Origin of the sequence: Citrobacter sp. Cy070, from assembly GCF_030332245.1 — a bacterium.
GTDB lineage: Bacteria > Pseudomonadota > Gammaproteobacteria > Enterobacterales > Enterobacteriaceae > Citrobacter > Citrobacter youngae.
The window spans coordinates 1-57,671 of the sequence record NZ_JAOWIG010000010.1; the positions used below are offsets into that span (position 1 = coordinate 1).

Genomic DNA, 57,671 nt, shown 5'->3' on the forward strand with positions numbered 1-57,671 from the left:
ATCGGTGGAGCTGCATGACAAAGTCATCGGGCATTATCTGAACATAAAACACTATCAATAAGTTGGAGTCATTACCGGCAATCATCGTCCATATCAGGGCCATGCCCCCCGGCAGTTTCGAATACCTTGCTCGCCAGTTAACGGTCCTTAAGTACTGTCGCCAGGGTTGCACGGCTGTTTTTTCTTCAAATATAACATCAGATTATGCAGATTAATATAGCTGACCGTTCTTTGTTGGGTTCCGACAATATTTTTCTCATCCACAATGCACAAGCTTATTGCCCCGTTTCTTTCAGTCCCATTTCATATTTTGCACCACCACTCTAATTATTAAACCTTATTTCGACAAGCACCGACAGTGTTCTTTATTGAAGAATACCATTTCATTAAGTTTAAATGATGGTATAAATCGAAATCTGCAGTATGAATAATTCATTAGATATATTTTTATCATTATTTTTAATGAGGTTGATACTGATTATCTGGAGATGCTGGCGCTGAAGTCAGCGCCAGTTCTGGTTTTGAAGTGGTTAACGAAGGTTAACAGGAGGACGTACGCAATTAGTGCTTAACAATATACATAGTGCGACTGTATGCCACATCCTCTGGGTTGGTAATCGGATACCCTTTCAGCCACGGTTTAATTAAACGTCCGTTGGTGTACTGATAAATCGGCGCAATAGGTGCCTGTTCCATCAGAATTTTCTCCGCAGCGTTATAATCAGCATTCCGCGCTTTCTCTGTATTTTCCAGAGTAGCCTGGGTCAACACTTTATCGTATGCCGGATTATTAAAGCGGGAGATATTGCCCGTATGGGTCGATGTTAATAATGACAGGAACGTAGAAGGCTCATTGTAGTCGCCCACCCAGGAGGCACGGATAACATCAAAGTTGCCGGTATTACGACTATCAATATAGGTTTTCCACTCCTGGTTCTGTAGCCTCACATCCACGCCAAGATTTTTCTTCCACATGGAAGCCACAGCAATAGCAATCTTCTGATGGTTTTCAGAGGTGTTGTACAGCAGTGTGAGTTTAAGCGGTTTCTGCGGACCATAGCCCGCGGCACGCAGCAGCGTTTTCGCCTGGGCATTAAGCTCTTCCTGACTCATTTGTTCAAACGGAGAAGGTTCCGGGATAAATCCTGCCGTCACATCCGGCGTAAAGTGCCAGGCGGGTTTTTCGCCAGTTCCTAATACTTTCTCCGCCATCAGACGACGATCGATAGTCATACTGAGCGCCAGACGCACGCGTGAATCGGCAGTCGGCCCTTTTTGCGTGTTAAATGCATAGTAATAAGTACCAAGCTGCGGCGGCGTATACACCTGGCCCGGAATATCCTTCAATAGCTTCTGATACATATTTTTCGGGAAGGACTCAGTAATATCAATATCGCCAGCAAGATAGCGTTTGGTCGCAGCAGACTCCTGGTTAATCGGCAGGAAAGTCACTTTTTGCAGCACCGTTTTGGCGTTGTCCCAATAATGTGTATTCGGCACAACGTCCAGTTTCTCGTTAACCACACGGTCTTTCAGCACATAGGCACCGTTACCGATAAGGTTGCCTGGCTTCGTCCACTCTTTACCGCTTTCGACATTGGTTTTTTGGACAGGATAAAACGCAAAGCTCGCTGTCAGGTTGGCAAACCAGGGTAGCGGTTTGTCCAACTGCACTTTGAAGGTATGCGCATCCACCGCGCTGACACCTAACTTATCGGGCGCGGCTTTGCCATCGATGATCGCCTGGGCATTGTTGATCCCTGCTAGCGCGGCAAACCAGGCAAACGGCGATAGTGTTTTCGGGTCAACCAGACGCTGCCAACTGTAGACAAAATCCTGTGCCGTTACCGGCGTGCCATCGGCCCATTGCGCATTATTGCGCAACGTAAACGTCCAGATACGGTTATCATTACTCTTCCACTGTGTGGCGACACCGGGAATAATCTCACCCTTTTCATTCTGGTTGACCAGCCCTTCGAATAAATCGCGAATAACCTGAATTTCTGGAAGCCCAACGGCTTTTGCCGGATCGAGTGACGCTGGCTCATCTTTTATGTGACGCACCAGTTCTTGCTTTTCTGCCAGTACCGTCCCGCTGGGAACATCAGCAGCCCAGGATAATGAAATGCTGCTAACCAACAGCGCACAACAGGTTACTGAAACAGAATGCTGCATAAGATACCCTCAATTCCGGCTACTAAGTGAATGTGTAATTATTTGTATCGCCAGCAGGAAATGCAATTAACTTCCGACAGGAAAGTGATATTACACCTGAAAAGATAAGTGTGTGAAAACGATTTGATTATCCATACATTTTGCACAACACTGCGAGCAACTATCCCAGCATTCAGAGATGACTATGACCGTTACCCGCCCCCGTGCCGAGCGCGGCGCATTTCCGCCAGGAACCGAACATTACGGACGTTCACTATTGGGCGCGCCGCTAATCTGGTTCCCGGCACCGGCAGCCGATCGTGAAAGCGGCCTGATACTGGCGGGAACGCACGGCGACGAAAACTCCTCGGTCGTTACCCTTTCCTGCGCATTGCGTACGCTTAACCCCTCCCTGCGTCGCCATCATGTGGTGCTGGCGGTAAACCCTGACGGTTGCCAGTTGGGTCTGCGTGCAAATGCAAACGGCGTGGATCTTAACCGTAACTTTCCGGCGGCAAACTGGAAATCCGGTGAAACGGTATATCGCTGGAACAGCAGCGCAGAAGAGCGTGATGTGGTGTTATTGACTGGCGATCATCCGGGATCTGAGCCTGAGACCCAGGCACTATGCCAACTTATTCACCACATTCATCCTGCATGGGTAGTTTCTTTCCACGATCCGCTGGCCTGTATTGAAGATCCCAGACACAGCGAATTAGGCGCGTGGCTGGCGCAGTCGTTCGAATTGCCGCTGGTAACCAGCGTCGGTTATGAAACGCCGGGCTCTTTTGGTAGCTGGTGCGCCGATCTAAACCTACATTGCATTACTGCAGAATTTCCGCCCATTTCATCGGATGAAGCGAGCGAAAAATACCTGCTGGCAATGTCTAATCTTTTGCGCTGGCATCCTTGAGATGAAGCTGTCCGGTTGTAAAATGCAAGGCAGGCTCCACGTCTCGGGCCAGCCACGTTGGGCCATCCAGATCGGCAAAGCTGACCTGTGGCGTAAGCGGCAATGCAGCGCCGATCGCCCTTGATGTACACAACATACAGCCCAGCATGAGTGCAAATCCCTGCTCGCGGGCTTCGGTCGCCAGCGCCAGCGCCTCCGTCAGTCCGCCTGTCTTATCCAGTTTGATATTGACCATTTCATAGCGTCCATGCAGCGCTTTCAGACTGCTGCGGGTATGGCAGCTTTCATCTGCACAGACAGGCAGCGGATGCACGAAATTCTCCAGCGCGGCATCATCATTAGCCGGCAGAGGCTGCTCCAGCATCGCAACGCCTAAATCCGCCATTAACTGGCAGCGTGCGGCCAGCCCTTCAGCACGCCAGGATTCATTAGCATCAACAATGATTGTCGCCTCAGGCACAGCCGCCCGGATCGCAACCATCCTTTCGCTGATTAAGTGTGCATCCAGTTTGACTTTCAGCAATCTGGCACCGTTATCCCATAGCGCAGTCGCGCTCGCCGCCATCTGCTCCGGCGTGCCGATCACGACGGTTTGCGCGGTCGTTACTGTTGCATCCAGTTCAGTACCAACGTAGTCGGCCAGAGACTGTTGTTGCTGACGCGCATTGAGATCCCAAAGCGCACAGTCAACGGCATTACGCGCCGCCCCCGCGGGCAGCAATGCCTGCAGCGCTTCACGCGTCATACCGTGTTCCAGTTGCGGCACAACACTCATGATTTGAGCCAGTACCGACGCATCGCTTTCGCCATAGCGAGGATAAGGCGTACATTCTCCAACGCCCTTTACACCATTCTCTTCCAGTTCAACCACCACCACATGCGCTTCGGTCCTGCTCCCGCGGGCAATCACAAAGGGAGTGTGTAACGGCCAGGCTTCCTCATACACCTTAACTGATCTCATTTGTTTTCCTTAATGCAGTCCCTGAAGCGGATATCCGCAAATAGCGTTTGCCGTGTTAACTGCTGATGGCATAAACTAGCCTTGACGTTAACTATATGTAAACAGGAAGATAACCATGTCACAAACCGTTCATTTCCAGGGCAACCCGGTTGCAGTTGCCGGCTCTATTCCTCAGGCTGGAAGCAAAGCTCAGGCTTTTACCCTTGTGGCTAAAGACCTGTCTGACGTTACGCTGGGCCAGTTCGCAGGCAAGCGCAAAGTGCTGAATATTTTCCCAAGCATCGATACCGGCGTGTGCGCGGCATCAGTACGTAAGTTTAACCAACTGGCGACAGAAATCGACAACACCGTCGTACTGTGCATTTCAGCCGATCTGCCATTCGCCCATTCTCGTTTTTGCGGCGCGGAAGGTCTGAGCAACGTTATCACGCTGTCCACCCTGCGTAACGCTGAATTCCTGAAAAACTACGGCGTTGAAATTGCCGAAGGCCCGCTGAAAGGTCTGGCTGCTCGCGCCGTTGTCGTTATCGACGAAAATGACAACATCGTGTTCAGCCAACTGGTCAATGAAATTACCAACGAGCCTGACTATGATGCAGCGTTGGCCGTGCTGAAAGCCTAAGTTGCCCTGAATACAAAAATGCCTCCGGATGGAGGCATTTTTATTTGCATCATTACTCTTCGTTTTTTTTCTGCTGACTCAAACCATACTCGCGTAACTTATTGGCAATCGCGGTATGTGAAACCCCCAGGCGTTTAGCCAGTTTACGCGTGCTGGGATAATTCATATAAAGCTGCGTCAACACAGAACGTTCAAAGCGGCTGGTGATCTCATCCAGCGACCCTTCCATCACTTCTTCTCCGACGGCAACTGTCGCAGCATCATAATCCGGCAATAAGATATCCTGCGGACGCAGTTCATAGCCCTCAAGCTGAGTTAACGCCCGATAGATAGCATTTTTAAGCTGACGCACATTGCCCGGCCAGCCGTAGCGGGTGAGCACCGTGCTGAGATCGGCAGACAACTTCGGACGCGGTACACCCTGCTCATCGGCAAAACGCGCTACAAACAGCTCTGTGAGTGGCATAATATCTTGTGGGCAATCGCGTAGCGGCGGCAGATTAAGCGTCAGGACATTCAGACGATAATAGAGATCTTCGCGGAAAAGACCTTTCTGCACCAGTTCCACCAGGTTCTTTTGCGTCGCGCAGATTACACGAACATCAACATGAACTTCATGATCTTCACCCACGCGACGGAACGTCCCGTCATTGAGGAAGCGCAGCAATTTCGTCTGCATGCGCGGCGACATTTCGCCAATCTCATCCAACAACACTGAACCGCCATTCGCCTGCTCGAAGAACCCTTTTTTACCTTCCGGGGCGTGACCAAACAGTTCGCTTTCTACCGCATCTTCAGGAATAGACGCGCAGTTCAGCGCCAGATAAGGTTTTGACGCACGTGGGCTCGCCAGATGGCAGGCATGCGCAAAGAGATCTTTGCCCGTACCGGTATTCCCGGTGATCAGCAGCGGCGCACTCAGCGTCGCCAACTTGCGCGTCTGTTCAACAACGTGTTTCATTTTGGCGCTTACGGCAATAATCTGGCTGAATGCGCTCAGATCCTGGGTGGTCATGTTTTGCAATTGACGGCCCATGCGGAGGGTAGAACGCAACATGACAACGGCACCGGTCAGCATTTGCTCCTGATTTTCGCCCTGCAAATGGACCGGCGTAATTTCCATCAGGAAGTTCTGTCCGTTAATCACCACATGTTCACTATGGGAATCCTGCGGATTACTTTCCAGCCAGCGCTGGAAGTTAAACCCATTAATGAGCTGTGCCGCCGTGTGGTTGCGCATCCGCTCCTGGGGATGGGCAAAAAGCTGGCAACTTGCCGGGTTTGCCATCTCCACTTTGCTTTTCATATCCAGAGAAAGAACGGGTTCAGGCAATGCTTCAAGCAACGCGCTAAGCGCCAGATGTTCGCGTTCGGAAGGCATCCAGGGCACGGTACGGACGTCCGTTACCCCTGCGATGCGGCGGATTTCAGCCATCAGGCTGCTGAAGTTAGTGAACTCCAGCTCCGCAAAATTAAGGTAAATTCGCCCGATGGGGTCAATCTCGATACCGCGTAAATCAATGCTTCTCAGCACCAGTAAATCGAGCAATTCGCGGGTCAGACCAAGACGGTCTTCACAAAAGACTTCCAAACGCATAGGAACCTTCACCTGGACAAGGGATTATGTATTAAATGATAAGCCAGTATTGGGTTAGCAGGAAGGACTCTGTCAACAAATATTGACAGCACGCTGGAAAATTGGGCGCCGGGGCGTAAAGTTATACGATCGGCACCCGTATTTACTCAACTTTCACGCGGGGATTTGTTCTTTTGTAAGGTCTCTTTCACCTGACCGATCAACTGACGGCGGAAATCCCCCAGTCGCGGTTTATCATCATCAATCCACGGTAATGGACGGCACAGCTCCATCGCTTTAATCCCCAGACGCGCTGTTAACAAGCCCGCGCCAATACCCTGCGCGGCACGCGTGGATAACCGGGCCGCTAAATCCTGCGACATCCAGTCCATCCCCACTTCCCGCACCAACTCGCTGGCCCCGGCAAAAGCGATATTTAACAGTACCAGACGAAACAGGCGCAGGCGGCTGTAATAGCCGAGTTCGATGCCATACAGCGTAGCTATACGGTTAATCAACCGCAGATTTCGCCAGGCAATAAACGCCATATCCACCAACGCTAACGGGCTGACGGCAATCATCAGCGTGGATTCCGCCGCAGAACGACTGATCTCACGTCGTGCTTGCGCATCCAGCACTGGCTGCACCAGGTGGGCATACAGGCTCACAACTTCCCGATCATTCTGCGTTTCATGGATAGAGGCATACCAGCGTTGTAGCGCAGGATGAGACTGATCGATACCCGCCTGCTGCGCCAGCTTTTCACAAAATACGCGGCCTTTTCCGGTTCCGTGACTGTGTAACAGATCACGCGCTTCATCACGCTCGTGTGCGCGTTGACGCAAACGCCACAGCCGACGCCACTCGGTTGCCACCGACCCAACGCCTGCGCCAATAATCAGCGCACCCGCAGCACAGCCCCCCAGCGCGACCCAGTCCTGAGTCTGCCAGGCGTTCATGGTCCACTGCACACCCTGAGCGACAACGCTTACGCCAAACAGTGCCAACCCGCCCATCACCATCTTGCGCCACAGACTGCGTTTAGGACGAAGGGCCGCATCAATAACGGCTTCTGCCTGACCTTCGTCTTCCAGTGGTTCATCCACTGTCGCCGGAGAAAAAGTCTGCGCCTCCGTATCGTTGAACATTTGCTGTGCTTTAAATGCCGTGTTTGGTTCCACTTCCAGTGGACCTGAGAAATCGATACGCGGTTTTAACGGCTCGCTCATCGCAATTTATCTCCTATTAAAAACTCCAGCGCGGCATCCAGGCGAATATGCGGTAAGGGTTTATCTACATCCATGACCTGCGGGCGAAAGGCTTCAAACTGGAAACCCTGGCGATCCCAAAAAGCCTGGCCCGGTAAACGCGCTGGGACTTCTCCCGGATAGACGGTCAACGGCTCGCCGTCGCTCAGGCGATTGCCGCGCAACGCGGGGATCTTCTCGCCCTTCACATCAATCAGGCCGCTGGTGGTTGCCTGCACCGATGCCAGTCCCAGACAGTCCATACTGATGCCTTCAAACGCAGCATTTTGCCAGGCGTCCTGAATCAATTGCTGCAACAACGACACCATATTGGCATGTTGATCGACCGTAACGTGGTCGGCCTTGGTGGCAGCGAACAGCAACTTATCGATTACCGGCGAGAACAACCGGCGGAACAACGTGCGCTGACCATAATGAAAACTTTGCATCAGTTGTGTCAGCGCCAGTCGCATATCGTTAAACGCCTGTGGTCCGCTGTTAAGCGGTTGCAGGCAATCGACCAGCACAATTTGGCGATCAAAGCGCAGGAAGTGATTCTTGTAGAACCCTTTCACGACCTTTTCGCAGTAGTAATTAAACCTGTCGCGTAACATACCTGCGTTGGTATGTTTATCCGCCTGTGCCAGTTTTGACTCACCAAAAGCATCAACATCCGGCCACGGGAAAAATTGCAGCGCAGGTGCGCCAGCCATGTCCCCCGGCAGCACAAAGCGCCCGGGCTGAATGAAATGCAATCCCTGCTGTTTGCACTGATGCAGATAATCTGTCCACGCCGCGGCGATTTCCGCCAGACGGTTTTCGTCAGCAGGCGCCAGCGGGTCAAGCCCCTCGCATAGCTGCCGCCATCTGGCCGACCATTCACCTCGCTGGCCCTGTAATAATCCGGTCATTTGCCGCGACCAGCTTAAATAGTCCTGGGCCAGCATCGGTAAATCGAGCAACCACTCTCCCGGATAATCAACAATTTCCAGGTACAGCGTAGAGGTGTCTTTAAAGTGGCGCAGTAAAGAGTCATTGGACTTATAACGCAGCGCCAGACGAATTTCACTCACACCGCGCGTTGGTGTCGGCCAGGTCGGCGGAGAGCCATACAGCTGGGCCAGTCCTTCATCATAGGTAAAGCGCGGAATACCAAAATCGCGCTGAGGAACCCGCTTTACGCCAAGCAGACGCTCTTCACGCACACAACTGAGCAACGGCAGGCGCGCACCGGCATGAATATTGAGTAACTGGTTTACCATTGCGGTAATAAACGCTGTTTTACCGCTGCGGCTAAGTCCGGTGACAGCCAGGCGCAGATGCCGATCTACGCCGCGATTAACCAGCGAGTTGAGTTCATTTTTAAGTCGCTTCATCGCCATCCCGTTATGCTGAAGGAACCGAAGAAATTATAACAAACAGGGAGCAAACATAAGGTTTAATACTGAGTTATCAACTCCCTGAAAGAAATCAGGCGACATCATTCATGTCGCCTTTAGCCAAAAGAAAGCATGCGGATTATTTATTCTCTACTTTAGGAAGATGAATCCCGCTAATACCGCCTTCGTTGGTTACCTGTGTATAGCCCATCCCGGTCAGCATATCTTTTGCCATCCCGGATTGACGACCTGAGTTGCAATACAACTTCACGGTGTCGGTCTTATCAGGGACTTCTGCCGCAATTCGTGCCTGCAAATCCTTTAAAGGGATGTTGATGGCCCCCTGAAGGTGTTCCTGCTGATATTGTTCAGGAACACGAACATCAATCCAGTGCTCGGCCGCAAATACCGGCATCCCGATGACCAGCGCTAGTGCGAATACTCCTTTTTTCAACATAGTATCGTTCCGTTAAATGATGGAAAGTCACCTAACACTATATACTTGATCTTAAGGAAATATTGCGAGCATGCTATCACTGGCCGTAGCGTTGGGAAATTTTCCTGGCAACCTTGCTCAATAATGGCTCCAGTACCAACACCAGCAACATTTTTAACGGACGGCGGGCCACTGATTTCACCGCCCACCCCGCAACACCTGCGGGGCCGTAGCGAAGCGCAGTCAAAAGTACCAGCTTGCCTGCTATTTTAAAGCCCGGCTTAACCCTTTGCCCGGCACGTTGCCAGCGATTATTCATTTCAATCCTCACAATTGACGGAAACGACTGCGCAATGTGAAGGTGTCCGATGTCACATAACGCTCCATTTCACGCAAACGCTTTTCACTCGCGGCCAGTTCACGATCGACGGAATCTAGCAGTTCCCCGCTTGATGGCTGTTGGTCGCCGGATACGACGTTGTCCGGCATTGGGTCCAGCACAAACGTCAACACGATATAGGCAACTACGGTGAAAAAGGCCAGACCAAAAAAGACTGACAGTACCACCAGGATCCTTACCAGCTTCACGGGGACATCAAGATAGTGCGCAATACCAGCACAGACCCCTTTAACCATGCCCTGCTGCGGGATACGCCACAGCTTTTTGTTCAGGTTAACGCCCCCCATTAGCGGTCCCTCCAGTTTGGATGTTCGGCATCAAGGATATCTTCCAGCGCCTGAATACGTTCACGCATACGCTGTGCATCATTGTTGAGCTCTACCAGACGTTGCTGATCGCTTTGCGACAGTTCACCACGGCTGGAACGATTGCTGTAATGCAGCCACAGCCAGATCGGCAAAACGAACAGCACAAAGATAGTTAACGGAATGGCCAGAAATAGCGCGCTCATGAGTACTCCTTACAGGTGATGAGCGGCGGCGCGTTCGGGCACCGCCAGATGTTATTATTGCTTGTCTTGCTGCATTTTGGCTTTAAGCTGCGCCAGCTGCTCGCTGATTTCATCATCTGCTTTCAGGTCAGCAAATTGCTGATCCAGAGATTTTTGCTTACCGAAGTTATGGCTTTCGGCTTCCGCTTCCATCTGATCAATACGGCGCTCAAAAGATTCGAAGCGGGCCATTGCTTCATCCAGTTTGCCGCTATCCAACTGACGACGGACATCACGAGAAGAACTCGCCGCCTGATGACGCAACATCAATGCCTGCTGACGAGCCCGGGTTTCACTGAGTTTATTTTCCAGCTCACCAATCTCTTTTTTCATCCGCGCCAGCGTATCGTCAACCAGCGTCACTTCATGCTCCAGAGAGGCAATTAAATCGGTCAGTTTCTGCTTTTCAATTAATGCAGAACGCGCCAGATCTTCTTTCTCTTTACGCAGCGCCAGCTCAGCTTTTTCTTGCCACTCCGCCTGCTGCGCACTGGCCTGTTCAATCCGGCGGGACAGCTGTTTTTTTTCTGCCAGTGCACGCGCTGAGTTAGATCGAACCTCAACCAGCGTGTCTTCCATTTCCTGAATCATCAACCGCACCAGTTTCTGCGGATCTTCGGCCTTTTCCAGCAACGCATTAATATTGGCGTTCACGATGTCGGCAAAACGAGAAAAAATACCCATAATGTAATCCTCACTTACTGTTCTGATATCGGGCAATGCCCTGCTGCTTCCATAATGCACTTGTCGTGCCAACTTTTTATATTATTGATTTTGAAGATAATATCTAATTTTACCTGACGAGATAATTAGGGTAAATTGGTGAATAACACTAACAAATGGTGAATTTCATCATGGCAGGATACAAAGATACTCTTCTGGGGGAAGCAAACAGCTTCATTGAAGTGCTGGAACAAGTCTCCCATCTGGCCCCCCTGGAAAAACCCGTGCTGGTAATCGGTGAGCGTGGCACAGGAAAAGAGTTAATCGCCAACCGTCTGCACTACCTTTCCACTCGTTGGCAAGGACCGTTTATTTCTCTTAATTGTGCGGCGCTGAACGAAAATTTACTCGATTCCGAACTCTTCGGCCATGAAGCTGGTGCTTTTACCGGAGCGCAAAAACGCCATCCTGGCCGCTTCGAGCGCGCCGACGGTGGCACACTTTTTCTTGATGAACTGGCAACCGCACCGATGTTGGTACAGGAGAAATTGCTGCGCGTTATTGAGTATGGAGAGCTCGAGCGCGTAGGCGGTAGCCAGCCGCTGCAGGTTAACGTGCGCCTGGTCTGTGCCACCAATGCCGACTTACCGAGAATGGTCAGTGAAGGTACTTTCCGCGCAGACCTGTTGGATAGACTGGCCTTTGATGTCGTGCAACTTCCACCTTTACGGGAGCGTAAAAGCGACATCATGTTGATGGCCGAACATTTTGCGATTCAAATGTGCCGCGAGATTGGATTACCGCTGTTTCCCGGTTTTAGCACACAAGCCAGAGAAATACTTCTCCACTATCGCTGGCCGGGCAATATCCGCGAATTGAAAAACGTTGTTGAACGCTCGGTATACCGACATGGTACCAGCGATTATCCGCTGGACGAGGTAGTGATAGATCCGTTTAAGCGCCACACTACAGGCGTTCAGCAGCAGGAAACCCACTCTACAGCGGCAACGTTACCGCTGGATCTGCGCGCATTCCAGCAACAGCAAGAAAAGACGTTTCTGCAAACCAGCCTACAACAGGCAAAATTTAACCAGAAAAAGGCCGCCGAACTGCTTGGGCTGACGTACCATCAGCTCCGCGCGTTGCTTAAAAAACACCAGATTTAGCGATGCATTACCAACCGTTAAGCGCCTTCATGTGCAAAATCCTCCACAAAGCACATTGAAATAGTACCGTTTAACGGTTCCCACATATCATCATTCTTGCATAATGTACACTTACTTCAAAAGTAAGGATGAGCTTATTCGGGCAATCGTTCTGGAAGAGCAAAACACTGCGCTGGCTGCCCATAATGAGCCCTGTAGCGGATCGTTTTTTGATCGTCTTTGCAAGCAGGTCGTTTCTTGCATAAGCGATGTCGGTTACCCTGTCACGCACAACCTTTGGATAGAGATCATGGCCGAATCGGCACGCAACCCGGAACTGAGGGAAGCGTTTATCGCCAGTGATAACATCATGCGACAAAGCATTGCGGGAATAATTGCGCAAGGTATCGCCGCAGGAGAGTTTCGTCGGGATATTAACCCACAAGCGATAACCATCATTCTGTTTGCATTTATTGACGGACTGATTGCCCGTAAGGCTATTAACCCTGCGTTCTCATTGGAAACAGATGTACCAGCGTTCCCTGATTTAATGTCAAAGTTGCTTAAATAAAATACTTCCCGAGCCTGCTTTCTGATCTTGCCCCTGCCCACTTCGCGCCAGAAGTGGGCATTGCGGGCGTCAACACAACCAATACATAAAGTATCAATTTATACAATTGTCGGTGAATTGCAGCTGAACTCCCGACCACGAGTAAAAGCAAAAAATCATTTCTGCGCACTCATCATTCCTGCCCGACCTCACAGCCATAAATCCTAACGTTATACAAGCATTTCAGCGGGTATGCCGATCGTTTTACGTCGTCCACAGGGCCATGTCGTTGAAAAAAGAGACTGGATGCCAGGATGACGATGGTGTATAAAATAATACAAACAGTATTATTTTATACTAAATGAATCATCAATACTTAAGCTGGAGATTGAACCATGCCCACCAATATTACCCAGAACACAACGACGGATAGCTTCCCGCCAGCAGGCCATTACTCACATAGTGTGACTGCCGGAGGATTCGTTTTCATTTCTGGACAGCTACCTGTCACGACTAATGGCGAAAGAAAAGCGGATGCTTCTTTTGAAGAGCAGACCAGACTGGCTCTACAGAATGTTGATGCTTGTCTGGCAGGAGCCGGCGTTTCCCGTCAGCACCTGGTTTCGGTACGCGTCTATGTCACGGACATTAATCAGTGGCCGACGTTTAATCGGATCTACGGCGAATGGATCGGTGATTCCCGTCCAGCCCGTGCTGTCGCTGGCGTTGCAGAGCTTCATTACGGCTTTGCCGTAGAAATTGAAGCCATTGCGTTAGCACAACAAGTGTGACTATTAACTGTTACAGGTGAACAACAATGACTGAAATGACACTACCTGATTACCACGATGTTGCCGCGGCCGCTGAGCGTATCGCAGGTTATGCGAACAAGACACCGGTTATGACATCACGAACGGTGAATGAAGAGTTTGGTGCTGACGTTTTCTTCAAATGCGAAAACTTCCAGCGGATGGGGGCATTTAAGTTTCGCGGCGCGATGAATGCTTTGCGCCAGTTTACACCAGAACAGAGAGCAGCCGGCGTCGTGGCTTTTTCATCCGGAAACCATGCTCAGGCAATTGCCCTGTCCGCAAAATTACTGGGTATTCCGGCGACAATTATCATGCCGCACGATGCGCCAGCCGCTAAGGTTGCTGCCACGAAAGGGTATGGCGGACATGTCGTGATGTACGACCGTTATACTGAAGATCGTGAAAAAATTGGCCGGGATCTGGCAGAAAAACAGGGACTAACGCTGATCCCACCTTACGATCACCCGCACGTTATTGCAGGCCAGGGTACCGCCACGAAAGAACTGATTGAAGAAGTTGGTGCACTGGATGCCCTTTTTGTTTGTCTGGGTGGTGGCGGTCTTCTATCTGGTTCCGCACTGGCCGCGCGACACTTGTCCCCTGATTGTCTTATCTATGGTGTGGAACCTGAGGCAGGCAACGACGGTCAACAGTCGTTTCGCAGTGGCAAAATTGTGCACATCGATACGCCGAAAACCATTGCAGATGGCGCGCAAACCCAACATCTAGGACAGCATACCTTTCCACTGATCCAGAAACATGTTAACGATATTCTGACGGTTTCAGATGATGAATTAATTGCCGCAATGAAATTTATCGCGGAACGAATGAAAATGGTCGTGGAGCCAACAGGCTGCCTTGGTTTTGCCGCCGCGAGAGCGCGAAAAGCAGGCCTTCGGGGAAAGAGAATCGGCATTATCATCAGCGGTGGCAATGTTGATATCAACCGCTACAGTGAATTCCTTGCAGGGTAATCTCATTAAGGTATCTGCGGTGCAGATACCTTATCGCTATACGCCTGTTCCAGTCTGGAAAAGAAGCCCCAGGACGCTGTAAACTGGCCGCCATAATGGCAACAGGCATCACTGCAGGAGACTGGCATGCCAAAAACCGACGATAACTCGCTACTCAATCAAATTGAAACCATCGCCAAAGGACTGAGCGATACCTTCTCTCCGTTTTGCGAGGTTGTGGTTCATGACCTCAAGAACCCTGAGCATGCGATCTTATCCATACATAATAATCTGTCTGGTCGCAAAGCTGGCCAGCCCGCAACGGAGCTTGGACTGGCGCGGATCGCATCACCTGATTTTCCTAGCATCGTTGCCAACTACAGCAATCAGTTTGCTGATGGTCGCCCGGTAAAAAGTACCTCTATTGGCATCAAGGACGAACAAGGCAAATACATCGCGGCGCTATGCCTGAATGTTGATATGACGCTATTTCGCGGGATGCAGAGTGCGCTTGCACGGTTTACTGAAACCGAGTGCTCACCTGTCAGCGAACACCTCGATCCTGGCAGTAATGAAGTGATTCGCCAGCGTATTGATAACTTTGCGGCTGAACGTGCAACAACGGCGCGAGCGCTGAAAACAGAAGACAGAAAGGTACTGATTCAACAATTGCGTAAGGAAGGTTTACTGAACGTACGAAAATCCATGGATACAGTGGCGCAGCATCTGGGAGTGTCCAGAGCAACCGCATACCTGTACGCCCGTCAGGCTAACGCTATCGGCGAATAAGTTGGTCGTTTAACTGGCGAGCAGCGAACTTCACGCATTGCGATCTGACCAATTCTGAACTGGGTGATTTAGATATTCGGGGCGTCGATTTACAAGGCGTTAAGATAGATAGTTACCAGGCCTCTTTGATCATGGAACGGTCTGGGCGGTTAGCCCTGGTTAATCAAGCCCGCAATACACCTGGGAGCGGTGAATCCCCGCCCCCTACGTATCTGTTCTGTTACCCTTCAGGCATTGCTGAAGAGTGGTGGGTGGAAATTTTCCACGCCTTCCCATCCCATGCGTAAGTAAACGTATAACGGGCCGAAACAGTCGATTTGTCTGCGAAGGTGAAGGTATAGGTGCCAGCATCAATCGCCTTATTACAGCCAAGACGAATGGTACGACTGTCAATTTTCCCGGTCGGTTTCTTTGCCAGAAAATGTTCAAAATAATCCTCACGCTCAGCATCTGTTAAGCGGGCTTTATTCGACACCGTGGGAAGTAATACTGCATCACTAAGATAATTTTCAGATACTGTCTTCGCGTTACCCGTTTTCAGTGATTCATTCCACTTGTCGAATAGCGCTTCGATTTGCGCTTTGTTCACCTTCACACATTCTGGGGCCGGAGTCGCAAAAACGGGGCCCGATAAAAGGATCAGTGAACAAGCAAAACCAAGTAATTGCTTCATAGTAATCATTCCATTAATGGTTAGATGGCCACAAGAAGGTCATTGATAACCGGATAGTCAAATCACCTGTAATAACCAATAGAAATCATTAACATACGCCGGGTGTAGAAAATAAAGACGTTAAATAAATGAGTAATTAATACAATGAAATAATTAGATATTTTGGCATTGATGCTCTGTATTTAACATAAACCACTACCTGAATGATTATAGTTCAGCATGCATATGATTTCTGTCCTCCTTCCCGAATCTCTTTAACGCTATCCCTTCCTTACGTTTCGGTACTTGCGACACCCCAGCACATAAATTTGGCATAGCTATACCCTCATGAAACTCGCGCTTCGTTTATTACGGGTCAGATGAGGCATGAAAATGCTAAGATAGTTTATGAGTTATATTCAAAGTGGAGCGCTGGTATGAATATTGACCAGGCCGCGACGTAGAATTTGCAACTAACTGTATGGTTGCCCCCAAACTCAAACGGTAATGGCGAATGTCATTAAATATTAGTAAGATAGCTTCTTTATTCATAGTCCCTTAAAATTATGCGCCTGGTTTTATCAACTCTGATCGTAATGGCTGGACTTCTGAGTGGTCAGGCTGTTGCCGCGCCTCTGCAGACCACGCACGCTGATATTCGTGACAGCGGCTTTGTCTATTGCGTCAGCGGGCAAGTCAATACATTCAACCCACAGAAAGCGAGCAGCGGCCTGATTGTCGACACTCTGGCAGCCCAACTCTATGACCGGCTACTTGATGTGGATCCGTACACCTACCGACTGGTGCCAGAACTGGCTGAGAGCTGGGAAGTGCTGGACAACGGCGCAACCTACCGTTTCCACTTGCGCCGCGACGTTTCGTTTCAAAAGACGGCCTGGTTTAAGCCTACCCGTAAGCTAAATGCAGATGATGTGGTATTTACCTTTGAGCGCATATTTGACCGTCACCATCCGTGGCACAACGTCAATGGCAGCAGCTTTCCCTACTTCGATAGCCTGCAATTCGCTGATAACGTGCAAAGCGTGCGCAAGCTGGATAACAACACGGTTGAATTTCGTCTGACTCAGCCAGATGCCTCCTTCCTGTGGCATCTGGCGACACACTATGCCTCTGTAATGTCGGCTGAATATGCCACACAACTGGCCAAACAGGATCGCCAGGAATTACTCGACAGGCAGCCTGTCGGTACCGGACCGTTCCTGCTTTCAGAAAACCGCGCGGGGCAATATATTCGTCTACAACGTCACGAAAAATTCTGGCGCGGCACGCCCCTGATGCCACAGGTCGTTGTGGATCTCGGTTCAGGCGGCACCGGACGGTTATCAAAGCTCCTGACCGGGGAGTGCGACGTTCTGGCCTGGCCCGCGGCCAGTCAGCTCACCATATTACGTGATGACCCACGCCTGCGCCTGACGCTGCGTCCTGGAATGAACATTGCCTATCTGGCATTCAACACCAATAAACCGCCGCTGGATAACCCCGCAGTGCGGCATGCGCTGGCACTGGCCATTAACAACCAGCGTCTGATGCAGTCTATCTACTACGGTACGGCAGAAACTGCAGCATCTATTTTGCCCCGCGCCTCGTGGGCTTATGACAACGAAGCTAAGATTACTGAATACAACCCGGCTAAATCCCGTGAGCAGCTAAAAGCACTGGGACTTGAGAACCTGACGTTGCAACTGTGGGTCCCGACCAGCTCTCAGGCCTGGAATCCGAGTCCGCTGAAAACAGCGGAACTGATCCAGGCAGATATGGCGCAGGTGGGTGTGAAAGTGAAGATCATCCCGGTTGAAGGTCGTTTTCAGGAGGCGCGATTAATGGATATGAACCATGATCTGACGTTGTCCGGTTGGGCGACGGACAGTAACGATCCTGACAGTTTTTTCCGACCGTTGCTCAGTTGCGCCGCCATCAACTCACAGACTAACTTCGCGCACTGGTGCAATCCGCAGTTCGACAGCATTTTACGCAAAGCGCTGTCTTCGCAGCAGCTCTCCTCGCGTATTGACGCCTATGACGAAGCACAAAATATCCTGGCGCAAGAGTTGCCGATCCTGCCGTTGGCCTCATCATTGCGTCTACAGGCTTACCGCTATGACATCAAAGGTCTGGTGCTAAGTCCGTTCGGGAATGCTTCCTTTGCCGGGGTTTCCAGGGAAAAGACTGATGAGGTGAAAAAACCATGATTATCTTCACCCTGCGTCGCTTCTTATTGCTGCTGGTCACCCTGTTCTTCCTGACATTCATTGGGTTCAGCCTGAGCTACTTCACCCCCCATGCGCCGTTACAAGGCGCATCGCTGTGGAACGCCTGGATATTCTGGTTCAACGGTCTGATCCACTGGGATTTTGGCGTTTCCAGTATTAACGGTCAGTTAATCTCAGAACAGCTGAAAGAGGTTTTCCCAGCCACGATGGAGCTGTGTATTCTTGCCTTTGGGTTTGCGCTGATGGTCGGGATCCCCATCGGCATGCTGGCCGGCATCACACGTAATAAATGGCAGGATCGCTGCATCAGCGCATTGGCTCTGATGGGGTTTTCCATTCCCGTTTTTTGGCTGGCGCTGCTGCTGACGCTCCTCTTCTCACTGACTCTCGGCTGGTTACCCGTTTCGGGACGTTTCGATCTACTTTACGAAGTAAAACCGGTGACCGGTTTCGCCATTATTGATGCGTGGATCTCTGACTCCCCCTGGCGCGACGAAATGTTGGTCAGCGCAATCCGTCATATGGTGCTTCCGGTATTGACGCTTTCCGTCGCGCCCACCACGGAGGTCATTCGCCTGATGCGTATCAGCACCATTGAGGTCTTCGATCAGAACTATGTCAAAGCGGCAGCCACGCGCGGTTTGTCACGCTTCACCATTCTGCGTCGCCACGTATTGCACAACGCACTTCCGCCGGTCATTCCTCGTCTTGGATTACAGTTTTCCACCATGCTGACGCTGGCGATGATCACCGAGATGGTCTTTAGCTGGCCAGGGCTGGGACGTTGGTTGATTAACGCAATTCGCCAGCAAGACTACGCCGCTATTTCGGCGGGTGTGATGGTGATTGGCTCCCTGGTTATTATCGTTAACGTCATCTCTGATATTTTGGGTGCTATGGCTAACCCGCTGAAACATAAGGAATGGTATGCCTTACGATAGCGTATATAGCGAGAAGCGCCCACCCGGAACGCTACGCACCGCATGGCGTAATTTTTATGGCGATGCTTCTGCGATGGTAGGTCTGTACGGTTGTGCGGGACTAGTCATTCTGTGTGTGTTTGGTGGCTGGTTTGCCCCTTACGGCATCGATCAGCAATTTCTTGGCTACCAACTGTTGCCACCGTCCTGGTCACGTTATGGCGAAGTGTCATTCTTCCTCGGAACCGACGATCTGGGCCGCGACGTATTAAGCCGTCTGCTCAGCGGCGCGGCCCCGACCGTTGGCGGTGCGTTTGTCGTTACCCTCGCCGCCACACTCTGCGGTCTGTTGCTGGGCGTGGTTGCCGGGGCAACGCACGGACTACGCTCAGCGGTGCTGAACCACATTCTGGATACCCTGCTGTCAATTCCATCGCTACTGCTGGCCATTATTGTGGTGGCTTTTGCCGGGCCACATCTGACGCATGCGATGTTCGCCGTCTGGCTGGCTTTACTGCCGCGTATGGTGCGCTCCGTCTACAGCATGGTGCATGACGAGCTGGAAAAAGAGTATGTCATTGCTGCTCGTCTGGATGGCGCGAGCACGCTCAATATCCTGTGGTTTGCGATTCTGCCGAATATCACTGCCGGTCTTATCACTGAAATCACCCGAGCACTGTCAATGGCGATTCTGGATATCGCCGCCCTGGGCTTCCTTGATCTCGGCGCACAACTGCCCTCCCCAGAATGGGGCGCCATGCTCGGCGATGCGCTGGAGTTGATCTATGTTGCGCCGTGGACCGTCATGCTGCCCGGAGCGGCAATTATGATAAGTGTGCTGCTGGTAAATCTGTTAGGTGACGGCGTACGCCGCGCAATTATTGCGGGGGTGGAATAATGCCATTACTGGATATCCGCAACCTGACTATCGAGTTCAGGACCGGTGACGACTGGGTGAAAGCAGTGGACCGCGTCAGCATGACGCTAAACGAAGGTGAGATCCGTGGACTGGTCGGTGAATCGGGTTCAGGTAAAAGTTTGATCGCTAAGGCCATCTGCGGCGTCGCCAAAGATAACTGGCGCGTTACCGCGGACCGCATGCGTTTTGATGATATCGACCTGTTGCGCCTTTCCGCCCGCGAGCGACGTAAGCTGGTCGGCCATAACGTGTCCATGATCTTTCAGGAGCCACAGTCTTGTCTGGATCCGTCTGAACGTATTGGACGCCAACTGATGCAAAACATTCCCGCCTGGACTTACAAGGGGCGCTGGTGGCAACGTATCGGCTGGCGCAAACGCCGCGCGATTGAACTGCTGCACCGCGTCGGGATAAAAGATCATAAAGATGCCATGCGCAGTTTCCCTTATGAGCTGACCGACGGCGAGTGCCAGAAGGTCATGATCGCCATCGCACTGGCAAACCAACCTCGCCTGCTGATTGCAGATGAACCCACCAATGCGATGGAACCCACAACCCAGGCGCAAATTTTTCGTCTGCTGACTCGACTGAATCAAAACAGCAATACCACCATTTTGTTGATCAGCCATGACCTGCAAATGCTCAGCCAATGGGCAGACAAAATCAACGTAATGTACTGCGGACAAACGGTGGAAACCGCGCCCAGTAAAGATTTGGTGACGATACCCCATCACCCTTATACGCAAGCGCTGATTCGCGCCATTCCTGATTTTGGTAGCGCAATGCCGCATAAAAGCCGCCTGAATACCATGCCAGGAGCAATTCCGTTGTTAGAACAGTTGCCCATCGGCTGTCGTCTGGGGCCGCGTTGCCCTTATGCACAGCGCGAATGCATTGAAACCCCAAGGTTGACCGGAGCAAAGAATCATCTCTACGCCTGTCATTTCCCGCTGAATATGGAGAGAGAGTGAGATGGTAGAAACCCTGCTCGAAGTGCGTAATCTGAGCAAAACCTTCCGCTACCGGACGGGATTATTTCGCCGCCAGACCGTCGAAGCCGTTAAACCGCTGAGCTTTACGCTGCGTGAACGTCAAACGCTCGCTATTATTGGCGAGAACGGCTCAGGCAAGTCCACGCTGGCGAAAATGCTGGCTGGGATGGTTGAGCCGACCAGCGGCGAGCTGCTGATTGACGATCATCCGCTAAAATATGGCGATTATTCATTTCGTAGTCAGCGTATTCGCATGATTTTCCAGGATCCGTCAACGTCGCTAAACCCACGGCAGCGTATCTCACAGATCCTCGATTTTCCGTTACGCCTGAATACCGATCTGGAGCCTGAACAGCGCCGCAAACAGATTGTGGAAACTATGCGTATGGTGGGTCTGCTACCCGATCATGTTAGCTACTATCCGCATATGCTGGCCCCAGGGCAAAAACAGCGTCTGGGCCTTGCCCGTGCGCTGATTTTGCGGCCAAAAGTTATTATCGCCGACGAAGCGCTGGCTTCTCTGGATATGTCGATGCGATCGCAACTCATCAACCTGATGCTGGAATTACAGGAAAAACAGGGGATTTCGTATATCTATGTGACCCAACACATTGGGATGATGAAACACATCAGCGACCAGGTGTTAGTCATGCATCAGGGCGAAGTTGTCGAGCGCGGCAGTACGGCGGACGTGCTGGCCTCTCCGCTACATGAGCTGACTCGTCGTCTTATTGCAGGGCATTTTGGCGAGGCGCTTACCGCCGATGCCTGGCGGAAAGACCGTTAATCAGATAATAGCCCACCAGGACGGGAGGGCTATCCGTTCTGTCATCAGTGACAAAACCGGGGCAAGAGTAGCGCGTCAACCTCAGAGAACGTGACTGACGGGAAAATTTCACCCTGCATCGCCCAAACGCCGGCGGTGCAGACCTCCTCGATAAGATGGGTCGTATCTATCCCCTCAACCACAACGCGCTCGCAATATCCCCTGATATTTTTAATCAACACCGGGAAAATTGTTTTTTCTACCTGTGACAGGAAGAAGTCGCGATCCATTTTCACAACGTCAAAACGGCCGCACACCAGCGGACTCGCGCCAATACTGCCAGATCCGAGATCGCCCAGCCACAAGGCATTTGGACCATCACTCAGCGAATTAATCAGCAGGTTGTTCAGGCAAACTGTATTCGACAGAAAGCGTTCTGAGAGTTCCAGCGCAATAAAGGGCATGGAATGCAAGGCCGACTTAATGACGGGATCACCAATTGCTAATAGCGCCATTTCATCAATAAGGCTTAGCGTACAGAGCAGATTATTGTTCTCGAACCAATTACGCTTTTCTGCAATTAACCGAATTTGCTCAAGCATGAAATTACGTTTTTGTTCGCTACTCCATGCCGAAATGATGGAATCTGCGTGTAACGGATGAACCGTCTCAGAGGTGAAGCGGGCGAGCATCTCAACACCCAGCAACTTATCTGTTGTGTCTCTCATCGGTTCCGCGATGAAATGATAGTGCATAAGACCACTCCAATTGATCATAACGTCCTGATAATGCACTTTTAATCATAATCAATCAATAATATCGATCAATGAATCGATATTGATCGATAAAAACAATATATCATAACTAAATGAATATGGTCATATTTTTTGTTTTAAGAATGTTCTTACATTGATATGTGTTAAAACATCGACTAGAGGTCAGATCATACCATTTTAACCCTCTGACGCCTTGTATTTTCACCTTATACCCCTGCTCTTCTCTGGTTGGATGAGGCAGAACCAGGGGGGAGTGATATACTCCTCACGTGCAATGAATAGTGACAGGCCACCAGGTGCTGACAACGATTCCCTGCCCTCTGAAATGCCGATTACTGCTGCTCACCGTCTGGTGAATAGCAGAGAAAGATCGTGACACAAGGGGCAAAGAGTGGGATATAATTTCACACCAATTTCGAGTGACCTTGAAATTGCAATCATAACTCATTGATTGCTAAAAAAATAAGTAATGACTATAAGGATTAAAGCTATGGGTTTTCTTTCCGGTAAGCGCATTCTGGTGACCGGTCTTGCCAGTAAACTGTCCATCGCCTACGGTATCGCACAGGCGATGCACCGCGAAGGCGCTGAACTGGCGTTCACCTACCAGAACGACAAACTGAAAGGCCGCGTGGAAGAATTTGCCGCTCAGCTGGGTTCCAACATCGTACTGCAGTGTGATGTGGCTGAAGACGCCAGCATCGACACCATGTTCGCTGAACTGGGCAAAGTCTGGCCGAAATTCGACGGTTTCGTACATTCCATCGGTTTCGCACCTGCTGACCAGCTGGATGGCGACTACGTGAATGCGGTCACCCGCGAAGGCTTTAAAATTGCTCATGACATCAGCGCATACAGCTTTGTTGCAATGGCAAAAGCATGCCGTTCAATGCTGAACCCTGGTTCTGCACTGCTGACGCTGTCCTACCTGGGTGCAGAGCGCGCGATCCCGAACTATAACGTAATGGGTCTGGCGAAAGCCTCTCTGGAAGCCAACGTTCGTTATATGGCTAACGCGATGGGTCCTGAAGGCGTGCGTGTGAACGCAATCTCCGCCGGCCCAATCCGTACTCTGGCGGCTTCCGGTATCAAAGATTTCCGTAAAATGCTGGCACATTGCGAAGCGGTTACGCCGATTCGTCGTACCGTTACCATTGAAGATGTGGGCAACTCTGCGGCATTCCTGTGCTCAGACCTGTCCGCCGGTATCTCCGGTGAAGTCGTTCACGTTGACGGCGGCTTCAGCATCGCCGCAATGAACGAACTGGAACTGAAATAATCTTTCAGACTTCCTCTATGGGCGACGCTCCGTCGCCCATTATTTTCCTCTCCCTTCTCCTTCGCTCGTGGCTATATATGCTTTTCTGATATTTATTATCACTTAACAATCTTTCATCACCTCATTCGCTTACGTCAGGATATCGCAGCGCAAACGATCCGGCGTACAGGTATGACGACGTATCCGGGTCGCCACTTTTTAGACCAAGGAACGCCCATGGAACAACGCCGAATTGAAGGCAAAAGCCACTGGTATCATGAGACACAGTCCAGTACATATCCGCAAGATGTTCTACCGTTGGTGCCCGAAGCCGCACACGTAGAGGACCGATTTTTGCTGGATCTGACGATACCTGCCGTTGCGCTTTTACCCTTTCAGTCCTGGTTAGAACCTGCCCGTAAACTTGCTCAACTTCTTTTCCCAGTGCATGTTTCTTTGGACTCAATGCACACGTTCAGTGCCTATGAACGTATGAGTACCGCTTTAACCGTCGCACAGGTTTGTGGCGTACAGCGTTTATGTAATCATTATGCTGCACGTCTGACCCCCCTTCCTGGCCCTAATTCATCCAGGGAAAGCAACCACCGACTGGCGCAAATCACCCAATATGCTCGCCAGCTAGCCAGCTCTCCGGACGTCATCGGCTCACGCGATCGCCAGCATCTGGAGGCGGTTGGCCTCACGACCAGCGACAGTGTTCTGATGAATCAAATCGTTGGCTTTGTCGGCTTTCAGGCCCGCGTCGTTGCGTTGTTTCAAGCCTGGTTTGGCCATCCTGTGCGACGCATTCCAGGCCTTGATATTCAGCAATTTGCCGAGGCATCCCCCTTTAGTGCAGAAGAAGCACAGTGGCACACCGCCGACCTGCCAATTGAAAAACATCTTGCCGGCGCAGAAGCACATGCCAGCCATACTCCCATTGTGTTGCAAGCGCTGAGGCCATTACTGCAACACTCACCTGAAGAACTGGCGTTATTTGAAGCGCTTTTTACCAGCACATTACACAGCGATGTGCAATCACGGACATTTTCTCTGACCACGCTGTTCACATCGCGGATTAACGGTAGCGTGTCCTGCTTCAATGAGTACGCCCTCTCAGCCACTGAGCTCACTGAGATTATTACCGTACTTCGCCAGGATGAGCGCCAAATACAGCGTTGGGAGCAACGACATCCGGTTGAGCGCGTCACCCTGCAGGCGGTACAATGGCTAACCCGGGCGCCCGATCGCTTTAGCGCCGCACTGCTTACTCCGTTACTCGACCAGGGTATATCTTCAGAACAGGCAATTAACGTACTGGCCTGGAGCGGATTGTGCGGATGGTTAAATCGTTTGAAGATCGCGTTGGGCGAGACGTATTAACCGATCCACTTGCTGAAAGAGCGCTTGCTGCGACTGGCAGATTCGCGTAAAACTGTCAGCCGCTCTTTCAGCCACGAAAATAGACAATTATGCTTCAGGACAACCCGCTGCTAGCGCAGCTTAAACAGCAACTACATTCCCAGACGCCACGTGCTGAAGGGGTGGTAAAAGCCACGGAAAAAGGCTTTGGCTTCCTGGAAGTCGATGCACAAAAAAGCTATTTCATTCCACCGCCGCAGATGAAAAAAGTGATGCATGGCGACCGCATTGTGGCGGTTATCCATACGGAAAAAGATCGCGAATCTGCCGAACCGGAAGAACTGATCGAGCCGTTCCTGACGCGCTTCGTGGGCAAAGTTCAGGGTAAGAATGACCGCCTGTCCATTGTGCCGGATCATCCGCTCCTGAAAGATGCGATTCCCTGCCGCGCCGCGCGTGGCGTTGAACATGAATTTAAAGAAGGTGACTGGGCTGTTGCAGAAATGCGTCGCCACCCGTTAAAAGGCGACCGCACCTTCTACGCCGAGTTAACCCAATTTATTACCTTCGCTGACGATCACTTCGTTCCGTGGTGGGTCACACTGGCTCGCCATAATCTGGAAAAAGAAGCACCCGATGGCATCGCCACTGAGATGCTGGATGAGGGTCTGGTGCGCGAGGACTTAACCGCACTGAACTTCGTCACCATCGACAGCGCCAGTACGCAGGACATGGATGACGCGCTTTACGCCGAAGAACAAACGGACGGTAAATTGCAGTTAACCGTCGCGATTGCCGATCCTACCGCCTGGATTGCTGAAGGCAGTAAGCTGGATAACATTGCAAAAATTCGTGCATTTACCAACTACCTGCCGGGGTTCAACATCCCAATGTTGCCGCGCGAGCTTTCGGACGATCTGTGTTCTCTGCGTGCTAACGAAATTCGCCCGGTTCTGGCCTGCCGCATGAGCATCACTGCTGACGGCACGATCGAAGACAATATCACCTTCTTCGCAGCAACGATTGAATCGAAAGCGAAGCTGGCCTACGACAACGTCTCTGACTGGCTTGAAGGCTCGGGTGACTGGCAGCCGGAGAATGACGCAATTGCACAGCAGATCCATCTGCTGCACCGTATCTGTCTCAGTCGTGGCGAATGGCGCCATAATCACGCTCTGGTATTCAAAGACCGCCCGGATTACCGTTTTGTTCTCGGTGAAAAAGGCGAAGTACTGGATATCGTGGCGGAACCGCGCCGCATCGCGAACCGCATTGTGGAAGAGTCCATGATTGCGGCGAACATTTGTGCTGCCCGCGTACTGCGCGACAAGCTGGGCTTTGGTATTTATAACGTGCATATGGGATTCGATCCGGCTAACGCAGAAGCACTGGCTGCCCTACTGAAAACCCATGGTATGCACGTTGATGCTGAAGAGGTCCTGACGCTGGAAGGCTTCTGTAAACTGCGTCGTGAACTGGATGCGCAGCCTTCCGGTTTCCTCGACAGCCGCATCCGCCGATTCCAGTCTTACGCTGAGATTAGCACCGAGCCGGGTCCGCATTTTGGTCTGGGCCTGGAAGCTTATGCCACCTGGACCTCGCCTATCCGTAAATATGGCGACATGATCAACCATCGCTTGCTTAAGGCCATCATCAAAGGTGAGACAATTTCCCGCCCGCAGGATGATACGACTTTGCAGATGGCTGAACGTCGCCGCCTGAACCGCATGGCCGAGCGTGATGTGGGTGACTGGCTGTATGCACGTTTTCTGAATGACAAAGCCGGCACCGACACCCGCTTTGCGGCCGAGATTATTGATGTCAGCCGTGGTGGTATGCGTGTACGTTTAATTGATAACGGCGCGGTAGCCTTTATTCCGGCCCCCTTCCTGCACGCGGTTCGTGATGAACTGGTGTGTAGCCAGGAAAGTGGTACGGTCCAGATCAAAGGTGAGGTGGTTTACAAAGTTACTGATGTCATTGACGTCACCATCGCCGAAGTGCGGATGGAAACCCGCAGCGTCATCGCGCGCCCTGCCGTATAATACGCATTAACTCAACGACCTTTCTCTTTTGTGAAAGGTCGTTTTCTTTTTTCCCGACCAATTGCCTGCCACGCACTACACTTCTTCCATCCAGTCAGATTTATTTTTTACTATTTTCCGTTCGCCGGCTTTGCTTTTTCCTGAATCTGGATTACACATAAATATATAAATAAAACAATATGTTCAGCCATCATCACCCTTTGAATTATGGCTACCCTTACTTTTGAGGCTCTATGCGCTTTAAACGGGATAGTACACATCATGAAAGACGTTCGGGAGCTGGCTACGTTGTATAGCTATGTGGGCACCCATAACCCCTACTGGCGTTTGTCAGAGGATTGCGACATCCTGCATTTCTCTATTGACGAAGCGGCAGAAACGAACCAAAACATCGAATTATCACCTGAGCAAGCCGACCGCATTCGGGAGATGACGGTCATCACGTCAAGCCTGTTAATAACACTGTCGATTGAAGATGACGATATCCCTGTTCACCTGGTCGGGCGGAAAATAAATAAACGCGAATGGGCCGGAAGTGCATCCGCCTGGGATGATACCCCTCCGGTCGCCCGCGATTTGGCACAAGGACTTTCTTTTGCCGAACAGGTGGTCTCTGAAGCCAACTCCGTTATTGTCATCCTTGACCGCATGGGGAACATTCAGCGTTTCAATCGCCTGTGTGAAGAATATACCGGACTCAAAGAACGCGAAGTGATTGGTCAAAGTGTCTTCACGCTGTTTATGAGTCGACGCGAAGCCGCAGCCTCCAGACGCAACATCGATGTTTTCTTTCGCGAAGGTAACTCATATGAAGTCGAACGTTGGGTGAAGACCTGTAAAGGTCAGCGACTGTTTCTGTTTCGCAATAAATTTGTGCACAACGGCAGCGGTAAGAACGAAATATTTCTAATCTGCTCAGGTACCGATATCACCGAAGAACGGCGTGCTCAGGAACGCCTGAGAGTTCTGGCAAATACCGACTCCATTACCGGATTACCTAATCGGAATGCGATTCATGAACTGATCACTGAAGCCATTGAGAATGCAGGAGATACCCAGGTTGGTATTGTGTACCTCGACCTGGATAATTTCAAAAAAGTAAACGATGCCTACGGACATATGTTCGGCGATCAACTGTTGCAAAGCGTGTCACTGGCAATTCTCAGCTGTCTTGATGATAACCAGTTACTGGCCCGTTTTGGTGGCGATGAGTTTATTGTCCTCGCGACTCAAACATATCAAGTGGCGCTGGAAGCCACGGCATCACGTATTTTGACCCGTTTGCGCCAGCCCTTCCGAATTGGCCTGATTGAGGTTTATACCGGTTGTTCGATTGGAATTTCCCTTGCACCACAGCATGGACACGACTGCGAGAGCGTTATTCGCAATGCCGATACTGCCATGTATACCGCAAAGGAAGGCGGACGGGGACAATTCTGCGTTTTCTCTCCGGAAATGAACCAGCGAGTCTTTGAGTATCTTTGGCTGGATACCAACTTGCGTAAGGCGCTGGAAAACGATCAACTGTTGATTCATTACCAGCCGAAAATAACATGGCGTGGTGAAGTACGTAGTCTGGAGGCGCTGGTGCGCTGGCAGTCCCCTGAACGTGGTCTCATTCCTCCGCTGGAGTTTATCTCCTACGCTGAAGAATCAGGCTTGATTGTGCCGCTGGGGCGCTGGGTTATTCTCGACGTTGTTCGTCAGGTCGCAAAGTGGCGCGATAAAGGGATTAATCTGCGAGTGGCCGTGAACGTTTCTGCTCGCCAGCTTGCCGATCAGACGCTGTTTACCGACCTGAAACAGGTGCTTCACGATCTCAATTTTGAATATTGCCCTATCGATGTCGAATTGACCGAGAGCAGTTTAATTGAAAACGAACACCTGGCACTGTCCGTTATTCAGCAATTTAGCCAGCTTGGGGCACAGATCCATTTAGATGATTTTGGGACGGGTTATTCATCGTTGTCTCAACTGGCCCGCTTCCCACTTGATGCCATTAAGCTGGACCAGGCGTTCGTCAGGGATATTCATAAACAACCCATTTCACAGTCGCTGGTGCGCGCTATTGTCGCAGTGGCACAGGCGCTTAACCTACAGGTGATAGCTGAAGGCGTTGAAAGTACGAAAGAGGATGCTTTTTTGACCAAAAATGGCGTCAATGAACGTCAGGGTTTTTTGTTCGCCAAGCCAATGCCAGCCGCTGCATTTGAACGTTGGTATAAACGTCATCTGAATAAAAAATTGCGATAACGCAACAAGAAAAGTGGAAGGGATAAACGTGAAAAATAGCCAAAAATGGACACTACGTGATGACCATATCTGTATGTAATCACAGAATATATAATATTCTCCAATCATTCATGTTAATACTATTTTTCCCTTCTCTTTTGGCATGAATTTCTGCATCATGAAATTCAAACCTTTTTGACATTAGGATGATGACCATGTCTGATACCGACGCACAACGTCTGGCCGAGCGCATTGATACTGTGCTGGATATTCTCGTTGCAGGCGATTACCACTCAGCGATCCACAATCTCGAAATTCTCAAGGCTGAACTGTTAGATACGGTCAAAGAAGATACAGCGTCTGTGTCAAAAAAACCGAAGGCCCCGTGGGAAATCTGATGACTTCACTCACGTTATGTCGCTGTAGCCATCAGATTTCAGATAACGCAGCTACCGTTTAATTTCCGATACGATATCGCTATAAAAATTAATACTATGAATTCCCGACAACAATCTATTTTGCAGATGGTGATCGATAAAGGTCAGATGAGCGTGGCCGACCTGGCTAAAATCACCGGTGTCTCCGAAGTGACGATTCGACAGGATCTGAACACACTGGAAAAACAGAGCTACTTGCGCCGTGCGCACGGTTTTGCGGTGTCACTGAACAGTGATGATGTCGAAACGCGCATGATGACCAATTTCACCCTTAAACGTGAACTGGCCGAATTTGCGGCGTCACTGGTTAATCCTGGTGAATCCGTCTTTATTGAAAATGGCAGCAGCAATGCGCTGCTGGCCAGAACGTTGGCAGAACAAAAAGATGTCACCATCATCACGGTCAGTAGCTACATCGCGCACCTGCTCAAAGAAACACCGTGTGAAGTCATTCTCCTCGGTGGGATCTATCAGAAAAAAAGCGAGAGCATGGTCGGACCGCTGACTCGCCAATTTATTCAGCAGGTACATTTCAGTAAAGCCTTTATCGGTATTGACGGCTGGCAGGCTGACACCGGCTTCACCGGGCGTGATATGATGCGCTCTGATGTGGTTAATGCGGTTCTGGAAAAAGGCGCTGAGGTGATTGTACTCACCGATAGCTCTAAATTTGAGGCCATTCATCCATACACGCTGGGCCCGTTAGACAGATTCAGTCGCGTAGTCACGGACTCCAGACTCAGCGCCAGCGTGCAAATGCAACTTGAACACTCGGGTTTAACCGTCAATATCATTGATGCTCACGCATAATACTTCAGCAGATGATTTGTCCGCGGGCAGATCATCTTCTCTCTGAGACTTATCCGACAGTCCAATTAAGACTTTTTACCTGTCGTTAACAGGATAAAGTCGTAGAATTAATGTTAGCGATATAACAGGAGCGAACAGTCACCTCAGGATTTGATTGTAACGTCCTGCGCTAAACGGTTTCGCGGAAATATCTTTAGTCGTCCTATTTTGGCGCTATCATTAAAGTGAACTGGATTCCGTGATTCAATAATTCAGGAGAAAGTATTATGTTAGTAACGAGCAAAAAAATGACCGCTGCCATTCTGGCGATTACACTAGCAATGTCTTTGAGTGCCTGCTCTAACTGGTCCAAACGTGACCGTAACACTGCGATAGGTGCTGGTGCAGGTGCGATAGGCGGTGCAGTCCTGACTGACGGCAGCACGCTGGGTACGCTGGGTGGTGCTGCAGTAGGTGGTATTATCGGCCACCAGGTGGGTAAATAATTTACGGTTGAACGGCTCGATATAATAATACGTTTACTTTTTCAGGTTTGTATTATTAGAGAAGCCACGGAGAGTATCCGTGGCTTTTTTATTAGCCGCCGGCCAGCTTAACTTTCATTCCTTTGGCTTCCAGCAGCGATTTTATCAGGTCGCGTTTATCACCCTGAATTTCAATTACGCCGTCCTTCACTGCCCCACCACAACCACATTTTTTTTTCAGCTCTGCGGCCAATTTAACCAGTGCAGCGTCATCTTGATCAATACCGGTAATCAGGCAAACGCCCTTACCTTTACGACCGCTGGTCTGGCGCTGGATGCGAACAATACCATCGCCCTTCGGACGCTCTGCTACCACTCTGGGTTCATCAATTCGTCCGGACTCAGTTGAATAAACCAGTCGAGAGTTTGAGTCGCTCATTTATGCACCTCGATTCAGAGAGGCGTTGATCATCTTCAGCGTTTGCGCCGGATCTTCCGACTGCGTGACTGGACGACCAATCACCATATAATCCACACCAGCGGCCAGCGCCTGCTGTGGCGTCATAATACGGCGCTGGTCACCCGCCTCACTACCTTCAGGACGAATGCCTGGCGTCACCAGCTTGAATGTCTGTCCAAACGCCTGCTTGAACCTCACCGCTTCATGCGCCGAGCATACTACCCCGTCCAACCCACAATTTTGCGTCAAACGCGCCAACTTTTCAGCATGCTCCGCAGGTGACAACGTCACACCAAGATCGGCAAGGTCGCTGGCTTCCATACTGGTCAGGACCGTCACTGCAATTAACAGTGGCGCATCTTTACCAAAAGGCAGTAATGCCTCGCGGGCAGCGGTCATCATTCGTGCCCCACCACAAGCATGCACGTTTACCATCCAGACGCCAAGGTCAGCAGCTGCCGCGACGGCATGCGCCGTGGTGTTGGGAATATCATGAAATTTCAAATCCAAAAAGATGTCGAAGCCACGTTGTTGCAGATCCCGTACCAATTGAGGTCCAAAAAGCGTGAACATCTCTTTGCCCACTTTCAAACGACAATCACGGGGATCAATTCTGTCGACAAACGCTAATGCCTTATCACGATTTGAGTAATCTAACGCGACAACGACGGGAGAATCAGTAGCTGCGCGGGAAGAAGATGAAGCAGTAAACGTCATGACCAGACCTTCTTGATGATGGGCGCACGAACGGCGCAAAATGGATAAACGGCGTGCATTCTACCTGTGGTAATAGAAAATTAACAGGTGCGTTTACATTTCTGCGAAACGATGTGGCTCAGGAGCCTGAGCGCTGGATGAAAAAAAATAAATAAGTATGTTGTAACTAAAGTGAGTTTTTTTTAAAAATTAGAGCCCGTCCAGACCGCGAATTGGCTTAATGGTTGACCAGGAGCGGCACGATGGGCAGTGCCAGTACAGCGAATAAGCAGTAAACCCGCACTTCTGGCAACGATAACGCGGCTTGCTGCGCACCTGCTCACCAACCATATCGCGCAGGACCATCAGACTCTCTTTTGCGCGCCCTTCTTCCGCTTCATTAAGGTGGTAATCCATCAGTTTATGGAACACGCGCATCGTCGGATGACGTTGCAACTGACGGGTAATATAAACCTGCGCAGTATCAGTACCCTCGCGCGCCTCAAGAATATCAGCCAGCATCAACTCAGCGGCAGCACCGGTGTTTTCTTCGACCGCACGGCGTAAAAACTCCGCCCATTCATCGTTTTTACCCAGCTGTTGGTAGCAGCTCTGCAGCATTTCCAGCGTTTCACTGACCAACTCTTTATCCTGCGAGATCACGCGTTGCAGGCATTCAACGGCCTTCGCGTAATCTCCCTTCAGCATGTAAACGCGCCCCATCATAATCGAGACACGAGCACTGTTTTTGTCTGCAGCAGCTCCTTTTTTCAGCAATGTCATGGCGCGATCCATATCGTCGCTGCCCATTTGCTGCAAGGCCAGTTCACAGTAGAAATGCGCTATTTCAATACGCTGTTTATCTTTGCCGAGTTTCACCAGTCGTTCTGCAACATCAATGGCTTTTTGCCATTCGCTGGTTGCCTGATAGATTTGCAACAGTTGCTGCAATGCCCCTACACGGAAATCCGTTTCATCAGTTAGCTGATTGAACATGTCTTCCGCACGGTCATACAATCCGGCTGCCATGTAGTCACGTCCCAACTGCTGTACAGCCAACAAACGTTGCTCGTAAGTCAGCGAAGCACTTTCCATGAGGGTTTGGTGGATACGGATAGCGCGGTCGACTTCACCGCGTGAGCGGAACAGGTTTCCGAGGGTGAGATGAGCCTCAACGGTGCCGGTATCCTCTTTCAACATATCGAGGAACAGATCTACCGCTTTATCTTGTTGGTTGCTCAAGAGGAAGTTAACCCCGGCGACATAGTCGCGCGAAAGACGGTTAGCTTCATCCTGCTTTGTTTGTTGCGCACTTCTGCGACCCATATACCACCCATAGGCAGCGGCTACAGGCAAAAGCAGAAACAACAACTCCAACATAAATAATTATTCCTTCACAACCGACGAGTCGGCAGTTACCGCAACGTCGGTCGCAGGCGCAAGCTGGTTTTCCAGGCGTTTAATTTTGCGTTCGGCGCGCGCAAGAGACACACGAACCTTCAGCCAGAACAGGCCGCAAATTAACCAACCAATCGCAAAACCTGCTGCAAACAATACAGCAAGCAGCGTGGAGATACGATACTCACCCTGAGCTAGCAGGTAATTAAACGTAACCTGTTGATCGTTTTGCGCACCCAATGTCACCGAAATAACAAAAATCGCCAACACCAGTAAGAAAATGAGTAAATATTTCACATTACTTCCCGTTATGTGGTTTGAGCGAATAAATCGTGTACAACTTACCGCGTTAAGCCCTTTAAATTACCATTTTCACGACGAGTGCGAAACGGAAAAGCGCCTTACGCTGTATGATTTGAGGGCTAAATTTGAAAAATCAATCACGGTCTGCGTTATTGCTCACGCTGCGCTATTTCCTTTGTCTCCTGGACGGGCGGTGTCAGAGGTCCACATATTCGCTGTGCAAGCCATGTTGCCAGCGTTACCAGCAGCCACGATATCAGCGTCGCAACAACCAAATCGCGCGGCCAGTGCATGCCCAGAAGCAAACGACTGCCCATTACGCCGGTCGCCCAGACGAGTAAGAACACAATCGTCAGCGTGCGCCTGCGTGGCCATAACAACCCGACACCCAGTAACGCCCAACTGGCAGCAAACAGGGTATGCCCGGAAGGGAAAGCAAAACCGGTCTCTTTTTGCCAGTGCTTACGTAAAAAAGGCGGAATATCCTGCTGCCCGGACAACTGCTCTTTTACTAAGTGTCCGCGATCTTTACGTTTTAAAGTGTAGAACTCATCTACCGGAACATGGTGCGTTTTTTCCAGCCACAGAACAAATGGCCGGGGCTCCTGCACCCTCTCTTTAACCCAGGATTTCACACCCTGGCCAATTAAGATAGCCGCCGCCAGGATCGCAAATAGCATAAAAGCAGCTTTCAGACGAAATCGCAGACACCACAAAAACCACGCACAGAGAACAACATGGGTGATAATCCCCCAGGGTTGCGTCACCGTTTCAGTTACCCAGTATAAGGATTTTAACCACCAGACATTCTGTCCAGGCTGCCAGCTCCAGCCGGATATCCATACGGAAACCGGCATAATCAGTAACAGTGCTGCGCCTACAGTGGTTCGCTTGGCAATAGACAGCATTGCGTCTCCTTTCGTCGATAAGTCCCACAATCATAACTGAAAAATCCGCACACCGGGGAAATTGACAATTTTGTGCCATTCGGAAATGAATGCGTTGCTGCAATTAGGTGAACACCCTTGCCTTATGGCAAAATAGTGCAATACAGAAGCCAACAGGCTACGGCACGCATAGTGCCAGCATAATCTGGAGAATTACATGCAGCTTAAACGTGTGGCAGAAGCCAAACTGCCAACCCCCTGGGGTGATTTCCTGATGGTGGGATTTGAAGAACTGGCAACCGGACACGATCATGTCGCACTGGTTTTTGGCGATATTTCAGGCCAGACGCCTGTCCTGGCACGTGTTCATTCCGAATGTCTGACCGGCGATGCGCTGTTCAGTCTGCGTTGTGATTGTGGCTTTCAACTGGAAGCGGCGCTTACGCATATCGCTGAAGAAGGACGCGGTATTCTGCTCTACCATCGTCAGGAAGGACGTAACATCGGCCTGTTGAATAAGATCCGCGCCTATGCGTTGCAGGATCAGGGCTATGACACCGTCGAAGCCAACCATCAGTTAGGCTTTGCGGCGGACGAGCGTGACTTCACCTTGTGTGCTGATATGTTCAAATTATTGGGCGTGGATGAAGTCCGTCTGCTAACCAATAACCCGAAGAAAGTGGAAATTCTGACAGAAGCTGGGATCAATATTGTGGAGCGTGTGCCGCTAATTGTTGGCCGTAACCCGAAGAATGAACACTATCTGGATACCAAAGCCGCTAAGATGGGACATCTGTTAAGCGAGTGACATTCTCGCTTGCTGACAGTACAAAAAGCCTGCTTTCGCAGGCTTTTTTATAATTTAATTCAACATATTACGAATAACATAGTGCAAAATACCATCGTTTTGGTAATAGGTCAGCTCTGTCGCGGTATCAATACGACAGCGACACGAAATCACCTCTTTTCGCCCATCCGCACGGACCATATTCACCGGGATAGTCGCTCCCGGTTTAATATTTTGTAAGTCCGTAATATCAATGACTTCCTCCCCGGTTAACCCCAGGGTTTTACGTGTAACCCCCTGCGGAAATTCCAGAGGCAGGATCCCCATGCCAATCAGGTTAGAACGGTGGATGCGCTCAAAAGATTCGGCGATTACTACGCGAATACCTAACAAACGCGGGCCTTTCGCCGCCCAGTCCCGACTGGAACCCGAGCCATACTCCTTGCCAGCAACAATCGCCAACGGGGTCTTCTCTTGCTGGTATTGCATAGCGGCGTCATAGATAGCCATCACTTCTGTACCCGGCAAATGACGCGTCATCCCCCCTTCCACACCCGGTACCATTTCGTTACGGATACGGATATTGGCAAACGTGCCACGCATCATTACTTCGTGGTTTCCACGGCGAGAACCGTAGGAGTTAAAATCTTTGCGCTCAACACCGTGGCTTTGCAGATAGCGACCCGCCGGGCTGTCCGGCTTGATGCTCCCCGCAGGAGAAATATGATCGGTGGTGACGGAATCGCCGAGCATCGCCAGGATACGAGCACCATGGATATCCTGTACCGGGTCCGGCTTCGCCTGCATACCATCAAAGAACGGTGATAACCGGATGTAGGTTGAGTCCGACTGCCAGCCATAGGTGTCTGCACGATCAACATTAATCGACTTCCATTCCGGCGTGCCTTCGAACACTTCGGCATACTCTTTATGGAACATCTCGGTAGAGACCTGCTCCACGGCACGGGCAATTTCCTGCGCACTCGGCCAGATATCTTTCAGATAGACAGGATCGCCTTTTCTGTTATGACCCAGCGGATCTTTCGTCAGATCAATATTCATATTCCCGGCCAGCGCATAAGCCACCACCAGCGGCGGAGAAGCCAGCCAGTTTGTCTTCACCAGCGGGTGGATACGCCCTTCAAAGTTACGGTTACCGGAAAGCACCGCCCCTACCGTCAGATCACCTTTTTTAATCGCCGTTTCAATAGGGTCAGGTAACGGGCCAGAGTTGCCGATACAGGTAGTACAGCCATAACCAACAAGGTTAAAACCCAGCTCATCAAGATACGGCGTCAGTTTTGCCTGCGCCAGGTAATCAGAGACGACTTTTGACCCAGGCGCCAGCGACGCTTTCACCCACGGTTGGCGCTTCAGACCAAGCGTCACTGCTTTTTTCGCCAGCAACCCAGCCGCCATCAGGACGCTGGGGTTGGAGGTGTTGGTACATGACGTGATCGCTGCAATCACCACAGCACCATCCGGTAGCTGATATTGATGACCGCTCATGACATAGTCGACCGGTTGACGATCTTTTTGCGAGCTATTCACTTCAAGTTCATTACTCGCGGCGAATGCTTTCGGCACATCACCCAATGCGACACGATCCTGTGGACGCTTCGGCCCGGCCAGACTGGCTTCCACAGTGCCCATGTCCAGTTCCAGTGAGCTGGTAAACACAGGCTCATCACCTGGGTTACGCCACATCCCCTGTGCTTTAGCATACGCACCGACTAATTCAACCTGCTCTTCACTACGCCCACTCAGACGCATGTACTCAAGAGTTACCCCGTCAATCGGGAAAAAGCCGCAGGTTGCGCCGTATTCCGGCGACATGTTAGCAATGGTCGCCCGGTCAGCGAGCGGCAGGCTGTCCAGCCCATCACCATAGAACTCAACAAATTTACCGACCACACCGTGTTTACGCAGCATCTGCGTGACGGTCAGTACCAGATCGGTAGCGGTGATCCCTTCGCGAAGTTTACCAACAAGTTTGAAGCCCACGACATCCGGAATCAGCATTGAAACCGGTTGCCCCAGCATGGCGGCCTCAGCTTCAATCCCTCCGACACCCCAGCCCAGCACACCGAGACCATTAATCATCGTAGTATGGGAATCGGTACCGACCAGCGTGTCCGGGTAAGCGATCCACTCGCCGTTTTGCAGTTCACTCCACACCGCTTTACCCAGGTATTCGAGGTTTACCTGGTGGCAAATTCCTGTTCCCGGTGGAACGACACTGAATCGGCTAAACGCCTGCTGCCCCCATTTAAGGAACACATAGCGCTCATGGTTGCGCTCCATTTCCAGTCGAACGTTCTCTTCAAAAGCATCATCGTCACCAAAACGATCGACCGTAACGGAGTGATCAATAACCAGATCAACAGGTGAAAGCGGGTTCACTTTTGCTGTATCCCCGCCAAGGCGTTTAACCGCTTCGCGCATGGCAGCCAGATCGACCACCGCCGGAACGCCGGTAAAGTCCTGCATGAGAACGCGAGCGGGTCGGTAGGCAATTTCGCGCTCGGCATGCGCCGTTTTCAGCCATTGCGCCAGAGCATGAATATCCTCTTCGGTAACAGAATCACCGTCCTGCCAGCGAAGCAGGTTTTCCAGCAATACTTTTAGTGATTTAGGTAAACGGGTGATATCACCCAGTGATTTGGCAGCCAGGGGCAAACTGTAGTAGCGGTAGGTTTTATCTTTAACCTGCAATGTGTCCTTACTGGCTTCTCGTAGGGTAGACGACATAGCTCCTCCTTAAATGACAGGGTTGGATCCCCTGATTTTCCTCAGGGTTAGTATTAAAGATAACACAAACAAAATGTAACGCTTTGATAACAACTCAAATTGATAAACGAGGAGAACGACAAAAAGGTAACGAACTATGCAAGTGGCGGGGAATAAGATTAAAGTGCGGTAAATGAACGGACCCGATACATCGATGCAACCGACAATACGCTGTTTAGATGACGTACTGCGATTGCGATGTGATTATTCATACTGAATTCAATAAGCATGTTAATACTTATTATAAAACACGTATTGCTTATTGTTCTTGCTTATCATCTTCAATAAACAGATCAATAAATGCCCGTTGCTCAGGTGAAAGATCCCACGAAGCGGGAATATCCTGCTTTTTTTCTATAACGGTTTCATTCTCTTGCTCATTATTATGATGAGCAGGTGTAACAGTAGACTGCTGTTCCTGTGTGGACATCAATTACCCCCACACTTTCCAGACCAACAGAGCAACCACGATCCAGAACACGGCGGAGCCCAGAAACACGATGAACCATGCTTTACGTTTCATCGCGGGATCTCTGCGCGCAGGCTGGTTTCCAGAAGGCATTGCTAACCTCATACTATCGAAATCACTTATCATTTAGGCACCAAACAATCGGTACAATTAATCATCAGATAAGAGGAATCCTAATAAAAACATCCTGAAAAAGCCAGATAATTTTCGAACCCAGCTTTATAAATAACTTAATTGTTTGATCGGTTATAAATATTTGAAAGGGATTTTGGCAGGGTTACTCATTTGAAACTACTTTGGAGAATATTTTCCATAAATAATTTAGGGATAATAGACAAATAAAAAATCATGAATACATTCAACCGCCCCGCTGGTATGGCTGGAGACCCAGGATACCAACGAGGCAACTTCCGTTATTATTTCTCTGGCAATTTAATATCTTTGAACATAGCTTCAATATCATCGTTGGAACGCAACGCCACCGCCGTATCCACCACATCGCGTGTCAGATGCGGTGCGAAACGCTGAATAAAATCATACATGTAGCTGCGTAAAAACGTGCTGCGACGAAAACCAATTTTAGTGGTGCTGTGACTGAAAATATCATGAGCATCAACACGCACCAGATCCGGATCAGAGATAGGATCTACCGCCATGCTGGCAATCACGCCCACGCCCAGCCCCAGTCGGACATAGGTCTTAATAACATCGGCATCAGTCGCGGTAAAGACAATACGCGGCTCAAGACCCGCGCGATTAAACGCGGTATCCAGTTCTGAGCGCCCCGTAAAACCAAAGGTGTAAGTCACCAACGGATATTGCGCCAGCTCTTCAATGGATACGGAGGCTTTGCCTGCCAACGGATGGTCTGGCGTAACAACAATCGAACGGTTCCAGTGATAGCATGGCAGCATCACCAGATCATCGTACAAATGCAGTGCTTCCGTCGCGATGGCAAAATCAGCATTCCCTTTCGAAACGGCTTCGGCAATTTGCGTCGGCGATCCCTGATGCATATGCAACGAGACGCGAGGATAACGCTCAATAAAACCTTTAATCACGTTGGGCAGCGCGTAACGCGCCTGGGTGTGCGTGGTGGCGATATACAACGAGCCTTTGTCGGGCCAGGTATGTTCACCTGCAACCGACTTAATAGCATCCACTTTAGACAAGACTTCGCGGGCAATACGAATAACTTCCTGCCCTGCCGGAGTCACCTGCGTCAGGTGCTTACCGCTACGGGCAAAAATCTGGATGCCAAGCTCATCTTCCAGCATACGAACTTGCTTACTGATCCCTGGCTGGGAGGTATAGAGTCCTTCGGCCGTTGAGGAGACATTAAGGTTGTGATTTACCACCTCAACGATATAGCGAAGCTGCTGTAATTTCATGTTAAGCCATCCAGAATTATGCCATCAGAACATCGTTTAAAAGCAGACTCACACGCGCTGCTAATACGATTTAATAATAAAAAGCCTGCCAACTATAACTACTATATCATTTCTATGTACGCTGTATAGGGATGACAAAAAATAATACGCCAGAAACAAAAAGGGCCGCTTACGCGACCCTTTGAGGAGAAATTCAGCCGGAATGCTGTTATTTCTTCCCTTCTACCCATTTGCCATCAACGAAAAATGCAGACCACCCGGTTGCTTTACCGTCTTTTTCCGCAGCGACATACTGCTGCTTAGTTTTGCGGCTAAAGCGAACCATCGACTTATTACCATCGGGGTCCGTCTGCGGCGCATCGGCCAGATAGCGCAGTTTTTCCGGCAAACGATCGCGGAAGCGATACAACTCTTCCACTAACGGCGCACGGGTTTCACGTGATTTCGGGAAGGTGTTCGCAGCCAGGAAAATACCTGCTGCACCATCACACAACACGAAATACGCGTCCGATTTTTCACACGGCAGTTCCGGCAACGGAACAGGATCTTCTTTCGGCGGAGCCACTTCGCCGTTACGCAGGATCTTACGGGTGTTTTTACACTCGTCGTTAGTACATGCCATGTATTTACCGAAACGCCCCATTTTCAGGTGCATTTCAGAACCACATTTCTCGCACTCAACGACAGGACCGTCATAACCCTTAATGCGGAACTCGCCCTCTTCGATTTCGTAACCATCGCAGGTCGGGTTGTTACCACAGACATGCAGCTTACGTTTTGGATCGATGAGATAGCTGTCCATCGCCGTACCACACTTCTGGCAGCGACGTTTCGCGCGCAAAGCGTTCGTTTCCGCGTCGTCGCCTTCCAGCACGTTCAATACTTCGTTTTCCGGCACCAGGTTAATGGTGGTTTTGCAACGCTCTTTCGGGGAAAGTGCATAACCGGAACACCCAAGGAATACACCGGTGCTGGCGGTACGGATACCCATCTTGCGCCCACATGTCGGACAATCAATGCTGGTCAGTACCATCTGGTTCGGGCGCATGCCGCCTTCTTCAGGATCTTTCTCGGCTTTATCCAGTTGCTGAGTAAAATCGCTGAAGAAGTTGTCGAGCACACCTTTCCACTCGGCTTCGTGGTTCGCCACCTGGTCAAGGCTGTCTTCCATCTGCGCGGTGAAATCGTAGTTCATCAGTTCGCGGAAGTTTTCTTCCAGACGATCGGTGACGATTTCACCCATTTTTTCTGCGTAGAAACGACGGTTCTCCACGCGAACATAACCGCGATCCTGAATCGTAGAAATGATCGACGCATAGGTAGATGGACGACCAATGCCACGCTTTTCAAGCTCTTTAACCAGCGAAGCCTCACTGAAGCGCGCAGGCGGTTTAGTAAAGTGCTGTGCTGGCGTCAGTTCGACAAGCGTCAACGTATCGCCTTTGTCCACCGCCGGTAAGATGCGATCTTCATCGCCCTTACGCAACGCTGGCATCACTTTCGTCCAGCCATCGAAGCGCAGAATACGACCGCGCGCCTTCAGACGGAAATCACCCGCACCCACGGTGAGCGTGGTGGAATCATATTTAGCAGGGGTCATCTGACAGGCAACAAACTGGCGCCAGATCAGCTGATACAGTTTTTGCGCATCGGCCTCCATATCTTTCAGCGATTCCGCCTGTACGGCGACATCGGAAGGACGGATAGCTTCGTGCGCTTCCTGCGAGTTCTCTTTGCTGGCGTACTGGTTCGCGCTCTCCGGCAAATACTTTTTGCCAAAATTATCGCTGATGTAATCGCGAACCATCGCCACCGCATCCTGACTCAGGTTGGTTGAGTCAGTACGCATGTAAGTGATGTAACCCGCTTCATACAAGCGCTGCGCCATCATCATGGTTTTCTTCACACCGAAGCCCAGACGCGTGCTGGCGGCCTGCTGTAGCGTGGAGGTGATGAACGGCGCGCCCGGCTTGCTGCTGGTCGGCTTATCTTCACGTTCCAGAACGCTGTAGCGCGCTTTTTCCAGCAGGCTTACTGCCGCGAGTGTTTGCTCGCGATTAACCGGACGGAACGGTTTATCGTTCTGATGCGTCACTTCGAGCGGTAACGCGTCGCCGCCTGGCGTCGTGGTATTGGCATCAATTTCCCAGAACTCTTCGGGTACAAATGCCTTGATTTCGCGTTCACGCTCAACCACCAGACGCACGGCAACAGACTGTACGCGGCCAGCAGACAGGCCACGGGCAATTTTTTTCCACAGCAGCGGCGACACCATATAGCCGACAACGCGGTCCATAAAGCGACGCGCCTGTTGCGCATTAACGCGGTCGATGTTCAGCTCGCCCGGTTTTTCAAACGCCTGACGAATAGCATTTTTAGTAATTTCGTTAAACACCACGCGGCTGTAGCGGGTGTCGTCGCCACCGATAACTTCCCGCAGGTGCCAGGCAATGGCTTCCCCTTCGCGGTCAAGGTCGGTTGCGAGATAGATGTGGTCGGCTTTTTCAGCCAGTTGTTTCAGTTCAGAGACAACTTTCTCTTTACCAGGCAGCACTTCATAGCGCGCATCCCAGTTGTGCCACGGGTCAACGCCCATGCGGTTGACGAGAGCGCCACGTTCATCCTTTTTGGGCTTTTTAGCCGTTTTGGTGGAGGTTGAGTCGGCGCTCTTTTTAGTTGCTGAGCCACTAGTCGGCAAATCACGGATATGACCGACGCTGGATTTCACCACGTAGTCATTACCCAGATACTTGTTGATCGTTTTGGCTTTTGCCGGGGACTCAACGATGACAAGAGCTTTACCCATATTCACCTTTACCTAATTTGATTCTTCCAGAATGCGTCGCACGTTGATTCACCTTCCACTGGCGACGAGACATCGATATGGTCTCTGTGTCGGCGGATATCAACCCCTTAAACTGATTCGCGCTTGTAATGTAACGCTCATATAACTGAGTTAACAGGCTTTTTCACACGCAAACGCTATGGCGCGACGGAGTATTGGTCGAATGTCAAGCAATCTGTTGCCAGATTGACGAAAGCGTCACACTGTACCTGATAAAATGCGTTACGCAACTTTATTAGCATGCAAAAACAAATCTCGCTAGTTGTAACACCGTCGTAAAACCTTCATTTGTGTCAGGGAATATTTGCCCATAAGCCGGGCTCGGCGTAGACTAATGTCCTTGTTTAAGGAGTAAAAAATGCATAAAGATACTCAACCCATCGATCGCGAGACACTGCTGATTGAAGCCAACAAAATCATTCGTGAGCATGAGGACACGCTGGCGGGGATTGTCGCCACCGGTGTTACGCAGCGAAATGGTGTGCTGGTTTTCAGCGGAGATTACTTTTTAGACGAGCAAGGGCTGCCGACGCCCAAAAGTACGGCTGTGTTTAATATGTTTAAACACCTGGCGCACGTACTTTCTGAAAAGTATCACTTGATCGATTAACGCGAGAAATCATTTGCCGGATGGCGGCGCTGCCTTCTCCGGCCTACGATGCTCTGAACCTGTAGGCCGGAGAAGATGCGTGAGCATCGCCATCCGGCAATTGCAATTTTACATCAGGGGCTTCTGTCCCCGCTGCCACCAACGCATGAGTAAGCGGTCTGCACTTTCTGCCGCGCTGCCAGTGAAACGGTCCATCAGTTTTTTACGCTGCATATAGCGGACGTTCAGCACTTCACGGCCATCCATCAACCCCAGAATCACTTCGTCACTGGTATTGATCTCATCGACCAACCCGTTTGCCAGCGCCTGTTGCCCGAACCAGTGTTCACCTGTAGCAACCTGTTCGATGTCCAGAGTTGGACGCATGCGCTGCACAAAATCTTTAAACAGATGATGGGTTTCATTCAAATCTTCACGGAATTTCTGTCGCCCTTCTTCCGTGTTTTCACCAAGCAGTGTCAGCGTGCGTTTGTACTGTCCTGCCGTGTGCAGTTCGATATCAATATCCTTGTTTTTCAGGAAACGGTTAAAGTTTGGGATCTGCGCGACGACGCCAATAGAGCCGACAATGGCAAACGGCGCTGAGACAATTTTATCCGCCACGCAGGCCATCATATATCCGCCGCTGGCAGCGACTTTATCTACCGTGACGGTTAGCGGGATCTGCTTATCGCGCAGGCGTTGTAACTGCGAAGCGGCCAGACCATAGCCATGTACCACACCGCCGGGGCTTTCCAGACGCACAACCACCTGATCTTGCGGTTTCACCACTGCCAGTACCGCCGTGACCTCTTCCCGTAATGCGCTGACCTCGTGGGCGTCCATACTGCCCTTAAAATCAAGCACCCAGACGCGAGGTTTTTCTGATGACAAACTGTCCCCCAGTTTTGCTTTGGCTTTGGCGGTTTTGGCCTCCAGCTTGTGCTTCTTTTTCTGCGCTTTATGCCATAACTTCTGCTGATGACTATCCAACAATGCCATCGACAGATCTTCCTTCATCTCTTTATATTGATCGCTAAGATTAATAACGCGTAGTTCACCACGCTGACGCTTACGTTGTGTCGCGTTTACAATCAGCATGACAATCACCGCAATAGCCACCACAACAGTGACAATTTTTGCCAAAAACAGCCCATATTCAGACAACAATTCCACGAGACCCACCTTGGTTAAACAATGCTACTTTCGCTCAGTGTACAACAGGCGTGTAAACCCGTCTTGCTTCATCCATCCGATGCTGAATCGGCAAAAAGCATGACAAAGTGTTCATTTTGCGGTGTTATTACCTTTGGCTGATTGAAAAACACCAGTGTTTAAGGCATAAAGCCGAAAAGTTATCGCGAACGAGATGGCCAGACGTCGCCGAGGAGTAGCCGTGCATTACCAACCTAAACAAGACCTGTTACAGGATCGCATTATTCTGGTCACCGGAGCCAGTGATGGCATCGGGCGTGAAGCCGCGCTTACCTATGCACGCTACGGCGCGACCGTTATCCTGCTTGGACGTAATGAAGAAAAATTGCGTCAGGTTGCCCGCGCCGTCGCCGATGAAAACGGAACACAACCACAATGGTTCACGCTGGATCTACTGACCTGTACCTCTGAAGAATGTCACCAGCTTGCGCAGCGCATTGCCGCGCATTTCCCACGTCTGGATGGCGTACTGCATAATGCCGGATTGCTGGGCGATATCTGCCCGATGAGCGAACAAAACCCGCAGGTATGGCAGGATGTCATGCAGGTCAATGTCAACGCGACATTTATGTTGACTCAGGCATTGCTGCCGCTGTTACTCAAATCAGATTCAGGATCGCTGGTCTTCACCTCCTCCAGCGTCGGTCGCCAGGGACGCGCCAATTGGGGAGCATATGCCACCTCAAAATTTGCGACCGAAGGGATGATGCAGGTTCTGGCTGATGAGTATCAAAACCGTCATCTGCGCGTAAACTGTATCAATCCTGGTGGAACGCGAACTGGCATGCGAGCCAGCGCATTCCCGACGGAAGATCCGCAAAAATTGAAAACTCCCGCCGATATTATGCCGCTCTACCTGTGGCTGATGGGCGATGACAGCCGCCGTAAAACCGGTATGACTTTTGATGCCCAGCCGGGCCGTAAACCAGGAATTGCCCAATGAGTGAAGAACGCTATCAGCAGCGCCAGCAGCGCGTAAAAGACCGGGTTGACGCGCGTGTTGCGGCCGCCAGGGACGAGCGCGGAATTATCATCGTTTTTACCGGTAATGGTAAAGGTAAAACTACAGCTGCGTTCGGTACAGCGACTCGCGCGGTGGGCCACGGCAAAAAAGTCGGTGTAGTGCAGTTCATTAAAGGTACATGGCCAAACGGCGAAAGAAACCTGCTCGAACCTCATGGTGTAGAATTTCAGGTGATGGCGACCGGGTTTACCTGGGAAACACAGAATCGTGAAGCTGACACCGCTGCCTGTCTGGCCGTATGGGAACACGGTAAGCGAATGTTGACCGATCCTGAGCTGGATATGGTTGTGCTGGATGAACTGACGTATATGGTGGCCTACGACTACCTACCGCTTGAAGAGGTGATCAACGCCTTAAACGCGCGCCCAGCCCAGCAGACGGTCATTATTACTGGTCGAGGATGCCATCGCGATATTCTGGAGTTAGCCGACACGGTCAGCGAGTTGCGTCCGGTCAAGCATGCTTTTGAGGCGGGCATTAAAGCCCAAATGGGGATTGATTACTAACAGCAGGCCGGATAAGGCGCTTGCGCCGCATCCGGCTCCACGCTAACGCCTGATGGCGCTTTGCTTATCAGGCCTGGTCATGATTAACCGTTGTTGCTGCGTCCGCCCGGGCGACGGCTGCTGCCGACCTGAGAGTGACGTTTCACCGCACGGCGGATCTGATTCGCCTTCATACGGCGACGATCTTTCTCGACGGCCACTTTAGAGGTCGTTTCTGGCTTCAGCTCCACCAGTTCACGCAGATAGTTGGTCTGAGCAAGATCAAGCTCTGTCCAGCCACCACGCGGCAGGCCTTTCGGCAGCGGGATATCACCGTAGCGTACACGAATCAGACGACTTACCTGCACACCTACCGCTTCCCACAGACGGCGAACCTCGCGGTTGCGGCCTTCAGTCAGCGTGACGTTATACCACTGGTTAATCCCTTCACCACCGCTGAACTTGATCGTTTTAAACGCAGCCGGACCATCTTCCAACTGTACGCCACGGCTCAGATCACGCAGTTTAGCATCGTCAACCTGACCGAATACTCGCACCGCGTACTCGCGTTCAACTTCACGGCTCGGGTGCATCAGACGGTTCGCCAGTTCACCATCAGTAGTAAACAGCAGCAGACCACAGGTGTTCACGTCCAGACGACCTACGGCAATCCAGCGCGCGTCGCGCAGTTTTGGCAGGCGATCAAATACGGTCGGACGACCTTCCGGGTCGTTACGGGTACACAGTTCACCTTCCGGCTTGTAATAAGCCAGAACGCGGCAGATTTGTTCTGCAGATTCTTTCACCGAAATCAGATGACCGTCGATACGGATTTTCAGACCCGGCGTCACTTCAACGCGATCGCCGAGCGTGGCAATTTTGCCATCAACGCTCACGCGACCCGCGGCAATAATGGATTCAATTTCACGGCGAGAACCGTGGCCAGCACGCGCCAGCACTTTTTGTAACTTTTCGCTCATAGAGCTTCCTTTAGGTGTCGCCTTCACAGGCGTCGAACAGGAGAATCAACGGCGCCAGTCAGCGCCATTTTAAGGCCGCGTAGTATAGCGGTTCGCGCCCTTATAAGAAAGGTTTAACGTCACCAACACCTTCGCGCAATACCACCGGGGAATCGTCGGTTAAATCGATGACCGTGGTCGGCTGTTGGCCAAGATATCCACCATGGATAATCAAATCCACCTGTTTCTCCAGACGGTCTTTAATTTCTTCCGGATCTGACTCAGTAAAATCACTGCCCGGCAGCATCAGTGACGTCGAGAGCATCGGCTCGCCCAGCGCTTCAAGCAGCGCCAGTGCTATCGGGTTTGAGGGTACACGCAGGCCGATGGTCTTACGTTTTTCCTGCAACAAGCGGCGCGGAACCTCTTTCGTCCCCTTAAGGATGAAGGTGTAATTGCCCGGCGTGTTGTTTTTGATCAAACGGAAGGCCACGTTGTCGACAAACGAATAGGTCGACAATTCGGACAGGTCACGGCACATCAGCGTAAAGTTGTGCCCGTCCGGCAGGTGACGGATGCGGCAAATGCGCTCCATTGCGCCTTTATCTTCAATTTTACACCCCAACGCATAGCCGGAATCGGTTGGATAGACAATCACCCCACCTTTCCGCACGATATCAACGGCCTGGTTAATCAGTCGCTGCTGCGGGTTTTCGGGATGAATATAAAAAAACTGGCTCATACTTTCCTCTCTGTGGTCTCGGGCTGCTCCCAAAGTTGCCAGACGCCTTCTACGCCTGCGGGCAACCAGAGTTTACGCCCCAACTCAATCCATGGGCAGGGTAGATGAAAATCAGACCCTTGCGATGCCCACAGTTGATGCTGACGCGCAAGCGTCGCCAGATGGGTGCGTTCATTGGGAGACTGCTGGCACTGTGCCACCTCCATCGCGTCACCGCGGTGCTCAGCAAAATGCGCAACCAGTCTTTTCAGCCACTTAGCGCTAAGATCGTACCGACCTGGATGAGCCAGAACTGCCTTACCGCCAGAATGATGAATGACATCAATAGCTTGTTCTATTGTACACCACTGTGGCGGAACGTAACCGGTTTTCCCACGAGCAAGATATTTTTTAAAGACATCCGCCATGGTTGTGGCTTTGCCACATTCCACCAGGAAACGCGCAAAATGCCCCCGCGTAACCGCCCCGCCATCAGCCAGTCGTAGAGCCCCTTCCCATGCGCCGGGAATGTGCGCTTTGTCGAGCCGTTCAGCAATCAGGCGCGCGCGCTGCTGGCGACGTTCCGTCTGTTGCGCCAGAAAGTCGCACATCACTGGATGCGCGATATCAATGTTCAGACCCACTATATGAATCTCATGGTTTTCCCAGACCGTTGATATCTCAACGCCAGAGATCAAATTTAACGCTAAACCTGAACGTGAAATTTCTTCTCTTGCCGCCGCAATGCCCGCCGTGGTGTCATGATCGGTGATCGCCAGTGTACCGACTCGCATCTCTACCGCACGGTGTACTAAGGCTTCTGGCGTTAATCGCCCATCAGAAGCAGTAGTATGGCTGTGCAGGTCATAAATCACTGCGTAATTCGTGTCGCTCAAGGCGGCTCCCGTTTCAATAAATGTCGTAACACGCCCATCATAACGGTTTCGACAAATATACTGAAATCAGGTGTTGACTTTGCCTCATCGAACTAGTTAACTAGTACGCAAGTTCACATGAAGAAGGTATCTGAGATGAAAGCAACATTTATCCTGCACGGTTGGTGGCGCACTTCCTGATTTCGGGCAGTGTCTTACGTCTGCAATATGCAACCAGATACCCGGCCCGCCAAATGAGCGGGCTTTTTTTTGAACAAAATTAATGAGAATAACGATGCAAACACAAAAACCAACACTTGAATTGCTCGCCTGCGATGCCGCCTACCGTGAGAACCCGACGGCGCTGTTTCATCAGGTGTGTGGCGCACGACCGGCAACGCTGCTGCTGGAATCCGCCGATATCGACAGCAAGGACGATCTCAAGAGCCTGCTGCTGGTCGACAGCGCATTGCGCATTACCGCTCTCGGTGACACTGTCACTATTCAGGCACTGTCGGCGAATGGCGCATCGCTGCTGCCCCTGCTGGACGCCGCCCTGCCCGCGGGCGTTGACAACGATAAACAGCCGAATGCTCGTCAGTTGACATTCCCCAGCGTAAGCCCGCTGCTGGATGAAGATGCCCGCTTATGTTCCCTTTCTGTATTTGATGCGTTCCGTTTACTGCAGGAACTGGTTAATGTTCCGGCGCTGGAACGTGAAGCGATGTTCTTCGGCGGTCTGTTTTCCTACGACCTGGTTGCCGGATTTGAAGATTTACCCCAGCTTGAGGCGGGTAACCAGTGCCCGGACTACTGCTTCTATCTGGCAGAAACACTGATGGTTATCGACCACCAGAAAAAAAGTACCCGCATTCAGGCCAGCATCTTTACGCCAAATGACGAAGAAAAACTACGACTGAACGCCCGCCTGGCACAGTTGAGCCAGCAGCTTACTGAGCCTGCGCCGCCGCTGCCCGTCACTGAAGTCCCGCAGATGCGCTGCGAATGCAATCAGAGCGATGAAGAGTTCGGTGCCGTGGTGCGCGGCCTGCAAAAAGCGATTCGCGCAGGTGAGATTTTCCAGGTGGTTCCATCTCGTCGTTTCTCGCTGCCCTGCCCGTCACCGCTGGCAGCCTACTATGTGCTGAAGAAAAGCAACCCCAGCCCATACATGTTTTTCATGCAGGACAACGAGTTCACACTGTTCGGCGCATCGCCGGAAAGCTCGTTGAAATACGATGCCACCAGCCGCCAGATTGAAATTTACCCGATTGCCGGGACCCGCCCACGCGGTCGTCGTGCAGACGGAACGCTTGACCGCGACCTTGACAGCCGTATCGAGCTGGAGATGCGTACCGACCATAAAGAGCTTTCAGAGCACCTGATGCTGGTTGACCTGGCGCGTAACGATCTCGCACGCATCTGTACGCCGGGCAGCCGCTACGTTGCGGATCTCACCAAAGTGGATCGTTACTCCTTCGTTATGCACCTGGTTTCGCGCGTGGTCGGCGAATTACGTAGCGATCTGGATGTGCTGCATGCTTACCGCGCCTGTATGAACATGGGCACGCTGAGCGGCGCGCCGAAAGTTCGCGCTATGCAGCTTATCGCCGAGGCCGAAGGTCGACGCCGTGGAAGCTATGGCGGTGCCGTAGGTTACTTCACCGCCCATGGCGATCTGGATACCTGTATTGTGATTCGTTCCGCCCTCGTGGAAGACGGTATTGCTACCGTACAAGCCGGTGCCGGGATTGTTCTGGATTCTGTTCCGCAGTCTGAAGCCGATGAAACCCGTAATAAAGCGCGTGCGGTTCTGCGTGCTATCGCTACCGCACACCACGCACAGGAGACTTTCTGATGGCTGACATTCTGCTGCTCGATAACATCGACTCATTTACCTACAACCTGGCAGATCAGCTGCGCACTAACGGTCACAACGTGGTGATTTACCGTAACCATATCCCGGCCCAGACGTTAATTGACCGTTTAGCGACGATGAAAAATCCGGTGCTGATGCTTTCTCCAGGGCCTGGCGCACCCAGTGAAGCGGGCTGCATGCCAGAGCTGTTAACCCGCCTGCGCGGCAAACTGCCGATCATCGGCATCTGTCTGGGTCATCAGGCGATTGTTGAGGCCTATGGCGGATATGTGGGCCAGGCTGGAGAAATCCTGCACGGCAAAGCCTCCAGCATTGAACACGACGGTCAGGCAATGTTTGCTGGTCTGGCGAATCCGCTGCCGGTGGCACGCTATCATTCGTTGGTTGGCAGCAACGTTCCGGCAGGATTAACCATTAACGCCCACTTTAACGGCATGGTGATGGCGGTGCGTCACGACACCGATCGCGTCTGCGGCTTCCAGTTCCATCCGGAATCCATTCTGACCACCCAGGGTGCGCGTCTGCTGGAACAAACGCTGGCCTGGGCGCAACAGAAGCTTGAACAAACCAATACGCTGCAACCCATTCTGGAGAAACTGTATCAGGCTCAGACGCTGTCTCAGCAGGAAAGCCACCAGCTGTTCTCTGCCGTGGTCCGCGGTGAACTGAAGCCGGAGCAACTGGCTGCGGCGCTGGTGAGCATGAAAATTCGTGGCGAACACCCGAATGAAATTGCCGGTGCGGCAACCGCGCTGCTGGAAAACGCAGCCCCGTTCCCACGCCCTGATTATCTGTTTGCCGATATTGTCGGTACCGGCGGCGACGGCAGCAACAGTATCAATATTTCTACCGCCAGCGCCTTTGTTGCAGCGGCTTGCGGACTGAAAGTTGCCAAACACGGTAACCGCAGCGTTTCCAGCAAATCGGGTTCTTCGGATCTGTTAGCGGCATTTGGCATCAATCTGGATATGAACGCCGATAAATCCCGCCAGGCGCTTGACGATCTCGGCGTGTGCTTTCTGTTTGCGCCAAAATACCACACCGGTTTTCGCCATGCCATGCCGGTACGCCAGCAGTTGAAAACCCGCACGCTGTTTAACGTGCTCGGCCCGTTGATTAACCCGGCACATCCGCCGCTTGCGCTGATCGGCGTTTACAGCCCGGAGCTGGTGCTGCCGATTGCCGAAACGCTGCGCGTGCTCGGCTATCAGCGAGCAGCCGTAGTGCACAGTGGTGGCATGGACGAAGTTTCGCTGCATGCACCGACCATTGTGGCTGAGCTGCACGATGGGGAAATCAAGAGCTACCAGCTAACGGCGGAAGACTTTGGCCTGACGCCATATCATCAGGAACAGTTGGCTGGCGGCACGCCGGAAGAAAACCGTGACATTCTGAGTCGCTTGTTACAAGGTAAAGGTGAGGCCGCTCATGAGGCTGCTGTTGCCGCGAATGTCGCCATGTTAATGCGCCTGCACGGTGAAGAAGACTTAAAAGCCAACGCGCAAACCGTGATTAATGTGCTGCGCAGCGGTGCGGCTTACGACCGTGTTACTGCACTGGCAGCGAGAGGGTAAATGATGCAAACCGTTTTAGCGAAAATTGTCGCTGACAAGGCGATTTGGGTAGAAGCCCGCAAACAGCAACAACCGCTGACCAGCTTTCAAAATGATGTTCAACCCAGCACGCGTGATTTCTACGATGCGCTGCAAGGGACACGCACCGCTTTTATTCTGGAGTGCAAAAAAGCCTCTCCGTCAAAAGGCGTAATTCGTGATGACTTCGACCCGGCACAGATTGCGGGAGTATACAAACATTATGCGTCAGCAATTTCCGTGCTAACGGACGAGAAATATTTTCAGGGTAGCTTTGATTTTCTGCCCATCGTCAGTCGCATCGCACCACAGCCGATCCTGTGTAAAGACTTTATTATCGATCCTTACCAGATTTATCTGGCACGTTTCTACCAAGCGGACGCCTGCCTGCTGATGTTGTCGGTTTTAGATGATGAACAGTATCGTCAGCTCGCCGCCGTCGCCCACAGCCTGAAAATGGGCGTGCTGACCGAGGTTAGCAATGAAGAAGAGCTGGAGCGCGCCATTGCGCTGGGGGCGAAAGTCGTCGGTATTAACAACCGTGATTTGCGTGACCTGTCGATTGACCTCAACCGTACTCGCCAGCTTGCACCACGTTTGGGTCATGGCGTCACCGTCATCAGCGAATCCGGGATCAACACTTATGGTCAGGTTCGCGAACTCAGCCATTTCGCCAACGGATTTCTGATAGGTTCTGCGCTGATGTCCCATGATGATCTTCACGCCGCCGTTCGTCGTGTTTTGCTTGGCGAAAATAAAGTCTGCGGACTGACTCGTGCACAGGATGCAAAAGCAGCGTACGAATCTGGGGCCATTTATGGCGGCGTAATTTTTGTCCCGACCTCACCACGCGCTGTCAGCGTTGAGCAGGCGCGAGACGTTATGACGGGTGCGCCGCTACAGTATGTAGGCGTGTTCCGTAACACCAACATCGCAGACGTCCGCGAAAAAGTCACCGCACTGTCGCTGGCCGCCGTACAACTACATGGAAGCGAAGATCAGGCCTATATTGATGCTCTGCGCAATGTGCTACCCGCGCAGGTGCAAATCTGGAAGGCGCTAAGCGTCAGCGAGACATTGCCAGCCCGTGATTACCAGCATGTCGATAAATACGTTTTCGACAACGGTCAGGGCGGTAGCGGGCAACGCTTCGACTGGTCACTCTTAGGCGGACAATCGCTGGATAACGTTTTACTGGCTGGCGGACTCGGTGCAGATAACTGCGTCGACGCGGCTAAAACCGGCTGTGCCGGGCTCGATTTCAATTCTGGCGTAGAGTCACAGCCGGGCATCAAAGATGCGCGTCTTCTGGCTTCAGTCTTTCAGACGCTGCGCGCATATTAAGGAAAAGGACATGACAACATTACTCAATCCGTATTTTGGTGAATTTGGCGGTATGTATGTGCCACAGATTCTGATGCCTGCGCTGCGTCAACTGGAAGAAGCGTTCGTCAGTGCACAAAAAGACCCTGAGTTTCAGGCACAGTTTACAGACCTGCTGAAAAACTATGCTGGTCGCCCAACTGCACTGACCAAATGCCAGAACATTACTCAAGGCACCAACACCACGTTGTACCTTAAACGTGAAGATTTGCTGCACGGCGGCGCGCACAAAACCAACCAGGTGCTGGGCCAGGCGTTGCTGGCGAAGCGAATGGGTAAAACCGAGATCATCGCCGAAACCGGCGCGGGTCAGCATGGTGTGGCGTCTGCCCTTGCCAGCGCCTTGCTGGGTTTAAAGTGCCGTATTTATATGGGTGCGAAAGACGTTGAACGCCAGTCGCCTAACGTTTTCCGTATGCGTCTGATGGGCGCTGAAGTGATCCCGGTTCACAGCGGTTCCGCGACGCTGAAAGATGCCTGTAATGAAGCGCTGCGCGACTGGTCTGGCAGCTATGACACTGCGCACTATATGCTCGGTACGGCGGCAGGTCCGCACCCCTTCCCGACCATTGTACGTGAATTCCAGCGCATGATCGGTGAAGAAACCAAAGCGCAGATCCTCGAAAAAGAGGGTCGCCTGCCGGACGCCGTGATCGCCTGCGTGGGCGGCGGTTCTAACGCCATCGGTATGTTCGCCGACTTTATTAATGAAACCAGCGTCGGGCTGATTGGCGTAGAGCCAGGCGGTCACGGGATTGAGTCTGGAGAACACGGCGCGCCGTTGAAACATGGTCGTGTCGGGATTTACTTCGGCATGAAGTCCCCGATGATGCAAACCGAAGAAGGACAGATTGAAGAGTCTTACTCTATTTCCGCCGGACTGGACTTCCCGTCAGTCGGGCCACAGCACGCTTATCTGAACAGTATCGGACGTGCTGACTATGTATCAATTACTGATGATGAAGCGCTGGAAGCCTTCAAAACGCTGTGTCTGCACGAGGGGATTATCCCGGCGCTGGAGTCCTCCCATGCCCTGGCGCACGCGTTGAAAATGATGCGTGAAAATCCGGAAAAAGAGCAGTTACTGGTGGTTAATCTCTCCGGTCGCGGCGACAAAGACATTTTCACCGTACACGATATTCTGAAAGCGCGAGGGGAAATCTGATGGAACGTTACGAAAACCTGTTTGCACAGCTGAAGGACCGCAAAGAAGGCGCTTTTGTCCCCTTCGTGACCCTGGGCGATCCCTCTGTTGAACAGTCACTGAAAATCATTGATACGCTGATCGAAGCGGGTGCCGATGCGCTTGAGCTGGGTATTCCGTTCTCCGACCCGCTGGCCGACGGCCCAACCATTCAGGAAGCGACATTACGTGCGTTCGCGGCAGGCGTCACGCCGTCACAATGTTTTGAAATGTTGGCGTTGATTCGGCAAAAACACCCAACCATTCCAATTGGTTTACTGATGTATGCCAACCTGGTGTTCAGCAAGGGTATTGACGAATTTTACGCACAGTGTGAGAAGGTCGGCGTAGATTCGGTATTAGTCGCCGATGTGCCGGTTGAAGAGTCTGCGCCATTCAGAACGGCCGCATTACGTCATAATGTAGCGCCAATTTTCATTTGCCCGCCTAACGCTGACGAAGAACTGCTGCGTCAGATTGCCGCTCATGGCCGCGGTTATACCTATTTATTGTCACGCGCAGGCGTTACGGGTGCCGAAAATCGTGCGGCGTTACCGTTGCATCATCTGGTCGAAAAGCTGAAAGAATTCAATGCCCCGCCTTCTTTACAGGGCTTTGGTATCTCTGCACCGGAACAGGTGACAGGCGCCATTGAAGCAGGTGCTGCGGGGGCTATTTCCGGATCGGCGATTGTCAAAATCATTGAGAAAAATGTTGCAGCACCAGAGCAAATGCTGGCTGAGCTGAAAGCGTTTGTCAGCGCGATGAAAGCCGCCACCCAACAGTAAGCTAATTAAACCGCCAGTGACTTCTGGCGGTTTTACTCCCTGGCCTGCTTCATTTTGTACATGGCAGTATCCGCATTCTGGATTGCCGCATCCAGCTCCCCCTTCACCTCTGCAATCCCCCACGACACTGACAAGGGTATAGTGTTGCCGTCCACCACAAATACATGGCTGGTCACCTGTCCGCTTATACGCTGCGCAATCGCGATAGCATCACTGGCCTGAGAGCGAAACAGCAGGATCATAAATTCATCTCCGCCGGTGCGGATCACAAGATCGTGGCTGGTACGGGTGTTAGACAACATTCTGTTGGCGATAATTTGCAGCGCACGGTCCCCAGCAGCATGCCCCCAGGTATCATTGACGGCCTTGAACTTATTGCAATCCAGTAGCACTACCGAGCAATGTGATAAATCCCTGCGCTTGATGATGTCGAGAATTCGGCGATTAAAGCAGCCGGTCAGCGTATCAATATAAACTTTCAGGTCGCTTTCATTCAGCCATGATTTTAGCGAGAAAGTAATCATGATGAAAAAGAACGGCGCCAGCAGAATAACAATGCCGGCTTGCGTATCGCGCGCCATAAAACGGCCTAATGACAGCGAATAGTGCAGCGCATATTTTTCTGAGAAATTGCGCACCAAATAGCTGGATTGTCCCGCACATTTGCCGGATAAACAAAGGCTCTCTTTGTTGGTTAAATTCACTAACTCCACGTTCAATCCGGGAAGAATTTGATTATCAAACGCCTCGGCCAACGCTTCCTGCAGCTCGGGTTTCGAATGATCATAGACCAGATAGGCAACGATTTGGTCTGATATCTCTTTACCCGACAGATCGTAGATATAGCTCACCACGCTGTAGGCTTTTTCACCGGTAATTTTATCGGTATAGAAGTTTGTTGAACTGAGAGCTTTATTTTTGACATTTTTTTGCAGCAACCGGGTATAGAAATCGACGGGCGGATAGAAAAACTGCGTAATATCCATCGCCATTTCGGAGTCAGAAAAACTGAAATTGCGCGAGTCGGAAGCCATAAACCAGTAAAAATAATCTGAATGGCTGGCGATAATGTAACGATGCGCATCGAAGCTGCCTGGATTTAGCTCATTAACCATTCCACGGATGAACTCCGCCGCAGTATACATACACAGCGCATTATGGCTGGGTTGCTGAGCAATAATCGTCCCTGTCGCGGAATGAACCCGCTTTGGGTCGGCGTTAATTCCCCATTCATCTTTATTTCGCGGAACAAACTGCGCCATAACACCACACTGTTCGCCGGTTTTGATGTGGTAGTAACGCTCGCCAATCGCATCGGCAATTAGCTCATTATCGTTAAAAATGTCCAACATGTGAGCTTGCAGGCGGCTCACGCCTTCACTGGCGGTCGCCATACGCTGTTCATAAATGATAAACAGAAACAGCGAGGTAAATACCAACGTAATGAGCCCGGATACCAGCAGAGCCTGCCTGTTTCGGAGCTTATCCTGCACAATCTTCACGAGTCCACCCCGATAGTTAACAGTATTACCAAACCGGTTACCCGTTTATGTTGTTGCATAACAGCGTTGTATATGGATAAAGATGTTAACCATCCAGAGACTAATGAGTTGAAATAAGAAGCGCACTCGTGCACGAAAGTTACAGACTTATACAATAAAAGCACATTTTTGTTAACACAAATGCAAACTAATCATCACCTTCAATCGGATACCCTGCCCGACGGATGGCCTCACGGCAGTCGCTCACGCCTGCGGCATAGCCCGCTTCAATCTCGCAAACCGGGCTGGCGCTGCAGTAAGGTAGTGTGATTTGTGTGGCGATGACCTTTTCCAGAGCTTCCACCCTGCTCATGTAATTCAATAATTCGCGCGCAGCATACACGGCAAACTCTGTTGTATCATCGTCTATGGATGCTTCCATAAGGGAAATTTTTTG

Annotated in this window: 58 protein-coding genes, 1 pseudogene and 1 other annotated feature (1 of these 60 running past the window's edge); of the genes and pseudogenes, 31 read left to right on the plus strand and 28 right to left on the minus strand. The window is 51.2% G+C overall.

The features are described from left to right. Window positions 1–61 (plus strand): IS1 family transposase (locus OGY19_RS24400; RefSeq protein ID WP_071528444.1); only part of this gene is annotated, 61 nt, incomplete at its 5' end. A gap of 500 nt (window positions 62–561) precedes the next feature. On the opposite strand, the gene mppA is transcribed toward OGY19_RS24400, so the two are convergent. After that, a complete protein-coding gene (gene mppA, locus OGY19_RS01110) occupies window positions 562–2,175 on the minus strand; it encodes a murein tripeptide ABC transporter substrate-binding protein MppA (protein WP_115601987.1) in 1,614 nt (537 codons plus the stop codon). 184 nt (window positions 2,176–2,359) lie between these two features. Here mppA and mpaA point away from each other — a divergent pair, with 184 nt between their 5' ends. Continuing rightward, window positions 2,360–3,067, plus strand: a complete 708-nt coding sequence (gene mpaA, locus OGY19_RS01115) for a murein tripeptide amidase MpaA (protein ID WP_048211525.1) — start codon at window positions 2,360–2,362, stop codon at window positions 3,065–3,067. Here the strand turns inward: mpaA and ycjG are convergent. Next, window positions 3,042–4,028 (minus strand): L-Ala-D/L-Glu epimerase, encoded by a 987-nt coding sequence (gene ycjG / locus OGY19_RS01120; RefSeq protein ID WP_286596187.1) that lies wholly within the window; start codon window positions 4,026–4,028, stop codon window positions 3,042–3,044. The two genes, mpaA and ycjG, sit on opposite strands and share 26 nt — an antisense overlap. 115 nt (window positions 4,029–4,143) lie before the next feature. On the opposite strand from ycjG, the gene tpx reads away from it, so the two are divergent. Then, the gene (gene tpx / locus OGY19_RS01125; RefSeq protein WP_040230898.1) at window positions 4,144–4,650 is read left to right on the plus strand and encodes a thiol peroxidase; all 507 of its coding nucleotides are present in this window, start codon (window positions 4,144–4,146) and stop codon (window positions 4,648–4,650) included. Window positions 4,651–4,702: 52 nt separating this feature from the next. Here tpx and tyrR read toward each other — a convergent pair whose 3' ends face one another. From tyrR to pspA, 8 genes are all read right to left on the minus strand, one after another. Continuing rightward, window positions 4,703–6,247 carry a transcriptional regulator TyrR gene (gene tyrR, locus OGY19_RS01130; protein WP_115601985.1) on the minus strand — a complete coding sequence of 515 codons (1,545 nt, stop codon included), beginning with the start codon at window positions 6,245–6,247 and terminating at the stop codon, window positions 4,703–4,705. A gap of 146 nt (window positions 6,248–6,393) precedes the next feature. After that, window positions 6,394–7,455 (minus strand): YcjF family protein, encoded by a 1,062-nt coding sequence (locus tag OGY19_RS01135; RefSeq protein ID WP_115601984.1) that lies wholly within the window; start codon window positions 7,453–7,455, stop codon window positions 6,394–6,396. Continuing rightward, the gene (locus OGY19_RS01140; RefSeq protein ID WP_115602409.1) at window positions 7,452–8,849 is read right to left on the minus strand and encodes a YcjX family GTP-binding protein; all 1,398 of its coding nucleotides are present in this window, start codon (window positions 8,847–8,849) and stop codon (window positions 7,452–7,454) included. Before OGY19_RS01140 ends, OGY19_RS01135 begins: the two co-directional genes overlap by 4 nt. 142 nt (window positions 8,850–8,991) lie before the next feature. Next, window positions 8,992–9,309 (minus strand): thiosulfate sulfurtransferase PspE, encoded by a 318-nt coding sequence (gene pspE / locus OGY19_RS01145; RefSeq protein ID WP_048211521.1) that lies wholly within the window; start codon window positions 9,307–9,309, stop codon window positions 8,992–8,994. 76 nt (window positions 9,310–9,385) lie between these two features. Next, on the minus strand, window positions 9,386–9,607 hold the full coding sequence (gene pspD, locus OGY19_RS01150) for a phage shock protein PspD (RefSeq protein ID WP_040230893.1): 222 nt from the start codon (window positions 9,605–9,607) through the stop codon (window positions 9,386–9,388). A gap of 8 nt (window positions 9,608–9,615) precedes the next feature. Next, complete coding sequence (gene pspC / locus OGY19_RS01155) at window positions 9,616–9,975, minus strand: envelope stress response membrane protein PspC (protein WP_048211520.1); 360 nt, start codon at window positions 9,973–9,975, stop codon at window positions 9,616–9,618. Beyond that, window positions 9,975–10,199, minus strand: coding sequence for an envelope stress response membrane protein PspB (gene pspB / locus OGY19_RS01160; RefSeq protein ID WP_048211519.1), 225 nt, complete (start codon window positions 10,197–10,199; stop codon window positions 9,975–9,977). The genes pspC and pspB overlap by 1 nt, the downstream gene beginning before the upstream one ends. A 54-nt stretch (window positions 10,200–10,253) precedes the next feature. Then, window positions 10,254–10,922, minus strand: coding sequence for a phage shock protein PspA (gene pspA / locus OGY19_RS01165; protein WP_003020532.1), 669 nt, complete (start codon window positions 10,920–10,922; stop codon window positions 10,254–10,256). Window positions 10,923–11,077: 155 nt separating this feature from the next. On the opposite strand from pspA, the gene pspF reads away from it, so the two are divergent. From pspF to OGY19_RS01195, 6 genes and pseudogenes are all read left to right on the plus strand, one after another. Further along, on the plus strand, window positions 11,078–12,067 hold the full coding sequence (pspF, locus tag OGY19_RS01170; protein ID WP_185963993.1) for a phage shock protein operon transcriptional activator: 990 nt from the start codon (window positions 11,078–11,080) through the stop codon (window positions 12,065–12,067). 103 nt (window positions 12,068–12,170) lie between these two features. Further along, window positions 12,171–12,617 carry a TetR family transcriptional regulator C-terminal domain-containing protein gene (locus OGY19_RS01175; RefSeq protein ID WP_115601982.1) on the plus strand — a complete coding sequence of 149 codons (447 nt, stop codon included), beginning with the start codon at window positions 12,171–12,173 and terminating at the stop codon, window positions 12,615–12,617. A gap of 374 nt (window positions 12,618–12,991) precedes the next feature. After that, window positions 12,992–13,387: a RidA family protein gene (locus tag OGY19_RS01180; RefSeq protein WP_048211514.1), complete on the plus strand. Its 396-nt coding sequence runs from the start codon at window positions 12,992–12,994 to the stop codon at window positions 13,385–13,387. 26 nt (window positions 13,388–13,413) lie between these two features. Further along, on the plus strand, window positions 13,414–14,382 hold the full coding sequence (locus OGY19_RS01185; RefSeq protein ID WP_101742274.1) for a threo-3-hydroxy-L-aspartate ammonia-lyase: 969 nt from the start codon (window positions 13,414–13,416) through the stop codon (window positions 14,380–14,382). Between the two features lie 126 nt (window positions 14,383–14,508). Further along, a complete protein-coding gene (locus tag OGY19_RS01190; protein WP_048211512.1) occupies window positions 14,509–15,150 on the plus strand; it encodes a helix-turn-helix transcriptional regulator in 642 nt (213 codons plus the stop codon). 5 nt (window positions 15,151–15,155) lie between these two features. Next, a pseudogene (locus tag OGY19_RS01195) lies at window positions 15,156–15,296 on the plus strand (pentapeptide repeat-containing protein); the annotation flags it as partial. A 74-nt stretch (window positions 15,297–15,370) separates the two neighbouring features. On the opposite strand, the gene OGY19_RS01200 reads toward OGY19_RS01195, so the two are convergent. Continuing rightward, complete coding sequence (locus OGY19_RS01200) at window positions 15,371–15,823, minus strand: SgcJ/EcaC family oxidoreductase (protein WP_048211511.1); 453 nt, start codon at window positions 15,821–15,823, stop codon at window positions 15,371–15,373. Window positions 15,824–16,368: 545 nt separating this feature from the next. Between OGY19_RS01200 and sapA the strand changes: the two genes are divergently transcribed. From sapA to sapF, 5 genes are read left to right on the plus strand one after another with little or no spacing between them, the layout of a single operon-like run. After that, window positions 16,369–18,012 carry an ABC transporter substrate-binding protein SapA gene (gene sapA, locus OGY19_RS01205; RefSeq protein ID WP_101742276.1) on the plus strand — a complete coding sequence of 548 codons (1,644 nt, stop codon included), beginning with the start codon at window positions 16,369–16,371 and terminating at the stop codon, window positions 18,010–18,012. Then, on the plus strand, window positions 18,009–18,974 hold the full coding sequence (gene sapB / locus OGY19_RS01210; protein ID WP_005126482.1) for a peptide ABC transporter permease SapB: 966 nt from the start codon (window positions 18,009–18,011) through the stop codon (window positions 18,972–18,974). The genes sapA and sapB overlap by 4 nt, the downstream gene beginning before the upstream one ends. After that, entirely contained in the window at window positions 18,961–19,851 is an 891-nt protein-coding gene (gene sapC, locus OGY19_RS01215; protein WP_005126480.1) for a peptide ABC transporter permease SapC, read from the plus strand. The genes sapB and sapC overlap by 14 nt, the downstream gene beginning before the upstream one ends. After that, entirely contained in the window at window positions 19,851–20,843 is a 993-nt protein-coding gene (gene sapD, locus OGY19_RS01220) for a peptide ABC transporter ATP-binding protein SapD (RefSeq protein WP_003020556.1), read from the plus strand. Before sapC ends, sapD begins: the two co-directional genes overlap by 1 nt. A gap of 1 nt (window position 20,844) precedes the next feature. Further along, window positions 20,845–21,651 carry a peptide ABC transporter ATP-binding protein SapF gene (sapF, locus tag OGY19_RS01225; protein ID WP_048211509.1) on the plus strand — a complete coding sequence of 269 codons (807 nt, stop codon included), beginning with the start codon at window positions 20,845–20,847 and terminating at the stop codon, window positions 21,649–21,651. A 44-nt stretch (window positions 21,652–21,695) separates the two neighbouring features. Here the strand turns inward: sapF and OGY19_RS01230 are convergent, their stop codons facing one another. Further along, entirely contained in the window at window positions 21,696–22,385 is a 690-nt protein-coding gene (locus OGY19_RS01230; protein ID WP_048212578.1) for an EAL domain-containing protein, read from the minus strand. A gap of 511 nt (window positions 22,386–22,896) precedes the next feature. Here OGY19_RS01230 and fabI point away from each other — a divergent pair. The 7 genes from fabI (at window position 22,897) to osmB (ending at window position 31,035) form a co-directional block, all read left to right on the plus strand. Continuing rightward, window positions 22,897–23,685, plus strand: coding sequence for an enoyl-ACP reductase FabI (fabI, locus tag OGY19_RS01235; protein ID WP_005126472.1), 789 nt, complete (start codon window positions 22,897–22,899; stop codon window positions 23,683–23,685). Window positions 23,686–23,901: 216 nt separating this feature from the next. After that, a complete protein-coding gene (locus tag OGY19_RS01240) occupies window positions 23,902–25,047 on the plus strand; it encodes a carboxymuconolactone decarboxylase family protein (protein ID WP_061068001.1) in 1,146 nt (381 codons plus the stop codon). Between the two features lie 89 nt (window positions 25,048–25,136). Further along, a complete protein-coding gene (locus OGY19_RS01245; protein ID WP_048211507.1) occupies window positions 25,137–27,071 on the plus strand; it encodes an exoribonuclease II in 1,935 nt (644 codons plus the stop codon). A gap of 261 nt (window positions 27,072–27,332) precedes the next feature. Continuing rightward, window positions 27,333–29,324 carry a cyclic di-GMP phosphodiesterase gene (pdeR, locus tag OGY19_RS01250; RefSeq protein WP_115601980.1) on the plus strand — a complete coding sequence of 664 codons (1,992 nt, stop codon included), beginning with the start codon at window positions 27,333–27,335 and terminating at the stop codon, window positions 29,322–29,324. Between the two features lie 194 nt (window positions 29,325–29,518). Next, entirely contained in the window at window positions 29,519–29,701 is a 183-nt protein-coding gene (locus tag OGY19_RS01255; protein WP_048211505.1) for a YciZ family protein, read from the plus strand. Window positions 29,702–29,797: 96 nt separating this feature from the next. Then, entirely contained in the window at window positions 29,798–30,550 is a 753-nt protein-coding gene (yciT, locus tag OGY19_RS01260; protein ID WP_048211504.1) for a DNA-binding transcriptional regulator YciT, read from the plus strand. 266 nt (window positions 30,551–30,816) lie between these two features. Next, window positions 30,817–31,035, plus strand: coding sequence for an osmotically-inducible lipoprotein OsmB (gene osmB, locus OGY19_RS01265; RefSeq protein ID WP_003020583.1), 219 nt, complete (start codon window positions 30,817–30,819; stop codon window positions 31,033–31,035). Window positions 31,036–31,126: 91 nt separating this feature from the next. Here osmB and yciH read toward each other — a convergent pair whose 3' ends face one another. The 5 genes from yciH to pgpB all read right to left on the minus strand — a co-directional run bounded on the left by yciH (window position 31,127) and on the right by pgpB (window position 34,779). After that, window positions 31,127–31,453 (minus strand): stress response translation initiation inhibitor YciH, encoded by a 327-nt coding sequence (gene yciH / locus OGY19_RS01270; RefSeq protein WP_048211503.1) that lies wholly within the window; start codon window positions 31,451–31,453, stop codon window positions 31,127–31,129. Beyond that, the gene (pyrF, locus tag OGY19_RS01275; RefSeq protein WP_048211502.1) at window positions 31,454–32,191 is read right to left on the minus strand and encodes an orotidine-5'-phosphate decarboxylase; all 738 of its coding nucleotides are present in this window, start codon (window positions 32,189–32,191) and stop codon (window positions 31,454–31,456) included. It lies immediately after the preceding gene. Between the two features lie 189 nt (window positions 32,192–32,380). Further along, window positions 32,381–33,550 (minus strand): lipopolysaccharide assembly protein LapB, encoded by a 1,170-nt coding sequence (gene lapB, locus OGY19_RS01280; RefSeq protein ID WP_115601978.1) that lies wholly within the window; start codon window positions 33,548–33,550, stop codon window positions 32,381–32,383. Between the two features lie 6 nt (window positions 33,551–33,556). Then, window positions 33,557–33,865, minus strand: coding sequence for a LapA family protein (locus tag OGY19_RS01285; RefSeq protein WP_005126452.1), 309 nt, complete (start codon window positions 33,863–33,865; stop codon window positions 33,557–33,559). A 155-nt stretch (window positions 33,866–34,020) separates the two neighbouring features. Further along, window positions 34,021–34,779, minus strand: coding sequence for a phosphatidylglycerophosphatase B (pgpB, locus tag OGY19_RS01290; protein WP_048211500.1), 759 nt, complete (start codon window positions 34,777–34,779; stop codon window positions 34,021–34,023). 196 nt (window positions 34,780–34,975) lie between these two features. Between pgpB and ribA the strand changes: the two genes are divergently transcribed. After that, on the plus strand, window positions 34,976–35,566 hold the full coding sequence (ribA, locus tag OGY19_RS01295) for a GTP cyclohydrolase II (protein WP_005126450.1): 591 nt from the start codon (window positions 34,976–34,978) through the stop codon (window positions 35,564–35,566). A 54-nt stretch (window positions 35,567–35,620) separates the two neighbouring features. On the opposite strand, the gene acnA is transcribed toward ribA, so the two are convergent. From acnA to topA, 5 genes are all read right to left on the minus strand, one after another. After that, the gene (acnA, locus tag OGY19_RS01300; RefSeq protein WP_115601977.1) at window positions 35,621–38,296 is read right to left on the minus strand and encodes an aconitate hydratase AcnA; all 2,676 of its coding nucleotides are present in this window, start codon (window positions 38,294–38,296) and stop codon (window positions 35,621–35,623) included. A gap of 298 nt (window positions 38,297–38,594) precedes the next feature. Continuing rightward, window positions 38,595–38,765: a YciX family protein gene (locus tag OGY19_RS01305; RefSeq protein ID WP_162873148.1), complete on the minus strand. Its 171-nt coding sequence runs from the start codon at window positions 38,763–38,765 to the stop codon at window positions 38,595–38,597. Between the two features lie 3 nt (window positions 38,766–38,768). Beyond that, entirely contained in the window at window positions 38,769–38,930 is a 162-nt protein-coding gene (locus OGY19_RS01310) for a YmiA family putative membrane protein (protein WP_101742283.1), read from the minus strand. Window positions 38,931–39,220: 290 nt separating this feature from the next. Beyond that, window positions 39,221–40,195, minus strand: coding sequence for an HTH-type transcriptional regulator CysB (gene cysB, locus OGY19_RS01315; protein ID WP_005126442.1), 975 nt, complete (start codon window positions 40,193–40,195; stop codon window positions 39,221–39,223). 208 nt (window positions 40,196–40,403) lie between these two features. Then, window positions 40,404–43,001 (minus strand): type I DNA topoisomerase, encoded by a 2,598-nt coding sequence (gene topA, locus OGY19_RS01320; protein WP_286596188.1) that lies wholly within the window; start codon window positions 42,999–43,001, stop codon window positions 40,404–40,406. Window positions 43,002–43,398: 397 nt separating this feature from the next. On the opposite strand from topA, the gene OGY19_RS01325 reads away from it, so the two are divergent. After that, a complete protein-coding gene (locus OGY19_RS01325) occupies window positions 43,399–43,650 on the plus strand; it encodes a YciN family protein (RefSeq protein ID WP_003020616.1) in 252 nt (83 codons plus the stop codon). 108 nt (window positions 43,651–43,758) lie between these two features. Here OGY19_RS01325 and sohB read toward each other — a convergent pair whose 3' ends face one another. After that, complete coding sequence (sohB, locus tag OGY19_RS01330) at window positions 43,759–44,805, minus strand: protease SohB (protein ID WP_115601975.1); 1,047 nt, start codon at window positions 44,803–44,805, stop codon at window positions 43,759–43,761. Window positions 44,806–45,025: 220 nt separating this feature from the next. Between sohB and OGY19_RS01335 the strand changes: the two genes are divergently transcribed. Then, window positions 45,026–45,787, plus strand: coding sequence for a YciK family oxidoreductase (locus OGY19_RS01335; protein WP_115601974.1), 762 nt, complete (start codon window positions 45,026–45,028; stop codon window positions 45,785–45,787). Then, on the plus strand, window positions 45,784–46,374 hold the full coding sequence (cobO, locus tag OGY19_RS01340; RefSeq protein ID WP_061068008.1) for a cob(I)yrinic acid a,c-diamide adenosyltransferase: 591 nt from the start codon (window positions 45,784–45,786) through the stop codon (window positions 46,372–46,374). The genes OGY19_RS01335 and cobO overlap by 4 nt, the downstream gene beginning before the upstream one ends. A gap of 83 nt (window positions 46,375–46,457) precedes the next feature. Here cobO and rluB read toward each other — a convergent pair whose 3' ends face one another. From rluB to rnm, 3 genes are all read right to left on the minus strand, one after another. Further along, window positions 46,458–47,333 (minus strand): 23S rRNA pseudouridine(2605) synthase RluB, encoded by an 876-nt coding sequence (gene rluB / locus OGY19_RS01345; protein ID WP_003020625.1) that lies wholly within the window; start codon window positions 47,331–47,333, stop codon window positions 46,458–46,460. 100 nt (window positions 47,334–47,433) lie between these two features. Beyond that, complete coding sequence (locus OGY19_RS01350; protein WP_061068009.1) at window positions 47,434–48,054, minus strand: L-threonylcarbamoyladenylate synthase; 621 nt, start codon at window positions 48,052–48,054, stop codon at window positions 47,434–47,436. Beyond that, on the minus strand, window positions 48,051–48,929 hold the full coding sequence (gene rnm, locus OGY19_RS01355; protein ID WP_048211492.1) for an RNase RNM: 879 nt from the start codon (window positions 48,927–48,929) through the stop codon (window positions 48,051–48,053). Before rnm ends, OGY19_RS01350 begins: the two co-directional genes overlap by 4 nt. A gap of 135 nt (window positions 48,930–49,064) precedes the next feature. Here rnm and trpL point away from each other — a divergent pair, with 135 nt between their 5' ends. From trpL to trpA, 6 genes are all read left to right on the plus strand, one after another. Continuing rightward, a complete protein-coding gene (trpL, locus tag OGY19_RS01360; RefSeq protein WP_133087228.1) occupies window positions 49,065–49,109 on the plus strand; it encodes a trp operon leader peptide in 45 nt (14 codons plus the stop codon). Continuing rightward, window positions 49,086–49,180, plus strand: a sequence feature (Trp leader region). Its footprint overlaps the gene before it by 24 nt. A gap of 23 nt (window positions 49,181–49,203) precedes the next feature. After that, window positions 49,204–50,766: an anthranilate synthase component 1 gene (locus OGY19_RS01365; protein ID WP_115601971.1), complete on the plus strand. Its 1,563-nt coding sequence runs from the start codon at window positions 49,204–49,206 to the stop codon at window positions 50,764–50,766. Further along, entirely contained in the window at window positions 50,766–52,361 is a 1,596-nt protein-coding gene (trpD, locus tag OGY19_RS01370; protein ID WP_003020639.1) for a bifunctional anthranilate synthase glutamate amidotransferase component TrpG/anthranilate phosphoribosyltransferase TrpD, read from the plus strand. The genes OGY19_RS01365 and trpD overlap by 1 nt, the downstream gene beginning before the upstream one ends. 3 nt (window positions 52,362–52,364) lie before the next feature. Beyond that, window positions 52,365–53,723, plus strand: coding sequence for a bifunctional indole-3-glycerol-phosphate synthase TrpC/phosphoribosylanthranilate isomerase TrpF (gene trpCF, locus OGY19_RS01375; RefSeq protein WP_115602408.1), 1,359 nt, complete (start codon window positions 52,365–52,367; stop codon window positions 53,721–53,723). Window positions 53,724–53,733: 10 nt separating this feature from the next. After that, window positions 53,734–54,927 carry a tryptophan synthase subunit beta gene (gene trpB, locus OGY19_RS01380; protein ID WP_003020645.1) on the plus strand — a complete coding sequence of 398 codons (1,194 nt, stop codon included), beginning with the start codon at window positions 53,734–53,736 and terminating at the stop codon, window positions 54,925–54,927. Beyond that, window positions 54,927–55,733: a tryptophan synthase subunit alpha gene (gene trpA, locus OGY19_RS01385; RefSeq protein WP_048211489.1), complete on the plus strand. Its 807-nt coding sequence runs from the start codon at window positions 54,927–54,929 to the stop codon at window positions 55,731–55,733. The genes trpB and trpA overlap by 1 nt, the downstream gene beginning before the upstream one ends. Window positions 55,734–55,765: 32 nt before the next feature. Here the strand turns inward: trpA and OGY19_RS01390 are convergent, their stop codons facing one another. Both OGY19_RS01390 and OGY19_RS01395 read right to left on the minus strand, forming a co-directional pair. Next, a complete protein-coding gene (locus OGY19_RS01390; protein ID WP_061068011.1) occupies window positions 55,766–57,235 on the minus strand; it encodes a GGDEF domain-containing protein in 1,470 nt (489 codons plus the stop codon). A gap of 187 nt (window positions 57,236–57,422) precedes the next feature. Beyond that, a protein-coding gene (locus OGY19_RS01395) for a hypothetical protein (protein ID WP_048211488.1) crosses the window boundary here: on the minus strand, window positions 57,423–57,671 show its 3' portion. It continues 27 nt past the right edge of the window; only the last 249 of its 276 coding nucleotides appear in the window; its start codon lies off the right edge, out of view — the gene reads right to left on this strand; it ends in the stop codon at window positions 57,423–57,425.

Coding starts and splice junctions, on each gene's coding strand:
- OGY19_RS01180 (WP_048211514.1), top strand. CDS start 12,992: ATGCCCACCAATATTACCCAGAACACAACGACGGATAGCTTCCCGCCA.
- pspD (WP_040230893.1), bottom strand. CDS start 9,607: ATGAATAATCGCTGGCAACGTGCCGGGCAAAGGGTTAAGCCGGGCTTT.
- OGY19_RS01135 (WP_115601984.1), bottom strand. CDS start 7,455: ATGAGCGAGCCGTTAAAACCGCGTATCGATTTCTCAGGTCCACTGGAA.
- OGY19_RS01200 (WP_048211511.1), bottom strand. CDS start 15,823: ATGAAGCAATTACTTGGTTTTGCTTGTTCACTGATCCTTTTATCGGGC.
- OGY19_RS01140 (WP_115602409.1), bottom strand. CDS start 8,849: ATGAAGCGACTTAAAAATGAACTCAACTCGCTGGTTAATCGCGGCGTA.
- pspC (WP_048211520.1), bottom strand. CDS start 9,975: ATGGGGGGCGTTAACCTGAACAAAAAGCTGTGGCGTATCCCGCAGCAG.
- OGY19_RS01185 (WP_101742274.1), top strand. CDS start 13,414: ATGACTGAAATGACACTACCTGATTACCACGATGTTGCCGCGGCCGCT.
- tpx (WP_040230898.1), top strand. CDS start 4,144: ATGTCACAAACCGTTCATTTCCAGGGCAACCCGGTTGCAGTTGCCGGC.
- cobO (WP_061068008.1), top strand. CDS start 45,784: ATGAGTGAAGAACGCTATCAGCAGCGCCAGCAGCGCGTAAAAGACCGG.
- pyrF (WP_048211502.1), bottom strand. CDS start 32,191: ATGACGTTTACTGCTTCATCTTCTTCCCGCGCAGCTACTGATTCTCCC.
- lapB (WP_115601978.1), bottom strand. CDS start 33,550: ATGTTGGAGTTGTTGTTTCTGCTTTTGCCTGTAGCCGCTGCCTATGGG.
- sapB (WP_005126482.1), top strand. CDS start 18,009: ATGATTATCTTCACCCTGCGTCGCTTCTTATTGCTGCTGGTCACCCTG.
- OGY19_RS01310 (WP_101742283.1), bottom strand. CDS start 38,930: ATGATAAGTGATTTCGATAGTATGAGGTTAGCAATGCCTTCTGGAAAC.
- osmB (WP_003020583.1), top strand. CDS start 30,817: ATGTTAGTAACGAGCAAAAAAATGACCGCTGCCATTCTGGCGATTACA.
- yciH (WP_048211503.1), bottom strand. CDS start 31,453: ATGAGCGACTCAAACTCTCGACTGGTTTATTCAACTGAGTCCGGACGA.
- mppA (WP_115601987.1), bottom strand. CDS start 2,175: ATGCAGCATTCTGTTTCAGTAACCTGTTGTGCGCTGTTGGTTAGCAGC.
- ycjG (WP_286596187.1), bottom strand. CDS start 4,028: ATGAGATCAGTTAAGGTGTATGAGGAAGCCTGGCCGTTACACACTCCC.
- OGY19_RS01255 (WP_048211505.1), top strand. CDS start 29,519: ATGTCTGATACCGACGCACAACGTCTGGCCGAGCGCATTGATACTGTG.
- pspA (WP_003020532.1), bottom strand. CDS start 10,922: ATGGGTATTTTTTCTCGTTTTGCCGACATCGTGAACGCCAATATTAAT.
- sapC (WP_005126480.1), top strand. CDS start 18,961: ATGCCTTACGATAGCGTATATAGCGAGAAGCGCCCACCCGGAACGCTA.
- cysB (WP_005126442.1), bottom strand. CDS start 40,195: ATGAAATTACAGCAGCTTCGCTATATCGTTGAGGTGGTAAATCACAAC.
- trpA (WP_048211489.1), top strand. CDS start 54,927: ATGGAACGTTACGAAAACCTGTTTGCACAGCTGAAGGACCGCAAAGAA.
- OGY19_RS01365 (WP_115601971.1), top strand. CDS start 49,204: ATGCAAACACAAAAACCAACACTTGAATTGCTCGCCTGCGATGCCGCC.
- pdeR (WP_115601980.1), top strand. CDS start 27,333: ATGAAAGACGTTCGGGAGCTGGCTACGTTGTATAGCTATGTGGGCACC.
- ribA (WP_005126450.1), top strand. CDS start 34,976: ATGCAGCTTAAACGTGTGGCAGAAGCCAAACTGCCAACCCCCTGGGGT.
- sapA (WP_101742276.1), top strand. CDS start 16,369: ATGCGCCTGGTTTTATCAACTCTGATCGTAATGGCTGGACTTCTGAGT.
- trpCF (WP_115602408.1), top strand. CDS start 52,365: ATGCAAACCGTTTTAGCGAAAATTGTCGCTGACAAGGCGATTTGGGTA.
- OGY19_RS01240 (WP_061068001.1), top strand. CDS start 23,902: ATGGAACAACGCCGAATTGAAGGCAAAAGCCACTGGTATCATGAGACA.
- yciT (WP_048211504.1), top strand. CDS start 29,798: ATGAATTCCCGACAACAATCTATTTTGCAGATGGTGATCGATAAAGGT.
- OGY19_RS01245 (WP_048211507.1), top strand. CDS start 25,137: ATGCTTCAGGACAACCCGCTGCTAGCGCAGCTTAAACAGCAACTACAT.
- pgpB (WP_048211500.1), bottom strand. CDS start 34,779: ATGCTGTCTATTGCCAAGCGAACCACTGTAGGCGCAGCACTGTTACTG.
- tyrR (WP_115601985.1), bottom strand. CDS start 6,247: ATGCGTTTGGAAGTCTTTTGTGAAGACCGTCTTGGTCTGACCCGCGAA.
- OGY19_RS01350 (WP_061068009.1), bottom strand. CDS start 48,054: ATGAGCCAGTTTTTTTATATTCATCCCGAAAACCCGCAGCAGCGACTG.
- pspB (WP_048211519.1), bottom strand. CDS start 10,199: ATGAGCGCGCTATTTCTGGCCATTCCGTTAACTATCTTTGTGCTGTTC.
- rluB (WP_003020625.1), bottom strand. CDS start 47,333: ATGAGCGAAAAGTTACAAAAAGTGCTGGCGCGTGCTGGCCACGGTTCT.
- trpD (WP_003020639.1), top strand. CDS start 50,766: ATGGCTGACATTCTGCTGCTCGATAACATCGACTCATTTACCTACAAC.
- pspF (WP_185963993.1), top strand. CDS start 11,078: ATGGTGAATTTCATCATGGCAGGATACAAAGATACTCTTCTGGGGGAA.
- fabI (WP_005126472.1), top strand. CDS start 22,897: ATGGGTTTTCTTTCCGGTAAGCGCATTCTGGTGACCGGTCTTGCCAGT.
- trpB (WP_003020645.1), top strand. CDS start 53,734: ATGACAACATTACTCAATCCGTATTTTGGTGAATTTGGCGGTATGTAT.
- OGY19_RS01325 (WP_003020616.1), top strand. CDS start 43,399: ATGCATAAAGATACTCAACCCATCGATCGCGAGACACTGCTGATTGAA.
- mpaA (WP_048211525.1), top strand. CDS start 2,360: ATGACCGTTACCCGCCCCCGTGCCGAGCGCGGCGCATTTCCGCCAGGA.
- OGY19_RS01230 (WP_048212578.1), bottom strand. CDS start 22,385: ATGCACTATCATTTCATCGCGGAACCGATGAGAGACACAACAGATAAG.
- sapD (WP_003020556.1), top strand. CDS start 19,851: ATGCCATTACTGGATATCCGCAACCTGACTATCGAGTTCAGGACCGGT.
- acnA (WP_115601977.1), bottom strand. CDS start 38,296: ATGTCGTCTACCCTACGAGAAGCCAGTAAGGACACATTGCAGGTTAAA.
- topA (WP_286596188.1), bottom strand. CDS start 43,001: ATGGGTAAAGCTCTTGTCATCGTTGAGTCCCCGGCAAAAGCCAAAACG.
- sapF (WP_048211509.1), top strand. CDS start 20,845: ATGGTAGAAACCCTGCTCGAAGTGCGTAATCTGAGCAAAACCTTCCGC.
- OGY19_RS01175 (WP_115601982.1), top strand. CDS start 12,171: ATGTACACTTACTTCAAAAGTAAGGATGAGCTTATTCGGGCAATCGTT.
- OGY19_RS01305 (WP_162873148.1), bottom strand. CDS start 38,765: ATGTCCACACAGGAACAGCAGTCTACTGTTACACCTGCTCATCATAAT.
- OGY19_RS01190 (WP_048211512.1), top strand. CDS start 14,509: ATGCCAAAAACCGACGATAACTCGCTACTCAATCAAATTGAAACCATC.
- pspE (WP_048211521.1), bottom strand. CDS start 9,309: ATGTTGAAAAAAGGAGTATTCGCACTAGCGCTGGTCATCGGGATGCCG.